Genomic DNA, 46,396 nt, shown 5'->3' with positions numbered 1-46,396 from the left:
ACGTATTTTAGGACGAGACATAAATCAAAATAGTTTCAGTTGTTTGCGTCTAGAATATGCGAAAATTGATGGCTGAATTTTCGGTGTAGCACCGTTGTTGAATTGTCTATTCAAGCTTTAAGAAATCCGATATTATACTGGTCATAAAACTAAAGGTGGTATTATATGACAAATGTATTTAAACAAGCAGCTGAAGAACTGTTGAGTCGTCGTGTTGCTGGCACCAAAGCACCAAGATTGGACGAACAGTACCGTCCGAATAACTTGGAAGATGCGCTAAAGATCCAATCTTCAATGATCGATTTGAAAAGCGATAAAGTCGGCGGTTGGAAGTGCTTACTTCCTCTGGCTGAAGACAAGTTTGTTGTTGCGCCAATCTTCTCGGGCAGCGTTCAACAAGGCGAAGTTTGTGAACTGTTTGCTGACAACGGCGTAGTACGCGTTGAGCCTGAAATCGCATTTACGCTTGCTAAGAGCCTGCCTGCAAGCCAAGAAGGCTACAGCGAAGAGCAAATCAACGAAGCGATTGGTTCTTGCCACATGGCACTTGAGTTAATGCAGTCTCGTTTTGCGGATGACAGCGGCGCTGAGTTCTATGAAAAGCTGGCCGATGGCCTAGTAAACCAAGGTCTATTTATTGGCTCTGAGATTGATCGCGAAAAAGCGTTCACTTCTGCAGAGATCAGTATTGAAGTGACTCAAGGCGAGCAAGTTCAAGCATTCGACGGTAAGCACCCGAATACACTGCCACCAAGCCCAATTTACTGGCTGATTAACTACATGACACGTCGTGGTGTTGATTTCCAAGCGGGTGAAGCCATTATCACGGGCTCTTACTGCGGTATCGTGGAAATGGAATTCGATAAACCAACGACCTTCCACTACGAAGGCATTGGTGAATACCAAGTAACGTTCAAGCAGAAACGCTAACTTCTAGCGGCGCACTATCTGTTATCGAAAGGCTGTTTACTGATGAGTAAATAGCCTTTTTTATTACGTGATGCTCAATAGGGTTCTTATTACTTTGCATTAAATTAGGCGTTTAGACGTCTAGACGTTGACAAGTTCTAAGTGTGACATTAGTCTGCTCACCTTCCTGTTCTATTGTGTTGTCGTTCCATGTCCAATTCAAAAAATTCTAACGCGGTAATTGCCCCTTCTGCAGTGGCGCTTATCCCTCTGATCGTTTTCCTTGCGCTGTTTATTGGCGTGGGTACATACCTGTCGCTACAAGGCGTCGATTTTGCTTTCTATCAACTTCCAGCTCCGATTGCGGCTCTGCCTGCTGTGATGTTAGCGTTGCTATTGAGCAAAGATAAATTGAACCGTGCGATTGAGCAGTTCTTAGGTGGCGTGGGTCACAAAGACATTATCGCAATGTGTATGATCTACCTATTGGCGGGTGCTTTTGCTGCTGTGGCTAAAGCTTCTGGTGGCGTGGACGCGACGGTAAACCTTGGTCTATCGGCTATCCCAACGAGCATGATCCTACCGGGCATCTTCCTTATTTCGGCGTTCATTGCGACAGCAATGGGCACCTCTATGGGTACTATCGCTGCGGTTGCTCCTGTTGCACTAGGCATTGCTGACTCAGCTGGTATGAGTATTCCTCTAACCGCTGGCGTAGTGCTAAGTGGCGCTATGTTTGGTGACAACCTTTCTATCATCTCAGATACCACGATTGCCGCGACTCGCTCGCAAGGCTGTGAGATGAGAGACAAGTTTAAAGAGAACATCCGTATAGCACTTCCTGCTGCACTTATCGCGATTGTTATCTTTGCTTTCAACAGCACAGCAACTCAAGTTCCTGAAACAGGCCCAATTGAATGGCTGAAAGTCCTTCCGTACATCACTATCCTAATCCTTGCGGTATCGGGCATGAATGTGTTCGTTGTGTTGACGATTGGTATCTTGCTAGCGGGTGGAGTGAGCCTAGGTTCTATTGAGAACTACGGTATGACGGGTTACGCTCAAGATATCTACGCAGGCTTTGGCAACATGCAAGAGATCTTCTTACTGTCGATGCTGATTGGTGGTTTGAGTGAGCTGATGCGTCGCCAAGGTGGATTAGCATTTCTGACTAACTTAGTGAGCGGTTTGATTCGTGCATTTGGTTCTTCTCACTCTAAGCAAGCGAATGGCCGCGCAAGTGAGCTAGGCATTGCAGGCTTGGTATCAATGGTGAACCTATGTACGGCAAACAACACCGTAGCAATCATTGTTTCTGGTAGTGTGGCTCGCCAATTAGCTGAAGAGAACGATGTATCTCCACGCCGCTCTGCAAGCTTATTGGATATCTTCTCGTGTGTGATTCAAGGCGTACTGCCTTACGGTGCTCAGGTATTGCTATTAGGCTCTGTGTTTAACCTATCGCCGCTAGAGATCGTGTCTAACTCTTACTACTGTTTCGCGCTTGCAATCGTGGCTGTAGTCGCTGTGTTTATTAAACACCCAGCACGTCAAGTGGCTCAAGCTTAGTAACAATTGACCAAACTGAGTGCTCACTGGCTCTGATAAGAAGGCTCCTTAATAGGAGCTTTTTTGTGCGTGAAACTCATGGCTTGAAAATTCAATGTACGTCTTCAAATACAAGAAAACCGCCTATGTAGACGGTTTCTAATTTCGTTATAGCGGTTTTCAAGTTTATTGTAGTGTGAATGACAATTAGGCTTGAGAGCTTTAATTCAGCTTATTAGTCACGAACTCTTTGTTTCTGACCATTAGCCACATCAGGCCGCCTAGCGTACCGATGGATAATTGGATAAAGCCTAGGTTTTCAATCAGTGACTCTGGGCGGATTGAAACTAATACCATACCAAGCGAACCACAAATCATGCTGAAGAACTGAATCAGTGCGACGGCAGAGCCCGTGTCATGATCTTGTTGATTCAACATTAAGTTGGTGCCCGGTACTCGCATGATGATCGCCATTAATGTTGCTGGAGCAGCGATGAACATAAAGAACCAAGGGGACAGGTCGCCAATGGTTAGGGTGAAGATGCCCGCAAGCGCCAATAAAGCAAAACATCCTGAGATGACCTTTTGAACCGGCATTCGGTAGGACAACTTCATGTAAATTGTTGGACCAAATGAGGCGCATAATGCATTGAATGCGAACGCGTAGCTAAACTGTTGTTCGGTCAATCCAAAGTGATCGATGTAGATATAAGAACCCGCCGCAAGAAAGCCCATCAACGCCATCGGTATGATAGAGAAAATGACCAGCAGCTTGACGAACGAGCGGTTTTTCATGACCACGCCCATTCTTCCCCATGATCGGAATATAGAACCTTGGTATTTGTTTTCGAGTGTTTCTCGGTAGCAGCAAGCTAATACTGACGCAAATGCACCAAAAATGGCGAGCGTGACAAACATCATTCGCCAAGAAGCAATTTTCAGTAGAAAGGCACCAAATACAGGCGCAACCATTGGCGCGATGATCACCAGTGACATGATAGTCGCCATGATCTTTTCACGTTCTCGGCCATCATAAAGATCTTTGACAATGGCGGTAGCGATAACGGTGATAGCACTACCAGCAAAGGCTTGGAATACACGAGCACCAATTAACTGTTCGATGCTATTGGTCATCGCGCACAATATGCTCGCGACCATATAACCCGCTAATCCAATTAATAGGATCGGCTTACGACCGAATTTTTCGCTGAGCGGTCCCCAGAACAAAAGACCGATGGCGTAAGTAACGAAGTAGCTGCTCAGGGTTAGGTTGACCATGGATCGGTCAGTATTAAACACCTCGACCATCTGCGGAAGCGCAGGTAAGTAAAGGTCGATAGTCAATGGAGGGAAAGCACTGATGATGACGAGAAAAAATAGCATACCGGTCTTTCCCAGTACTGGTTGTGGTCTCTTCAAGGTGGCTCCCGTTGTCCAAAATAGGTTTTTAATTGGTGTGATATTGCTATACAGAAGGCTAAGGCACGTCAGACAAGAAGGATAGAGTCGTTCAAGAATATGGTGAAAGTAACGATGAACTTATCTCTAATGAGTTCGAATCTACGAAGTCGGTCTGTGCACTGAATTGTATTACAAAACATTATTACTTTTATAGCTAACGAGTTCAATTAGTTAGTAGCAGTGTAGCTTGTAATCGCCAGCGACACATTGTAATGATTATCGACTTGGCTTGTTATCTTTTCTTTGGGCGTTTTTCGACTAAACCATTACGCTCTAAACCACGTCGAACGCTGCTGCATAGTTTACCAAAGCGGCGCAGTTCTTCGAAGTTAGGGCCTTGGCCAATGGAAATACTGTGCTCCCAATACATTAACTCGCTGTCGACCATCTCAAGTAGTTTCTTAGAGCAACCCGAGCAATTTCCTTTTGGACCACAGATAAACGTCTCTGACTCGTAAAGTGGGAGTTCGTTTTTAACTTCTTCAATTAAGTTAAGCATTGCCGAGTTTAAGTCTGGCTTTTTGGATGTAATTGGCTTCAAGCTTGGTGCTTGAGTTGCAATTAATGGGGAAGTCAGTTTGTTAGGTTGTAAATTCAAAGCAGCTGATGACATATCAAAGGCCTCAAGGAGAGAAGAAGGTGGGCATGCTACTCTTCACAACAAAGTGAATCTTGATGTAGTGCAATAAGCGTGGAGATATACCCAAAAGAGGTAGGAGCCACAAGCGGTTGTGACTCCTTATCAAAGCTCGCTACTAATGAGAGATTTTAGAATTCAGCGTCGAACTGGAATTCCATCCACTCTTTGGTGACTGGGTGGTGCAGCGCAAGTCTTTCTGCGTGTAAGTGCAATCGGTCGGCTTTATTGCCATACAAGCCGTCACCGACGATAGGCATGTTAAGGCCTTCTTGGTGTGAACAGTGAACACGCAACTGGTGTGTACGCCCTGTTTTAGGATGCAGGTAAACCTTAGTGGTTTGCCCGTTTCGCTCAATCACTTCCCATTTGGTTTCTGCTGGCTTGCCGTGTTCGAAGCAGACAATTTGACGAGGGCGGTCATACAAATCACCACGCAATGGCAGTCGAACATAGCCTTCATTTTCTGTTAGAACGCCTTCAATCATTGCCACGTAACGCTTTTCGACTTCACGAGTAATGAACTGCTTCTGTAAGCTCTTGTTCGCACGTCGTGTTAAAGCAAATATCAGAATGCCAGAGGTCGCCATATCCAAACGGTGGATAACAAATGGCCCTTCAACATCTTGGTGCATTTCTTGAACACGAGTGTAAGCTGAATCTTTGATGGTTTTACCCGGTACGGATAGAAAACCTGCTGGTTTGTGTACCACAACGATGTGATCGTCTTGGAACAGGATATCGAGGTCTTTGCCTTCAGCTGGGTTTTCTAGCAATGGGTTGGGATCGACTTCTAAGCCTTTCATCATGTGACCTAAAATCGGTACACACTTACTTTGGCAAGACGCGTAGTATTTCTTGTGTTTACGGATTTCCGATTTCGGTGATCGACCCCACCAAAATTCGGCCAGTGCCAATGGTGTGTAACCGTTTAAATACGCGTATTGCAAAAGCTTGGGTGCGGCACACTCGCCAGAACCTGCTGGTGGTATCTTGTTTGGCGTGTCTTCAAAGATTTGGTTCAGATCCTCAATGTTTCCTTCCGCATTCTGGAAAGCGTATTGTGAAAACAGTTTGTGCTGAAGCTGATGAGAAAGGAGTGCTCTTTGCTCTTTGAGTTCAGCTAATTGATTAGTGAACACATCAACTTTGATTTGTAACTCGTTTAGGATCTGTTCCCAGTTGAGCTTTAGGTACTTCTGCTGGTTCTTGTCAGCAACACTGGCCTTGTTAAGCTCATTATTCAGTTGTTCGAAGGCTTGTTCATCAAGGTTTTTTTTACCTTGTTCGCGTTGTTCTTTACGTGTTTTTCGGCCTTCTATAATCAACAAACGTTGCGCTTCGATCTCCTGTTCTGCCTGTGTTTTCTGTTGTGCTAACTGTTCACACAATTCAAGGTATTCAGCGTTTGCTTGCAGCGCTTTAAATTTCGCATTTACAGCCATCATGTCGGCTGTGTCTTGATGGAAAAAGCTATCGCTGCTCAACATGTCGAATACGGGCGGCACAAAGTGAGGCAGTAGGTTTTGGTCTGCGATTTTTCCAGAGAAAGCAGAGAAGTAACCCAATTCACCTTCTGGGCTTTTCACCAGTAACACACCAAACATTTTGCCGCGACCAGCGTCAGAATCCAGTCCGAAGTCATGCTGCCAGTCGGTTTGTGTTTCTAGATATTGTTGAAGCTGATGAGAGGCTATTTCACACAGTGGGTGCGGTTCGTAGTAGAACGGGAATGTGAAACGCTCAGGCAACGAATATGACTCGATCGGCTGTTGAAAACGAGTGAAGCAATGCTCAGGAGTATGGCTGTTTTCTGAGTCGTGCGTTGGTTTTGATGAGTGCATAGTCGTATTAATACTTATATCGTGGTGATAAATGGTTGTGAGTCTACTGTGTATGTTTAAAGGCTTTAAACACAGTACAAGGCGGCGATTCTACTCTTTATCGAAATACGCCTCAAATAAGAAATGGTTCTATTACAGGATAGCTAAGCGAGATGGTTAACACTGAACCCATGAGTTATGGCTTGAACTTCATTAATTGATGAGTAACTTCTCGTTTTTAATCATAGAAGACAATTTAACAAACCAAGGGTGGTAGCCTTGCCGCCCTCTTATTAAAACTAAGGTAACGTTATGATTCCACTCAATACTTCGATTGTTTCCGGTGTCGCTATTTCAGAGAGCGACGGACAAATGAAAATGCTATTAATGAAGCGTGTTAAAGGTGAGTTTTGGTGTCACGTCGCAGGCTCGATTGAAGCGGGTGAAACAGGCTGGCAGGCTATCGTGCGCGAGTTTGAAGAAGAGACCCAAATTAAAGTGGAAGCTTTGTATAACGCGCAGTTTCTGGAGCAGTTTTATGAGGCGCACGTGAATGTGATTCAGCTAATCCCTGTGTTTGCGGTGCTATGCCCACCCAACCAAGCGATTGAACTGAATGACGAACACACCGAGTACCGCTGGTGTAATTTAGAAGAAGCAAAAGCGTTAGCGCCGTTCCCCAACCAACATGCCGTCTACGATCATATTTGGTCGTATTTTGTCGATAAGCCAGTCAATCCGCTTTATCGAGTGAAATTGAACTAATACTGGCTGTTTAAGATCTAGGACTTACCAAGGTAAGGGGTTAAAAAGGCGCTCACTTGCGCTTGGCATAACCCCACATCCACCTTCACGCCGTGCGATTCAAGGATGGCAACTCCACGACCATTATTACGAGGGTCTGGGTCTAGCATCGCCACGACTACGTGTTTTACACCTGCTTTAACCAATGTATTGGCGCAAGCGGGTGTTCTGCCGACAAACGAACATGGCTCTAAAGTTACGTAAGCGGTAACCCCTTCCATTGTTCCGTCCGTTTTGTCGTTATAGTTATTGAGTGCTTCAACCTCGGCGTGGTTTCCGCCGACTTTTTGCGTGTATCCAACAGACACCACCTTATCGTCTTTCACCAAAACACACCCTACTGGCGGGTTTGGTTGGCAATCAGGTAAGGCTTGGCGCGAAGCTTCGAGTGCTTGCAGCATGTATTGTTGGTTCATGGTCGTTACTCAGTATGACGAGAGAGCGTAGCAGCTAGTCGCCACGCGTGGTTGATGAGTTGGTTAATTACTAACTTAATAAGCTAATAAGTGGGGCATGTTCGATCTGATTGGACTTTTAGTCAATGGTTTTAGCGTTTGAATTCGACTGCTAGTTAACTGTGACTCATCGTTAACTTGGGCCACTGGGTTAGCCAACCTTTGGATTGCACTCTTTGATCAAAGATATCTCGGCTACGCTTTGGATTGGGTGTGATTTGCAAATCAAACAAACTCTCTAAGCCAAAGGCAGAAATACACTCGATGTTTCCATGGAGGCTTTGTTTCACGGCGACGGCGGTTTCTTTCTCTGGCCAATAACTCATCGCATCCAATGAGCCTTGGTAAGGTTCATCCCCATTTCTAGTGTGCATGTAGGCTTGATTGCGAACTTGCCAATTCAGTTCGGGTAACCGTTGTTTAAGCTGAGCCTCGTATCTAAGATCCGATTCGTAAGAGGTATCAATGGGATCAAAGTAGATCACATCAATATCATTGAATGGAGTCGGGGAGGCATAACCATGCTGGTGATCCCAAACGAGGTTTCTCACAAAGCCCGCAGCGACATAACACTGCGGCAAATCCAACTGAGCGACACGGTCTAAAACCTTCATTCGTAAGGGATCTTGTTTGATCAACGTGACGATGCGCTTGGCTAGCGGATGTATCATTATGATGTCGGAACATCGGTGACTTGGTAGTGACGTGTCACGTTCTGAGAGATTGCACCCCATTCAGATGCTTTTACTCGCTGTTGGTGGGCTTCGAATGCTTCTCGGCTAGTGAATTCTTCATACACTTCAAAGCGAATAGGTTGAAGGGTGCTTTGACTGATTCGAAAGACCATACAACCAGGTTCTTCTAGTGTCAGTTCTTTGTGCACAGCTAAGGCTTGTGTGACGGCTTCTAGATCGTTGTCTGGCACTAGAATATGCCCTTGCAGAATTACTTTACTCATAATTACGTCCATTTAATTTGGTCCATTACGGATTTTTCTATCAAAAGCTTTATCCGTTACAAACATAATCCCATTTTGATGTTGTGACGTATAGGCTAATGTGGCGATTATTTGTTCACATCGAATGCATTTGTAGTTACGCCGTAACTTTAGGGGCGATATAATCAATAAATGACAAGACACTGGAACTAAATCAACGTTGGTCCGGTCTATTAAATTAGTATCATTGAACTGTATTGATACTGAAATGAATTTGTCATCTGAGAGAACTAACCTTAATTTTGAACAGCGGCTCATAGGATTGAATTGAGCCATAGTTGATATCTAGGTCATACTTTGATGTAAATGGTACTCAAAACTCTATATATTTTGTGATTTGTATCATTGATCTGGGCATCAAACACCGTTAGATTCGAATGGTTGGCAATAAAAATAGCTCATGAAGAGCAGTTAAAGAAAAGGAAATATCCCTTATGAAAAAAATGAGAAGAGCACAGCTTCATCGCGTTCGTATCCAATACTGGAAAGACACGTCAAAAGAAGCATCAAAGAAATAAGCTTTAAATCGTAAAGCTTTAAAAGCTGAAAAGCTTAATAAAATGTAAAACGCAACAAACTGATTTCATTAGCACTCTCAAGGACCTTCATCTGGTCGGCGACTAGCGAAATCATCCCCAAAGAGCTGGCAGGCATTAACAACAATGCAATTCAATGTCAGCTCATTAATACCTCCTCTAAGTTTATCTTCGTTTGTTAAACCTGTTCTCCAAATTAAAACTTGTTTGTTCCTTGTTCCTTGTTCCTTGTTCCTTGTTCCTTGTTCCTTATTCCTTGGTTTCGCATCCCCGTATTCGCTAACGTCCTGATAATAAAAAAGCTCCCGATTTCTCAGAAGCTTTGATTTAGATTTTGGTACCTGATGTGACTGCCCGATAAAGACTCGTGCTTAGGATAGACTCTAGCGTTGGAATAGCGTCTTTAAGCTCACGTCATCCGTTCTATTTAGCTTTAGGCTCAGCAGATAGCCGCCAATGCCAATCAGTACGTAAATACTTAACGATAAAACCGGTGCTTCAGCAATCGCGCTGAATGGGTTGCTTGCTGTCAGTACCTTCATTGGAAGTGATGCGATGAGAGATAGGAAATCGTTGATGCCATAGAACCCAAATACAGCGACAGAGAGGAACTTAATCGCATAGCTTGAGATAAAAATGACAAGCAATGGAGAGTTCACCAACTGCGAAATCGCTAGGGTCACAGTTGCCAGTGGTAGTAAAACCAGTGCAACTAACAACATTCTCCCAAAGAATACGAGCCAGTTGCTCAGCACATACAGTAGGGATTGCTGCTCAACCAGTAGCGCCAGTTGCTGCTCGCTAGACACGTTCAATATCCAGAATAGGAAATCGGCGAACAACACAAGCAACGCACAGATTGCCGGAATAACCACTAAACCGAAGCCGAGTTTCACACCGTGAGTCATTGCGTTAGATACCGGCATACTTCTCCAAAACATCGAACTGCCTTCTTGGCGCTCTTTACGCAGCGTTTTAGGGATGTAAAGCGTCGATAGGATCAGTGAAATAAGGCCCGCGCCAAAGTAGATCACTGAGTTGAGGTCTTGTGCGAACTCTCTGTGGATGTCGCTCACGTCACCGTTCACTTGCATTTCGAAGAAAAACTCATGCTGCGCTGCGCCATTGAAGAACAGACTAACGAACAGTAAGAAACCACATAACGCGACAAACAGAGGCAATCGAGTGTTAATTTTGTGCTCGATGAGTTCTTTTTCTAGCATGTAAAAACTTGGATGCATTATGCCTTCTCCGTCTGTGTTGCAAGGAATAGATCTGCGAGACCAACGTTATAGATGTTACCCAGTGATTCAACCTGCGCTTTGTATTGACCTTCCAATAACCACTTAGTGGTGCCCAGGCCTGATTGCGAGGTCAGTGGGTTGAGTTTCTGTATCTCGCTTGAATGGTTATTTGCGACTTCGATAATGAAATAGTCATTTTCGATGTCTTCCATGCTCTTTTGCAGCACACAATGGCCTTGTTTTAAAATCAGAACATCCGTTAATAAATGTTCAATCTCTGAAACCTCATGGCTTGCAATGATCATGGCGCGTTCGCCGTCGTGGAACCACTCAAGTAGATGGCGATAAAAAGTATCGCGGTACAGTAAATCTAGGCCAAGTGTAGGCTCATCTAAGATCAACACTTGGGTGTCAGTCGCGATGATGATCGCAAGGTGAAGTTGTACCTTCATTCCCTTAGAAAGCTGCTTGATAGTCGAAGAGAGCTTGATGTTGGTGCTGCTTAGCGTCTGTTCTGCTTTTTGCTTGTTGAAGCTAGGGTGTACACCTTGGGTGTATCTAAGCAGTTGCTTAACGGTCATCCACTCGGGTAACACGTTAACATCTGAAATGTACGACAAGTGCAGCATGAGTTCTGCATGCTGGTGGATAGGGTGGTAGCCATTAACCTCTATCTCACCTTGATAGCTGTGTCCACCAAGCAGTGATTTGATCAGTGTCGATTTCCCTGCGCCATTATGGCCCAGCAGTCCAAGCACTTGCCCCGGTTTTAACTCAAAGCTGATGTTCTCGACACCCACTTGATTTGAATAGGTTTTGGTTACGTTTTTCACGGAAAGTAACGTACTCATGACTTGTCCTTTATATGTTGTGCTAGCTGTTTCACGAGTTCTTCGACACTCATATCAATGATGCTTAGCGTCTCAGCGATGGCTGGGATCTGTGTGTTGATGAATGATTGGTGTGCGGACTCTTTCAATTTTTGAAGTGCCCCTTCGGCCACATACATGCCTTGGCCGCGTTTTTTCTCTACCAAGCCTTCATCCACCAGTAACTGGTAGCTTTTCATGACAGTAAGGTGGTTGATCTTGAGATCGGCGGCAACCGCACGCACAGAGGGCAATGCTTGTAGCTCTAGCCAAACACCCTGAAGAATTTGGTCACTGATCTTGGCGGCAAGCTGCCTAAAGATCGGCTGGTCGTCTTTCCATTCGGTCATAATTAAAACTGCATGGTGATATACATGTGTATAACACTAACCTATTTATTCGAGTTGGCAAGGATTTTATGAAAGTGCATCGGGTATTTTTATGTTTAGATAAAGCACGTTTGGTGGGGAGGGCACTTGAAGCCTACATCCTTGTGGGCTCTCAAGCAGCTGTATAAGCGATGATTATTTGAATAGGGAATGGTTGCTGATCAAGATTTCTATTAGGCTGGGCCTATTGCTCCTTTGAGTCATTAGGCCGGCTATATAGGTAACCTTGATGTAAGTTGTAGCCTAATTGACACAAGATATATTGCTGCCTACGCGTCTCGACACCTTCATAAATCATTGTGATATTTGATAGGCGTCCAATCTCCGAGATATTGAGCAATACACCCTGATGATGCTCTCCTGACTCGATATCCTTAACAAAGCAACGATCCAGTTTTAGATAGGCCGGAGAGATAACATTGATGATTTCGATGTTGTTATTGCCCGTACCAAAGTCATCCAGAGCGATAGTGATACCAAGCTTTTTGATATCCTTAATGTTATCGATAACCTCACACCCATAGCCAATGTTCGAATATTCAGTAATCTCGACGACAAACTCATTTGCTTCCATCGCGGTTAAATGCTCTCTGAGCCTTGCGAAGTTCGACCCTACCAAAGCACTTGGGCACACGTTGACACCATAGATCTCATGGCTGTTGTTTAACTTCGCTTTTCTGACTGTCTCGATGAGTAAAATAGTATGAAAGGTGAGTAAATTGGTGCGTCTCATGGTGTTGATGAAGCTTAAAACGCCAACGTTACGCACACGAGATAACAACTCGTAGTAGAGAACGCAGTTGTCTTCGGTGTTGATGATCGGCTCTTCTTCAAAGGAGATGTGTTTCCAACGAAACAGGTAGATCACGAAACCCAGAATATAGGAGCGATAAAGCAGGGTGGCGAGTATCAGAGAAAGCGCAATCCATAGTGCAACAATGTCGTCACTGTAGAAGGTGATGGTTGCACCCGTTGGTAGGGAGGTTTGATAGATAGATTTACTCTCTTCGCCAAGGTTTAAGATGTAGTAACCATTCTTCTGGATGGAGATAGAATCGACTAATAGAGGCAATAGTGAGTTCTTGTATCGAGCTTCGATAGATCGTTTAGATATTCGAGCAACCATCTCAATGTCGTGCTCGGTATCCATGAAGCGTGAATAGGCAAAGTCAGCACTATCGTAGAAGTCGTCTAATTGATTGAGCTCTATCATCTTAGAACGTGTTTTAGAGATATAGCAGGAGTCATAAGGTGTGGTCATGACGACAGAATCAAGGTTGAGCGAGTGCCTTAGCGAGTGCACAGCCCCGTGGCTATCGCAACCGTAGTCCATGACTTCTGCGGCAATGTGTTTGGTGTTCTCACTGTATTCATTCGCAATCTTCGTCGTATAAAGGATTTGGGAAAAGTAGACAACGAATAGGAAAAAGGAAGAGATGGTGAACACGGCTATCAGAGCCTTAATCAGCTCTCGATGATAGGTGTTGAACATCAGTTTCAACATCTCGAACTGGCTGGGCTTGAACTGGTTGATGTCGTACTTAGGTGCGATACGGTTGGTTGAGCTTTTATCGAGATCGATAAAGTAACCTACCTTATAAAGGTTAGAGATAAGTTCGCTATTATTATCTACCTTCGCTTTCTTACATAAGCTTCGATATTTCTTTCTTATAGAAGCAATAATATTTTTTAACGCGTATAAGCTAAACTCTTCGTCAAAGTGTAATTTAAAAGATTCTTCAACATCTCGTGCAGATTGAGGGTTTGATATTGACGAGTGTTCAATAAGGTATTTGAAAACAAAACTCTCTTTACTATTAAGAGTTTCCTCTGATATCTTATTACTGTCTCTTTTTATGTATATTTTTTCTTCATTGTAGATCAGTTGCAAGCTCTCATTATTGTTATTTATATTGAAAGAACAGTGCATAGCTCAACTCCTAAGCGATAGTTATTATATTTGTGTGATGGATATGTGATGGCTGGGATTGTCATTCAACACAAGAGTTCGATCTAAATAATATAACCAAAATGTCACCATTTCCTCTTAAGATGTTGATACTAATCGCAGAATTTGGGCTTTAATGAAAGGTTATGGAGATGTTCACCCAAAAGTTGAATTTATAAATGAAAGCCAATGATTTACAAGGGGTAAAGGGGATTTATCCATTTGTTTTGGTATTTATCCATTTCACAGCTTCTACGCGGTAGGTTTAGCGACTGGATTTAGAGGTTTCTAATGTAGCTTCTGATGGTATTCATTCGGCTTATCGATGCGTGAGATTTATCAGAATTTTTCATGATAAAATTAAATTATGTCATTTTATGTGATATTAATATAATTTATGTGGCGTATTGTTTTGGTGATTTAATTAAAGTAATCAATGATAGAATTAATTATATTTGTTGAATGATTGACTTTAATTTATTCTGTTACGAAATTTAAATAATTAAACTTTAAGGTGGGATATTTAAAATAGGGAAAGGATGATTTTTATCATGATGTGTTGATTAAAGAATTTTAATGGAATTATTATTGACATATGTATCAAATATGTGTCTATGTAAATATTAATCGGCTAGTGATGAAAATAAGATATGAATGAGGTTGGTATTATACCATGAGCACTGCCTAAAAGTATAAGCAGCAACAAGTTAGATCAATTAGTGTTATTTTTGAGCAAATGTTAGCGTAACCACATGATATTAAAAGATCTGTTGCGGTGGCTTTGTGTTAACTATGGAAGCGTGCAATCGTTGAGTATTTAACATGCACCATCAAGCACCACGATCTGTGGTTCTTTTTCTGGCTGATAAAGCACCTGACAAAAGTCTCCTTCTGGCGAATAGGTGTAGTTTTCGGTGTCGAAAGAGATGGCGGCTACTCTTTCTGCATTGCTGCCAGAGTCTACTTCTTTGTTGATGACATGAAGCTCTGTTGCGTCGATATTGAGCAGTCTTCTTAGTGAGTCAACATAGGCGATTGGGTAACCATGACAAACGTAGTAGGTCTCAATCTCCGTCTTTTCAACATAGTTGCACTCATCCTCAACGCCAGCAATCGCTGACTTCGCGTAGATCATATCGATACCCGTGCGAAGGTTACCAGCCACATCATGTATTTTACTCGCCCGAGCACTTCCTTGAACGTCTAAGAACTTGACCATAGCTGTCGCCGAAACGATCGCTAAAATTAATACAGAGATGATGAGTTCTAAAAGAGTGAAGCCGTTTTGTCTGTTCATGGTTACCGATTATTTGCTCTGCTAAAGGGACGGAATGAGGGTAATCTAAATACCAAAGTCATTACAGTTAGTCGGTATAATGGTTTGGTGTTTTATTGTGTGAATTTCTAAGTAATTTTCTTTATAAACAATAGCTTAATTATTTCCTCTTACTGTTAAACGCTATGTAAGCATACGTAAGCGTACACACCCACAGCAGCCGATTGTTTAGGAAGTATTCAAACGACTTAATTTATTGATAAATAAGTCTTTAATTGTAGGATTGTCGACCATTCAAAAACTGACTTTCGACTTCATTTGAGGGAATTGGTTTACTAAATAAAAATCCCTGAAGATACTGGTATCCACAATCGATTAAGAACGCTTTTTGCGTTTCGGTTTCGACACCTTCAGCAACCACTTTTAGCCCCAATTTTTCACAGATAGCATGGGTGGCTTGGACAATCGCTTTGCTCCCTTTGTGTGAACCGTGGACGAAGCTTTTATCGAGTTTCACGGTGCTAATCGGTAAGTCATGCAACATCGACAGTGACGAGTAGCCTGTGCCAAAGTCATCAAGGTGAAGCTCTACGCCCAATTTAGAAATATCGCTTAACGCTTGCCTGACTTCACCATGCTTGAAGATCATGGAAGATTCGGTGATCTCAAGGGCGATGCTTTGAGGTTGGATATTGTAGAAGTTCAACATTGCTAATAGCTGCTCGGCAAAGGTCGCGTGCATCTGAATACTCGAAATATTGATACTCATCATCAACTCACTATCAAACTCACGTTGCCATATCGATAGCTGTTTGAGTGCAGAGTTCAGAACCCATTTCCCGAGCGGTACAATCTGCCCCGTCTCCTCCGCTAAGCTAATAAACTCATCAGGGCCTATGTTACCTAGCTCTTTGTCTGACCATCGAAGCAAGGCTTCAAACCCTTTCACCTTGTCGCTGTTGGTGTTCATGATCGGTTGATAGTGAAGGTTGAGATCGTCGTTTTCTATGGCGCGTGCCAGTCGATGGCGGATCTCTACTTTGCGATGCAGGGTTTGTGCTAAGTCTGGGGTAAACGTTTGGAAGCGGTTTCGACCATTCGCTTTTGCAAGATGCATCGCCATACCCGCTTGCTTTAGCAATGTTTCTTGGTCAACCGCGTTATCAGGGAAATGCGCGGTACCTATGCTGCAACCGACAGATAAACTGCCGATGCCTCTGATATGGAAACTTCGGTTTAAGGCATCAATGATGCGAGAGCAAAGTAGTGGGATATTTTGATTTCGGCAGGTGTGGGCAATCACAATGAATTCGTCGCCACCAAATCGCCCTATCATGCATTTCTCATCAACCAACTGTTTAAGGCGTTCACCAACCTGTTTGAGTCGTTGGTCTCCGACAGTGTGCCCATAAGTGTCATTAACTAATTTGAAGCCATCAAGGTCGACAAACATCAATTCAAACGGTGAGCGATAGGCAATGCTGGTTTCTAGAAGGTTGCTGATCCCACGGCGATTATAAAGCTCCGTTAAACAGTAGTGTTCTGCGTTGTATCTGGCTTTTATCAGCTTCTCTTTTTGCTTTGTTGTACAGGTTAGGTTTCGCAGCAGTTCGCTTTTATCAAAGAGCCACTTTCCTTGCACATCAAAATGGTGTGCTCTGAAGGAGGAAACCTTGATAAACCAAGGCGCACCGGTTGTTGGTTCTCTATTCTGTAAACGTGTATGTACAAAAGTGATTACTATGTTTTGCGTACGGTAAATGTAGGGCTCTGATTCCAATATTGATGATCTATGACCAGTATATATACTGCCTTCGCTTTTAATAAATACTGGTGATAGGAATGTCGAAAACCAAAGTGCTCATTGTTGAAGATGACCAAGAGATAGCTCGTCTAACGACGCTTTACCTCGAAGCTGAAGGTTACAATGTTAGCGTTGTTCATGAAGGGAACTTGGCACTTGAAGCGATCCGTAGTATTGAACCTGATTTAGTGCTGTTGGACTTGATGCTTCCAGGGATGAGCGGCGCGCAAATTTGCCGTCAAGCCCGTGAGTTTTACAATGGAATGATTTTAGTGCTAACGGCTCCCGCCGATGAAATGAGCGAGGTCAGCTTGTTTAAATTTGGTGCGGACGATTACGTTGCCAAACCGATTCGTGGCCATGCCTTGTTAGCGCGAATTGAAGCGTTATTGCGTCGAGCGACTCCCGTAAAAACTGCGCAAGAAACTACGGCTGAAAAACAGTGCGATATTGTAATCAACAGCTCTGCTCAAAGTGCCACGCTCTACGGCCAAAACCTCAAGCTTACTTCTGCTGAATTTGAAATCTTAAACCTTCTCGTTAATAACATCTGTCAGGTCGTGACTCGAGACCAGTGCTGTCAGTTATTTAGAGGGATAGATTACGCGTTCAACGACCGCTCGATTGATATGCGCGTGTCTGGGTTACGCCGAAAGCTGCGCATTCACGCAAAAGACAAACAGTTGATTCGTACGGTTCGCAACAAGGGGTACATGCTGGTTGCGTAAGTTCATTGCTACGAAGCTTCGCTCGGTTTCGATGTTTGCTCGCTTATACCTTGGGATTGTGACTGGGATGTCGGCAACGATATTTTTGTTCTTGAACCTTGGTGAGGGGCACATGCGACGCACCGAGATCGAAACCTTCCTCAATGATGGCATCTACTTTGCGGAGCAGTATGTTCGTCAACACAATCAAGAAAACTCTCTCTATAAAGAGCTCGATAGAACAGGCTACCAACAATTTTATATCTTCAATTTACGCCTGTTGGAGAATTGGTCGGGCGAGGCGCCTTGCCAACAATGTGAGTTATACACAACCTTAAACGGTGTGCCGATATATCTAAGTGATGACAACCTCTATTCGACCGTGTTTCAGCTACCAAACTCTAAATTCAGTTTTGGGTTCAGTGAGGTAGGGGACTTTTTCTCTCCTGACATTGAATGGTACGAAGACTCAGAACGACACTTTTTGTTAGGGCTGTTGTTGGCTGTGATTGTGGCGATTGGAGCAAGTGTTTACTTACCTGTGAGGCGTTTTCAAGAAAGAATAGAGTTGCTCGTCGAGAAGCAGAAACAGTTTGGTAAGGGCAAGCTTAGTACTCGATCTGACATGGACGACATCCATCCTGTTTCTGATTTGGCCAGCAGTTTTAACTTCATGGCTGAAGAGATCGAAAGCAAAGTAAAACAAAGTCATATTTTCGCTCAAGCTATCCCACACGAAGTACGAACTCCGCTAAGTCGTATTCAACTGGCGACCGATATCCTAAGAAGGGGAGCCCCCGATAATCATCAGGTTCTTTTCGATGACATTGATACCTACATTGAGGATATCAACGAGCTCACGTCAGAAATCATCATGCTGTCGAAGTTGAATGTCATGGATAACTCTTTCTTTGAGCTCGTTAAAGTGACCTCCGATCTTCGTGAGTATTGCCTAGACCGAATTCGTTACTCGAAACTAGACAATGCCACCTTTGAATCTAAGGTACAGCTAGAGTGCAAGATTAAGTGTGATTGCTCAATGGCACGCTTGGTGTTCGATAACGTTCTCAAGAATGCGGGTAATTACACACAAGACAAAGTGTGGATGACGCTGGATGAGAACTCAGAAAACTGGCTGGTGGTGATTGAAGACAATGGTTCTGGAATACCAGAGAATAGGCGTGATGAGGTATTCCTTCCGTTCTCTCGACTAGACTCAAGCAGAACGTCGACCAACGGTGGATTGGGGTTGGGCCTCGCGATTGCTCTATCGGCGGCTAAAAAACTTTCTTGGGATATCAAAATCGACGACAGCAACTATGGTGGCGCCAAGTTCAGTATCGTGATTCCTAAGATCGCATAAGCTGCAGCTTCAAGAGCTCTTCAGGCTCGTCAAATAACAAAGCCACCGACTAATACCGTGGCTTTGTTATATTCCGATTTACAAGCGAGTGACTTCTTAGTTACTACTGCCTAGAGCCTAGAGCCTAGAGCCTAGAGCCTAGAGCCTAGAGCCTAGAGCCTAGAGCTTAGAGCTTAGAGCGATGAAGTCCATAAATAGCGTGGTCTACGATGCGGCCATTCAAGTTCTCGTTACGAGTTATAATACCTTCTAACGTGAAATGTAAGCGCTCACAAACCTTACGGCTGCTTTGGTTACCGGTTGCAGCTGATATCTCTACCTTTTCCATATCTAACTCATTGAAAGCAACATCAATCAGCTTCTGGACAACGCGCGTCACAATCCCCTTTCCTTGGTATGTCTCAGATAACCAATAACCTATGGTCACCTTTTGCTTATCATGATCAATGGTATTGAAACTGCAGTTACCGACGACCTTGTCTTGATACACGATTGCACAAGTCATGCTTTTCCCTTCGGCATAATCGTGTAGCGAGCGTTGGATGAAGATCCTAAAGTCTTGCTCGGTTTTACAATGTGGCGGCCACACGAGCCATTGACTTAGGTACTCATTCTGGCTTTGTGAGATTTCCGCGTAGTGAGAAGCGAAGCTCTCTTCAACCAATGCGATGGAGAGTTCGTTGTCGATAACCGTTTTAAACATGTCTTTCCTTTTCTTATGGCTGCTTATTTAAGCGAATCTTAGTCGGCAGGCTATAATGTCGCATGATTTTTAATATGCAACCATTTGTAGCACGGATTTTTCGTAATACGTTGGTTCTATCACGAAACTCATTAAACCTTACAATAGTTGTGTATATAATCATTAGCTATGCATTAGTATTAGCGGCCTAAATATATAAAAAATATAAAAATGCTAGGCTTAAATAATGAATCAACATTGCCAGGACGTGACCGTGGACCTAAGGAAGGCTCTATTCGGTATTGCTAAGGCGCTTGATAACGTCGGTTTCGAAAGTAAAAATCATGGACAGAGAGTGGGCTATATCGCGTATCGATGTGCTCTGAGTGTGGGGTGGGAAGAAGAGCAAGCGCAGCTCGCGTTTTCGTTAGGCTTGATTCACGACTGTGGTGTCTCGCAAATTGATGAACAGCTCAGTTTAACGTCTGGGTTTGTACCTGACTCAAGCTATCACCATTGTCAAAAGGGCTACCAAATCTTAAAAGAGTGCCCAGTTCTTTCTATATTTGCTAAGCCGGTTCTTTATCACCATACTCCGTGGTCTGAGCTAAGGGCTATTCATATCAGCGAGTTAGAAAGAGAACTAGCTGCCATCGTGATGCTTGCCGATAGAGTCGATTATCTATACGGCATAACCTCTTCTGATCGTTATGGAAACCTAACACCAGATGGCAAAGCGAGCATCATTGAACGTTTGACTGAACAAGCGGATGAGATGTTCGAAACCAACCTTGTGCAACACATGTGCGAGTTGGTTGATTTGGATGACTTCTGGTTTTCTATGGAGATTCCATACCTCGAGAACATGAGGGATAACTTTGAACCTGTGCCATTTTTCTCCCAGCAAATGTCGCTGGATGAGACGGTGGCCTTTGCCGAGTTTATCGCCAATGTTGTTGATACCAAAAGTTCGTTTACCTTTAAGCACTCTTTAAAGGTTGGGCAGCTTTCAGAATACCTCGCCAAACAGCTGGGTTATTCCTACACCACTCAGCGCAAACTCTATCTGGCTGGGTTAGTCCATGATATCGGTAAACTGCAAACCCCTAATGACATTCTGCATAAGCCGGATTTACTCACTGAAGAAGAGTATTGCTGTATTAAACGCCATGCAACGGACACTCGATTCGCATTGCAGGAGTTGTTCAGTTCACCTCAGGTTTGTCAGTGGGCATCTGATCATCATGAAAGGTTAGATGGTTCGGGTTACCCAATGGGAAAAACGGCGGAAGAGTTGGATCAACCCAGTCGAATTGTTGCTGTGGTGGATGTGTTTCAAGCGCTAACTCAGTCTCGACCTTATCGTGGAGGCATGACGTTAGAAGAGACTCTCGCTATTTTGAGGGACCACGTTGATAACTTTAAGTTGGATCGAGAAGTGTTTGAGTGCCTTAATAAACACGCGCAATATTGCTTTGAATTATCGACAGACAAACGAATGTACGCGTTTTAACGCCACTGAATGCTTTCTAGGTGTGATGCCTTAACTCATATTCGATGAGAAATGACCAAGCACCAGAAACAGAAAAGCGATAGCCGAGGCTATCGCTTTTTTCATGGGGGCTTATCAGGATCTTTATATCGAGATTAGTATCGTTTTAAGATCTCGATGATCGCTTGCTCAGTTTCCGCTGCGATGATGGCATCGATGTCATCATCATTTTGGAACAACTCTGATAGCGCCATAATCGTATGGATGTGGCTATCTGAGTCCATCGCTGCCAGAGTAATCGAAAGGTAAACGTCACCGTTGTCTTCTGACTCTAAATCAACACCCTTCTTGAATACCGTTACTTGCAGTGATGCTTCGTTCACACCATCTTCAGGGCGAGCATGAGGCATCGCAATCTTTGGTGCTAGAACATAGTACGCGCCAATATCCTTGTGTTTTTGCTTGATAGCTTCAACATAGCTTGCTTCGATTTTGTTGCTCGCTAGCAGTGTTGAACAGGTCACATCTATCGCAGCATCAACCGTTAGGTTCTCTTCAGAGTTGATGATAACGCCTTGGTTACCAATTAAATCGAATAAGCTCATGAAACAATCCACCCTAGGATAAGACCAACAACGCCGAAGTCGAAGTCAGCAAACGTTGTCGCTTCAAGACCAAGGCCACCCAGTACTGGAAGCAGTAGCATTGGTAGGAAAGAGATACACAGACCTTGCGTGAATGAACCGAGAATTGCACCGCGTAGACCGCCTGTCGCATTACCGTAAACGCCTGCTGCACCACCTACGAAGAAGTGTGGAACGACGCCAGCTACAATGATTGTCCAGCCAAGCGCGCCTTGAACTGCCATTGCTAGTAGGCCAGCAGCGAAAGAACAAAGGAAACCGATAAGTACCGCGTTTGGTGCTACAGGGAATACCATAGGGCAGTCTAGAGCAGGTTTTGCGCCCGGTACTAGCTTGTCAGAGATACCTTTGAATGCAGGAACGATTTCAGCAATCAGCATCTTCACACCTTGCAGTACGATGTAAACACCACCGGCAAACACAAGAGATTGCATGAAGGTGAATACTACCCAGTTTTGACCGCCTGATACTGTTTCAACAAAGTCACCGCCAGCAACAATTGAGGCAAACATAAAGAAGATAGCCATTGTTGTTGCTACAGCAACTGGCGTATCACGCAGGAACATTAGGCTTTTAGGTACGTTGATGTCTTCTGTTGATTTTGAAGTGTCACCAAACTTGCTACCAATGTAACCCGATACTAAGTATGAGAACGTTGAGAAGTGACCCATCGCCAACTGATCAGTACCCATCACTTTCTCTGTGTATTTTTGAGCAAGTGCAGGCATGATAACCATCAGTGAACCCACAATGATCGAGCCGATTGCAACGAGAGCAGTGCCTTCGATGTTAGCTGTAGACAGGATTACCGCTACCAGCATAGACATGAACATTGTGTGGTGACCCGTTAAGAAAATATATTTTAAAGGTGTTAAACGAGCCAATAAAATATTCACAACGAATGCGAAGAACATAATTAGAGCCATTTCATAACCGAATGCTTCTTGTGCTAATGCAACAATTGCTTCGTTATTTGGAATAACACCACTTACGCCGAATGCTTCAGTAAATACAACAGAGAAGTTATTTAGTGCGCCAACAAGAGCGCCAGCACCAAAACCTAAAATTAGGAAACCCATTACGGTTTTAATTGTGCCTTTTAGAATGGTAGAAACATCTGCTTTTTGTGCAACCAGGCCGATAAAAGCAATTAAACCTACCATGATCGCCGGCTCTTTTAATAAGCCGAGCATGAACTCGAAAAAGTTTTGCATAATTTTGACCTTACATGAAAGTTTTTAGTTGTTCTTCAATAGATGCTTTGTCAAAAATATTTTTAAGGCTGATGATATTCTCTTTACCAGCGTCTTTTAGTTGGTTTGCAACGTCTGTTGCTGCAACCCAAATATCCGCATTGCTTGATGCTGCAGATGAAAGATCTTCGTGATCAACTTCTGCTTCGAAACCGTTTTTTTTAGCGACTTCTTTTACTGCCATTTCCATCATTAGAGAAGTACCAAGGCCGTTACCGCAAACTACAAGAATCTTTTTCATAATATTTGTCTCAATTGGATTTTAGGGGTTGAGAAACTTCGTTCTCTTATTGTGTGAGAGCATAGTAATGGAAGTATTCAGATTTCAATAAGATCCCCATCACAAAACTAAAATGAGATTGTGATGGAGATCTCGTTAATTTGTAGTAAAGATCCAGAGTGAGACTTTGATCAAATTTAACTTTTCACTCGAATATGCAACGTATTTTATTGAGAAAGGCAGGCTTAACTAGTTTTTATATTAGAATATAAATCTATAGAGGCTTTATTGTTGAAAACAGAGAGTTAATCGTATCGACCGTAGTCAGTAAGCATTTTCTTAAGCATGCTATTAACGTCTTTGGTCTTTTTATTTCTTTTAGTCAGTTCGCTAAGAGAGGTTGGTTTTGGGGAGGCAATATTTTCACTGTCGACTTCTTCTGTTTTATCTTTCATTTTCTGTACGGCAGGCAATAACATTCTAATTTCTTCGTTATTGGCATTGGTCAGTACCACAATATTTTCAGATTCAACTTGAGTAATGGTTAGTATCCCGTGTTTAACCGATTCAACCTTTTCACCAATCATAATTGATTCAGGCGCGACAGAACGATCGGTGAGTTGACCTGTACGTAATTTCGCCGCACTGATAGCGCGGATATTTCCAGTATTTTCAAACGCGACAATAACAGTATAGGTATTATAATATTCAACTACTGTCACATAGCCGTGTCTATTTGTTTTGAATCTAGCTCCATTGTTCATGTCGTGCGGAGCTTCCATTTTCTTCACGTGTTTCCTCTCTTAGTCTCGATGGCTGTTATATCTAATCAGCTCTATTGGTATTTTATAGATAATTATTTGGTGAGGTCATACAAAGTATATACGCATCTAAACTTAAGATGAATCTTGAAGTCTCGGGAAATGAGGCAGAGCACAGAAAAGTAGTAAGAATCACACAGAATTAACCGAGTGATTACGCTCACACACTTAAAGACTTAACATTACAAATTCAACTCCCTACAGATTGTTTACAGTTTTGAAGCTCGAAAACGACGACAAACAATACATTTTGCTTAATCCTTGATCGCGCGATCGTTTGCGTTAAAAAATGTGATGAAAGTCTCACTTAACTGTTTATACTTCTCTTCCGGTTTTAAGCCGGTGCTTAGCCAATACAAGCCGTCACATGGATATGTGAATGACCCCACGGACCGGACCAGCTACGTTCCACTGCTTGTATAAGGTGATTTTTTACATGAACAACTCGTTGTTACATTCGCTAACCCTGTTAGCTCCTTCATCGCGTAGCGTTTTGCTTGCGGTTCTTTGTCCTGTTCCTTTGATGTCATTTGCTTGGCTCATGTTCACTCTTTAAGGATTACTAGGACACATTATGAATATTCTATTTGGTTTTGTCGGTGTTCTTGCACTGATTGCTTGCGCGTACCTGTTATCTGAAAGTCGTTCTTCAATTAACTGGAAAACGGTCTCTCGTGCACTATTACTTCAAATCGGTTTTGCAGCCTTAGTATTGTATTTCCCTTGGGGACAACTGGCGTTAACAAGCCTAAGCAATGGCGTTTCGAGTTTGCTTGGTTTTGCAGACGTTGGTATCGCTTTCCTATTTGGTGATCTGGCTACTGAAGGTTTCATTTTCGCGATTCGCGTACTTCCAATCATTATCTTCTTCAGTGCTTTGATCTCTGCGCTCTATTATTTAGGCGTTATGCAGAAAGTGATTCAAATCTTGGGCGGAGCGGTGCAAAAACTGCTGGGTACAAGTAAAGCTGAATCTCTGGTTGCTACAGGTAATATCTTCCTTTCTCAGGGTGAGTCTCCTCTTCTTATTCGTCCCTTTTTAAAGTCTATGACTCGTTCGGAACTGTTTGCTGTAATGGCAGGTGGTATGGCGTCGGTAGCGGGTAGTGTACTTGGTGGTTATGCTGGCCTTGGTGTTGAGCTTAAATACCTTATCGCTGCAAGCTTTATGGCGGCTCCGGGCAGTCTGTTAATGGCGAAGATCATTGTTCCTGAGCGCAGCACACCAAGTGATTACGACCATATCGAACTAGATAAAGCTGACCAAAGCAACGTGATTGATGCATTGGCAAGCGGCGCGATGAACGGTATGAAGGTTGCGGTAGCGGTTGGTACTATGTTGGTTGCATTCGTGAGTGTGATTGCGATGGTCAACACTGGCCTAGAAAGCCTAGGTGAAACGTTCGGTTTTGCGGGTATTACGCTACAAGCTATCTTTGGTTACCTGTTCTCGCCTCTTGCATGGCTGATCGGTATCCCAAGTGACGAAGTATTGATGGCGGGTTCTTACATCGGTCAGAAGATCGTTATGAACGAGTTTGTTGCTTTCATCGACTTCGTTGAGAACAAAGCTCTGTTATCTGAACACAGCCAAGTGATCGTGACTTTTGCTCTATGTGGCTTTGCTAACATTGGTTCTATCGCGATTCAGTTAGGTTCAATCGGTGTTATGGCACCAGAGCGCCGTGCTGAAGTTGCAAACTTAGGTTTGAAAGCTGTAGCTGCTGGTACGCTAGCAAACCTAATGAGTGCATGCTTAGCGGGTATTTTCATCCTGCTTTAAGCTAGATTCAGTTAAAGCGCCTAAATTGAGTAAAAGCGGACACCTTGCTTACGGAGTTAACGTGAGAAGGGTGTCCGCTTTTTTGTGCCTGTTAATCAGGCGAAATCAGGTTTTGGCCGTCGACTGTAATTTGTCTATCGTGAGTAAAAGTTCACTCGGAAGAGTAATAGAGCCAGCTCCTTTTATCCGATATACTTGAATATCATCAGGTTGCGATTAATAACATTCGGCTTCGATTAAGCACATTCGATTTCGATTGAGAATATTCGGTTCCGACTAAGCATATCCGCTTTCGACTAGGAACAATGGCAACCAAGCTAAATTAATCAAGGGTCTCTCCATGAACATTCGCGTTCTCATCGGTCTTATTGTTACCTTCATTGGCTTGTTTGCGATGGTTTACCTAATTGCTGGCGGCGCTCAGTTTCCTATCTACCAGTGGCCAAAAGAGGCTTATCTCGGTTTGGTGTTCAGCGTGGTGTGGGGGGCTGGTGTCGCAGCGTCTGTAGCGTATTTCTTCTCGGCATTGGTGTTTGTTACTGTCGCCGTGGTTTGCTATGCGATCGGTTATAAAATCGGTGGGCTCTTTTCTTCAAGTTCTAAAGCTTAATCTTATCAAGGTGTGCTGATGTTCATTGAAGTAGGGCTGATTTGAATGCACTGGCTCGATCGTTGGAAGGTGTATCGCTATCATCGGAAACAAACTAACCGCTCGAATGGCGACAAGGCTAAAGCTTTAGGTTGGACTAGCGAAGAGAGTCAATTGTGTCGCTTTGAAGTAATCGCTCGTGCGGCGGACTTCGAAAAGAAGAGTGTTTTAGATTTGGGTTGCGGCTATGGCGAGCTGTTTGAACTGCTCGACAGCATCTATCGTATTCAATCTTATACCGGCGTTGACCAACACGCAGGCTTTCTTAAGAAGGCGAAGCAAAACTACACAGAAGATCGTTGTCAGTTTTTGGCGGGTGATATGAGCAAAATGAACCTTGAGGCGCACGACATTGTCATCGCTAGTGGTTCACTGAACTACATCTCTCGTGATTCTGATTATCTGACAAACATGATTACTCGCATGTATGAACTGGCGAATCAGACGGTGATTTTTAATCTTCTCAACTCAAGCCAGTATCCTTCGCGTAATACCTTGATGAGTTATCACCCTCAAGGTGTCTATCGTTTCTGTAAAACGCTCTGCGATGATGTCTCTTTAACGGAGGGCTACGCAGAAGGGGATTTTACGATAGTGATGAACAAAGCCGTGTCAGGAGCTTGATGTCGTCTTTGTTTTTATCTTTATGCAGGTTTTGATATTAACAACTTTTGATACGAGTACTGACGTAGTAAACAGCAAAAAGCCGCAGCCTTGAAAGGTATGAGGCTTTTTGGGTTCTATGATGAACCTAGGCTAGGTATGTTGCTAGTTCTTCGGTGGTTGGTTTTTAATGAGTCCGTAAGGGATGTTAGTAAACACCTTAGGGTTGCCTTCATAAGTCGGCGCTTCATTCACTTGCTGCCAATCGAGTAGCATGATTGCTAACACGTTGCGGTGTTCACCGTACTCAAGATCAAAATCACCAGTGATAGAAGGGATCATGCCTTGTTTCTCATCGATTGAAGCTTGAATCGCGAGTCGAGTTTTCTCTAGAACTGGGTCATCTTCTAAACCTGCCAATAAGAAGGTTAATCCAACCTCAGCAATCACATCTTCTTTCGCACGCAGCAGAATCGTATCGATGTTTTCTCTAAAGTAATCGTAGATCCATTGATGGTCTTGTTCGCTTACTTGATGTTGGTAATATTCTGAGTCGCCGAAGATGACGTGTGTCATACCATAGATCTTATTGCCGAATTGCTGGCTTGAGAGTTTTTTGTCTTTATCGTCTGGATACGCTTTTTTGAAGGTATCGACAAACTCATCAACGACATCCTGCTCACCCAGTTGGCGCAACCAGTAAACCTGATTCGCTAATTGAGCGGCCCACGCTTTCACCATGTCTTCATTGGTCACGTATCGTGAGAAGTCATAGCGACGAATGATTTCGCGTAGCTTGGCATCGTTCTTGTGTTCTAAACCGTATTCGTTAGCACGAGCCATAGAGCCTAGAAGGTCAACACCAAGGTAAAGGTATTCAGGCATGTGCTTGGTGATGTTGTAGCGTCGAATACTGCGCTCATCGTTATCACCAATATAAGATGCAACTCGCTTCTCTGAGTAGAGTACGATTTGTTCCATGGTTTGAACGTCATTCGACAGGGTGCTGAGCTTGCTTGCCACTCGAGCCATGTCGCTCCACACCGCCGCTGAATACTTATCGTCTAATGTTTGACGATACATGCGCAGCCCGTAGTGACCTTCTTTGAATGCAGGCAGGGTGTAAAGCTGGCTTTCGTAGGTGGTGCGAATTAGGTCTGCAGATTGCTTGAAAGATTGTTCTTGAGAATTGAGCGAATCTGCTTGGGATTGAACGTTCACTGCGGTTGGCGCTTGAACGTTTTCTTGTGCGTGAACGGCAACCGAGGCTGATAGCAATGTACACAGTGTGATAGTTTTTAACTTCATGTCGTGAGGTACCAAGCTGATTATTAGTCTATGTAAAATAACATTGATGAATCCGTCAATGTAAGCGTTGAGTCAATACAATGTAAGCTTTATAAGGTTCACTAACCCTTTTTGATTAAACCATTCGTTTAGTAAAGAAGTTTGAAGTGATGGATCACTCAATATTTGATAGATAGTCGACGTCAGTATGGATTTTTAATGACTTAGCGGCATACTGGGGCAATAAGCCAGAAATGAGCCGTTATAAGGCAGTATATAGAACAATAGTGTTAGAGGTTCGTAAATGCCAAGTGGTTCTAGCAAGCAGTGGTCTGCCAGAGTAGTATCTTTTCTTTTTTTCCTTGCGATAGTAAGCGCAATTGAGTTCTTTCATGCCAAGCAATTAACTTTTCTTAAAAACGAATCGTATTCAGAGGCAAAAAAGCAACTATCCATTATTCGTTCTCGGATTGAAGCCGCGATCGTGTCAGATATGTATATCCTCAATAATTTCTCGACCTTAGTGACCATCAACCCCGATGGTGAGGTGAAAAATTGGGATAAGATTGCTGAGAATATCATTCAAGATGGCTTCCATATTCGACTTATCGGACTCGCCAAAGACGACATTCTAAACTTTGTTTACCCGATGGAAGGTAATGAGCAGATTCTCGGTATTAATTATCGTGATCACCCAAATCAATGGGAGTCTGTTGAGATAGCCCGTAATCTTGGCAACACCTTTATTGCCGGTCCTTTTGAGCTGTTTCAAGGTGGACAAGCCCTCATTGCACGCACTCCGATCTTCCGAGATCCGCCTTTTAATCAAGATTATTGGGGTGTCTCCAGTGCTGTTATCGGTTTAGATGAGCTGTTTGAAGATGTTGGAATCGGCAAGATCGAGAACAAGTATGAATTAGCAATTCGTGGTGCAAACAGTTCAGGGAAAGATGGCGCTGTCTTTTATGGTACTCAGGATGTGTTCGATAATGCGTTCGCCACTGAACAGGTGAGTTTCCCATACGGGGGTTGGTACCTTGCTCTCTCCGGTAACGAACATGTATTGATGGATGAGCCTTGGTATCGAATCCAAGCGGTAAGGCTGGTAGGCTACTCCATTATATTAGTGTTGGCGTTTGCCTTCTTTACTATTTATCGTCTGTACCGGATTGCAGATAGCCGCTCTATGCATGATGAGCTAACGATGTTACCGAATCGTCGATACTTCATGTATAGCCTCAAACAGGCCTTCAAAACCACTCAAAAACAGAGAGCGAGAACCTTTGCCGTTGTAAATATCGACCTCGATGGGTTTAAAGCAATCAACGACACTTATGGTCACGCGGCAGGCGATCAGGTATTGATTGAGTGTGCTAACCGCATCAGAAGTGAGCTGCGTGTTTCAGATATCGTCGCAAGGATAGGCGGTGATGAGTTCTTGGTCTTGTTGCCACGCATTATCGATGATCAACACGTATCGTCGATCGTGACTAAACTACGAAAGGCGATATGCTCGGCACCAGTTGTGTACGACGCGCACTCTATTTATCTCAGAATCAGTGTGGGTTGGGTTATTCACAATAACAACTACAATGATGTCGATGCGCTCTTAAAAGCCGCTGATGAAAAAATGTACGAACAGAAGCGACAAGTTATCTAGGTTGAATTTTAGCTGCGATTAGAATTTAGTTGCTGAATGGGGGGAAAAGCCTCAGAATACCGCGCTTTGCTCCGTATCAATGTATTTGATGAGCAAAAGCTGAAGCAACGCACTTTTTAACGTGTTGCTCATACTAAATGTTATTCAACTGAGAAAATAATCTATGAGTTTTACCTCCCTTGGCCTTTCTGAACCGATCCTTAAAGCTATTGAAGCACAAGGTTACGATAAGCCATCACCAATACAAGAGAAAGCCGTGCCAGCTGTCCTAACGGGCAAAGATGTTATGGCCGCTGCTCAAACAGGTACAGGTAAAACTGCAGGCTTCACGCTACCTATTCTTGAAATGTTATCGAAAGGTACTCGCGTACGTCAGAACCAAGTTCGTGCGCTCGTGCTAACGCCAACTCGTGAGCTTGCTGCGCAAGTGAATGGCAGCGTAGTGAAGTACGGTATTAACTTACCGCTGACTTCGACGGTAGTGTTTGGTGGTGTGAAGATTAACCCTCAGATGCAAAAACTGCGTAAAGGTAGTGACGTGTTGGTGGCAACACCGGGTCGTCTACTTGACCTATACAACCAAAATGCAGTGCGTTTTGACCAACTAGAAATCCTAGTGCTAGATGAAGCGGACCGCATGCTAGACATGGGTTTCATCCGCGATATTCGTAAGATCTTAGCTTTCTTGCCTAAGAAGCGTCAGAACCTACTGTTCTCAGCGACGTTCTCTGATGATATCCGCAGCTTAGCGAAAGGCTTAGTGAACAATCCTGTTGAGATTTCAGTAAGCCCTGCAAACTCGACGGCAAAAACGGTTGAGCAAAGCATCTACCCAGTAGACAAAAAGAAAAAGAGCGCAATGCTAGCGAAGCTAATCAAAGATAACGATTGGCAACAAGTGTTGGTGTTCAGCAAGACGAAACACGGTGCGAACAAGCTTGCTCGCTTCCTTGAAGAGCAAGACATCACTGCTGCACCTATCCATGGTAACAAGAGCCAAGGTGCACGTACTAAAGCCTTAGAGAACTTCAAAACAGGTAAGGTACGAGTACTTGTTGCAACTGATATCGCCGCTCGTGGTATCGATATCCCGCAACTGCCTCAAGTAGTTAACTTCGATCTTCCTCATGTATCAGAAGACTATGTACACCGTATCGGTCGTACTGGCCGTGCAGGTGAAGTAGGTAAAGCGATTTCATTGGTTTGTGCTGATGAAGTGGGTGAGCTGTTCGGTATTGAACGCCTGATTCAACAAGTGCTAGAGCGTCGTGAACTGGAAGGTTTCTCTCCTGTAAATAAGTTACCTGAGTCTCGGTTGGATTCACGTCCAATCAAGCCTAAGAAACCGAAGAAAGCAAAACAGCCACGTGAACATGCTGATGGTCAACGCTCTGGTGATAACGCTCGCGGGCACAAGCCAGCAGGTAAGAACAAGCGTCATGTAGCTGGTAATGGTTCGGCTCCAAAGCGTAAGCCGACATCTGGTAAGAAACCTGCTGAAAACAACTCAGCTGCGACAACTGAAGATAAATCAGTAAGAAACAACGGCAGCAACTTTAAACGCGGTAGTGCGGGCAATAAACCTGCTGCAAATAACGCAGGTGCTCAGAACACTCTGAGCAAACCAAGCGGTTCGGGTAAATCTAGCGGTACTGGTAAGCCAAACAACGCGGGTAAACCTGCAGGCAAACCTAAGAAGTCTGGTTACGGCGGTAGCTACGGCCCAAGCAAGTCGTCAAATAAGCCGACAAGCAACAAACCTTCTACAAACAAACCGTCTCGAAGCCGTTCTAAGCCAGCTCCTCAGAAGTAATCTTTTCTGAGATATTGAAAGAGCAACGAACATGAGTCGCTTTATAAAAAGGCGTCTCGTGGGTTAAGTTCTTTCTGTCATAGAAATCGAATAAGCGCGAATATTGAATCTCAATGTTCGCGTTTTTTTATGGGCGTTGTTTAGGGTGTTGTTTATGTTGAGTAACCGTATAGCTTGAGTAAGCTAGGGGAGGTTTATTGCTGTTTAAAGTGATTGAATCTAAGGGAAATATGACATTTTTGGGAAGGGTAATGAATCTTTAATTATTCATTAATAATAACATAATCACTAGCGTTTTTGTTGGATTTTGCAATTTGCAATTCCAGTTTGCAAAACAAACAAGGATATCCGGCCAATACGTGTCCAGATGCGTAGTAAATACGTGTTTTAAAAGTTGGCACGCATGCTGCATTAGTAATGGTGACCCTTCTTAAGCCGAGGGTCACCTAGCCAACTGACGTTGTTAGTGAACCTTTTTTGTTCACACAAAATATATGACCAATCACCCTTATTGTGATTGGTTTTTTTTTGCCTGAAATTTAGGTTCTATTTTTTGTTATTACTTTTTTACTCACCACACTTAGAGTAACAGCTTGGTTGGCGTGGGCATTCTCCACCTCTGGAGCAGATAAGCCTCGCCTCTGTCTCAATCCCACGTTCAATCCAATTTATATTTAGAATCTTGGCTATTGTCGTGAGATCTTTTTTGATGTTACGCGGAATTGCCACAGAGCCACCATTGTTAACGCATGACGCTTTAAGCTGCTCTGCTATGTCTCTTGAATTACCGCCTTGAGCATCAATCGCAGGGTTGAGATCTATACCAGCACACAACACACGATTGTTACCCGCAGGATCCGTCATATTGATGGATTCACAGCAGTAGATTCTTGGCTCATCACCCACGTTCAAAATGGAGATTTGAGCCGAGCTTCCCGCTCGAGGTTCTGATAATCGACGGAACACAGCCCAATGTTGACATGGGTCAGCGACCGTTCTCATATTTCCCCAAGGTAGCGGAATCCCGTTCCCGCGATATACCGCCTTGAGTTTCCCCGGCCCATAAGCATCAAAGTAGTGCCAGTGAGGGTAGGGCGATACTACAGTCATTCGACGCATCGCAACAGAGGGGGAAACCCCTGCTCTTTTGTGAACGTCGATTTCGTAACCAGTGCGGTCAAGTAGCTGCCTAAACGGGACTTTCGGGCACAGAAGTGCGCCAGCAAAGAAGCTGGATTCAAAGTCTCGCCATGCTTGAAGAATATCTTGGGAGTTGAGCTGTGAAGAGCTTGATACCTGGTTGTCGTCCCACGTGTTGTTGTTACCGACCGACAACACACTCTTTAGGCCTTCTTTGCTGTGCAGAATGCAATGACCGATATAAACCGAAAGGTCGTATTTCAGACGAGTTGGATACTCTTTAAGAATCTCGTTTAAGAAGATAGTACCGGGAGGCTCAAAGAAGGAGGTCACTAACTGCTTAGCGTTAATTCCGAGCTCATCGACGACGTCTTGCGGCGTGCGTGTCACCCAGCGGATGTTGATTCCTAGGCTTCTAGCGATGTCTATCAGGTCTTCTACGCTGAGGTTAAGACGTTTTAAGCCTACTTCTTCCGCAGCGCGCTCAAGGTCAGGGAAGTGGTTCTGGTTGCTCTCTTGGTGTGCTCGAATCAAGAGGTGCGCAAACTGGCGGCCTGAAATGCCCGTTTGTGACAGCATCTCAGGAATCGCAATTTGCAGGATGTCGTTTGAGAATAGGAAGCTCGGCTCGAGCGCCATGCCACTTATCCCACCACGATTCCCCTTATCAGGAGCAATGGCTTGTTGTTCAGATTCGTCGTCGAGGAACCACGTCGGATTCTTCTGAAAGACCTGTGCAATCACTTCCAGCATATCGATGCTCGGAACCCGCTTTCCACGTTCAATCATTGAAAGGTAAGAAACGGAAGGGGCGTATTCTGGGTTGATTCTAATACAACGCGCAGACAGGTCTTCCATCGTTAAATGGTTACGCTTCCTAAGATTTCGGATTTTCGTACCTAGGAAATGTGACTGACGAACTAAACTTTTTGACAAGGCCATATTTGTAAAATTCACATTGTAAAATTTTTGTTGTGAAATTGTATGTAAAAAAGCGCTAATCTACAAACTAAGCAATTCACAAAATGACAAATAAATTAAACGTTAGTTTGGAATAATTGCTCTAGGACACATTTTTGCTGTAGAAATCGGTGGTTATCACCGGACTGGTCAAGAGGGAAAGACTATGAATATGCTTACATTCGATAAAACAGAAATCCAAAAACAATCAAAGCCATTTATCGCTGAAGCTGTCTTTGCTGTGGAGACAATCAATGCTAATCAGCAAACTGAAAAGCAAGTGAAAGCAAAGCAGCTGCTTGATCGACTATTCCCACTAGAGAATGGTTCACATCAAGACGTAACCAGCTACGTAGTCGATTACCGCCATATTATGGCTTACTTTAAAGACGGTCAGCACAGCGGTCTGAAGCACCCTAAGCAGTTTGTAGCGTACATGGGTGAGAAGAACGACCCAGACTCTATCTTGTTTCGAGATGGCAGTGGCAGCCACCTAGAGGTGATGTTTGGTTGCCACAAAGGGACAGGTTGTATTGAGCTAATAGAAATTGATGATATTCAGTTGGAATCATGCACCACGTTTGGCCAATCACCAATGGAAGCAACAACCACAATGCGTGAAGAGACCATTGCAGCGATGCGCCACTGGATCAGTTTGATTCAAGGTGACGCAAAGGGTAAACCAAAGGCATGCAGTGAAGATAAAGAGTTCAGAGCAAAGAGTGGTGAAGACTACTGCTTGAATTATTGCTTCCAGATCTAACGGTGAATCCTAGTTAGCTAAAGTAATTTATACAACTAAAGAAAAAGCCCCGAAGATAATGTCTTTGGGGCTTTCTAGTCTCAATACGAGCCGACTAATATGTCGATAAGAGCATTGTTGGTGTGTTTTACAAAGGCATGACTCGGTTACGGCCAAGTGATTTCGCTTCATAAAGTAGCTTATCAGCACGTTCAATCAGCGATTGAGCTGATTCGCCGGGTTCAAGTTCAGCGACACCAAACGATGCAGTGATACTGCCGACTTGTTGACCACTGCGGCGATCTTTAATCGACAGCTTTTCTAGAGAGCGACGATTGGTATCAGCGAGTTGACGAGCAATACGCAAAGACTTGTTAGGCACAATCAGCGCGAACTCTTCACCACCAAATCGATAGGCAGAAATACCTTCACGGCAACTTAACTTCAGCTTGCGAGCGATCGCTTTAAGCACCATATCGCCAAACAAGTGGCCATAGGTGTCGTTGAAATTTTTAAAGTGGTCGATATCGAGAAGAATCAGACACAAAGATTGTTGTGCTTCACACAGGGTTTCTATGTCACGGTCGAAAGAGCGACGGTTATAGAGTGTGGTTGTACTATCGAAAAGCGCATCTTTCTGAACTTCTACTAACTGGGTTTTTAGCTTGGTGATCTCTGAGGTTGCAGAGTTTAGCTGAGAGTTTAAAAACTGAGTAGAGTGACGAATATGACGGGATTCAGACACCAGCTGTCGAACTAAGGACATGACTTCATCAATAGATAGGCTTTCATTATCAACACGAGCCAAGTCCTCGAAGCTTTTATCGATCATGTCAGAAAAAGCGGAGGTGTCGGTCAGGGTGTCATTCATTGAATTGGAAACTTCAGAAACTAACAGTTCCAAATTAGCGCGAAGGTCATTGATATTGGTTTCGGATTTGCTGGCAACATAATTGTTGTATAGCTGCTCACCAACGGCAGGAGGACAAATACCGTAGTGTTCTAAAACACCATCCATGTCTTGAGTCAGCTGGGGAATAGCGTTATCGACATAGGTGTACCAAAGTGCGTAATTTGCAGGTGTCGTTGACACCCTGTTCTTCATCATAAGAGGCACCGCTTTTTTTAGATTTGCGGTGGATTTCTGAAATTCGTCTTTGTTCATTATTTTTACTGCAGATACCAAAACAACTAAGCCACTTGCGAACAAGGTTAGCGGATTTCGAAGGTCTTTGCTTTAAAAATTATATGATTAGTGGATGAGGGTTGGATAAATAACTCATTTTTATTATGAATATCGATTGCGTATTCATAGGCGTAATCTAATGGATTGTTCTTTAACCATATTTGGGCTTATCAAACTTTCGGCGTAGCGTGAGTTAGTATCAAAAGATTACTGAGAATTAAGTGTTGTCTAGGGAAGTGCATACAAAAAGTGACGTAAATTGATCGTTGAGCTTTAATTGAGAAAGTCTAGGTTGAGGACGCTTGGCTGGTGATTTGCATTTGTTCAGAGTTTACGGGGGAAAGCCTGTATCGAGAGGGGAAATGTTTATAAGCAGGCATAAAAAAGCGCCGATAAAAATCAGCGCTTTAAAATTCTTTTTAGCTATAAGAGCTAATTATTGAGCAACAACGTTTGCTGCTTGTAGGCCTTTTTGACCATTTTCAACTTCGAAAGAAACCTTTTGGCCTTCTTTCAGAGTTTTGAAGCCTTCAGAAACGATTGCACGGAAGTGTACGAATACGTCAGCGCCGCCGTTGTCTTGAGAAATGAAACCGAAACCTTTCTCTTCGTTAAACCATTTTACAGTGCCAGTATTTGTGTTAGACATAATTTGTCCCTTATTCATAAATTTTCTAAGTTGTTGATTGCATTTAATGCAATGCGCTGATAATTGAATTATTTAATATTGCTAAGAAATAAGGAAAAACTACTTACAAAAACGGGTAACGATTTTACATGTCAATTTTTTACTATTCATCTAACTTAAATAACTCCGGCTAACAGAGCGAGAGCATGTTAACACAGTCTTTTGAGATGTACACGCATTGCTTAAGAAATTTGTGCTTTTTTTGTCATACCGTGCGAATGTACAAGATTTACACTGATTTAGTGATAGTTTTGTCGCTTCGTCCAACACAACAAAAGGAAGCATCTCAGCTTCCTTTTGATCATTAGTATAGACGATATTAACGCTTAAAGTTGATATCTTCAGTTTGATCTAAATTTATTTTTGTTTTCGCTGGTTGAGTCTCTGCAATCACCTTACCGTGGCGTATTGAGTACTGCACTGGTACTTGGCGGCGTACTGCATCAAAGCCATTGTCAGCAGGAAGAATCAGCAAGCTACCTGGCTTACCTTCTTCGATACCGAAGTTGTCTTGAATGTTCAATGTGCGAGCAGAGTTCTTGCTGATCAAATCAAGTGAGTTGTTGATTTGGTCGTAGCCCATAACCTGTGTTACATGCAGTCCCATGTGCAGAACTTGAAGCATGTTCGCTGTGCCCAGTGGGTACCATGGGTCAAACACATCATCGTGGCCAAAACAAACGTTGATGTCTGCTGCTAGCATCTCTTTAACGCGCGTTACACCGCGGCGTTTCGGGTAATCGTCGAAACGGCCCTGTAAGTGAATGTTCACTAGCGGGTTTGCCACGAAGTTGATACCTGACATCTTCAATAGACGGAACAGGCGAGATGTGTAAGCACTGTTGTACGAACCCATTGCAGTGGTGTGGCTAGCAGTTACTTTCTCGCCCATTTCAAACTTATGAGCAAGGGCTGCTAATGTTTCCACAAAGCGAGACTGTTCGTCGTCGATTTCATCACAGTGAACGTCGATCAGACAGTCGTACTTGCGTGCAAGCTCGAACACATAATGCAAAGATTCAACCCCGTATTCACGAGTGAATTCGAAGTGAGGGATAGCACCGATAACGTCAGCGCCGATCTTCACTGCTTCTTCAAGCAACTCTTTGCCGTTAGGGTATGAAAGAATACCTTCTTGAGGGAATGCAACGATCTGGATGTCGACCCACTCTTTCATCTCTTCACGAACTTCAACCATCGCTCTTAACGCAACGAGTGTTGGGTCAGACACATCAACGTGTGTACGAACGTGTTGAACACCGTTAGCTATCTGCCATTTCAGTGTTTGCTTGGCACGAGACTTTACGTCTTCGATTGATAGCAGTTCTTTGCGCTCAGCCCAACGCTCAATACCTTCAAACAAAGTGCCAGAGATGTTCCAGTTAGGCTCACCAGCAGTCTGAGTAGTATCTAGGTGGATGTGCGGTTCACAGAAAGGAGTAACTGCAATGCCACCTTCAGCATCAAGGATGTCGCCTTGATGATTGATTTGCGCGCCATTATCGAGAATGCGAGAAAATTGACCATTTTCAATCAGAATCTGTTTCAAGCCTTCTTGGTCTTGAAGTTTCGCGTTCTTGATTAATAAGGTTGTCATAGTGTGTCCTTAAGCGGCCTGAGATTTCAGAGCTTTTTTGTTCAATAGAGGATTAAGCACAAGGTAACTGATTGCACCACCTAACACTGCGTTCAAAGGAACAACGCCAGGTAGGAAGTGACCAGCGGCTACGCCTGTTGCTACCGCGATAATGCCAGCCCAGTTAACGGTTTGGAACTCTGCATTTGCAAAATCTTTGTAACGTTTACGGTTCGCGAAGAAGTCGGCGATGATTACGCCACCAATTGGTGGAATCGCCAGCGAAAGGAAGGTTAACCAACCAACGAAGTTGTTGTATAACCAAAGTGCGAAAATCGTACCGATAATGCCGTTAATGATAGACATTGTAGTACTTGAGCGACCAGTGATGTTAGATAAACCCAAACCGGATGCATAAAGTGCATTTTCATTGGTTGTCCAGATATTCAAGCCAAGCACGATGATGGCTGGAAGCAGCAGACCTTGCGCGATCATCACATCTGAAATATCAGCCTGACCGGTTGCTGCTGCTCCTGCTGCGCCGAAGATAAACATCAGCGAGTTACCGATGAAGAACGCAACCATAGTAATTAATACTGCGCTTGCTGGCTTTTTACCAAAGCGAACGAAATCGGCCGTTAACGTACCCGCACTTACGAACGAACCTACAACCATTGCAAGAGCCATTGAAAAGTCCATTGGCGTCTCTGGTTTAATAAGTTGCAATTGCTCTAGTCCACCAACACTGTCTACCGCAGTCAGTACTGAGTAACCACCCAGAATCGCAATCGCAGGCACTGCAATCGCTGAAAGCACCATTAGCGCTTGAATGCCGAAGTACACTGTACCCGTCATCAATAAGCCAGATACGATAATCAAGGTGTTGGTATCAATGCCCGTTGCTTTTTGTACTGGAATAGCAAACATCGCAACACCCACACCAAACCAACCGACTTGTGTACCACCAAGTAAAGCAGAAGGAAGCCATGAGCCTTTAGTACCGAAAGAGAAACGAGCAAGGAGGTGGGTAGAGAGGCCAGTAGATGAGCCGATGTAGCCAAGAAAAGAAGTGTAAATACCGAGGATTAGGTTACCGATGAGAACGGCGAGGAAGAAATCGTTGAATGAAAGACCTGTCCCGAGTGAACCACCTGTCCACATACTTGCAGAGAAGAAAGTGAGTCCAAGCATTACCATGGTGAGTGAAGCGACTCCTTTCCTAGCCGATGTAGGAACCGGCCCTAGACTGTAGTTATTATCAGCAGCCATTTTTTACCTCCGCAAATGATCAAAATTAAAATTAACGGTCGCCGTATTGCAGGCAAACTTGCGCATTATGGTGATATAAATCACATAGTCAATGCTAATTTTGTCAATAATTGCCCATAAAAACCAGTTATTGCAGTAATTATCTCGTAAAACATAGGGTTATTTTCTGTCTTTATTTAAAAAAAACAAATAGAAAACGTTTTCTATAATGCGTTGGTTATCTGCTGTTCTTGGTTGGCTATGAATGCTTATTATTATACGTCTGAATGGGTGTCTGTATCGAAAAAGAGGGCGGTTGGCCAAACTGCAGGCAAAAAAATAGCCAATCGCAATAATCGCAATTGGCCTATATATTTTGTGAACAAGAATAGGTTCACTAACAACGTCAGTTGGCTAGGTGACCCTCGGCTTAAGAAGGGTCAATATATACATTGCAGTTAGTGTGCCAACTTTTAAAACCACGTAAAACGGCAGTTTTATAGCAATCTGGTGCGTATTTGAGCGTTTAATTTGCGTTTTTGAAATACCCAGTTGCAAAATGCAATTGCGATTTGCAACTTTAGAGTGTTTATTCGTTTTTCGGGTTTGTGTTCTTTCTGGCGACGAATGGTGAAATAAACAAAAAGCCCGTGCGATCTAAGAGCGCACGGGCTTGGGTATTGTTTCACCAATAGGAAGTATTAGATGGAGTAAAAGAAGTACAGTTGAGACTTCATTCTAATGATGATCCCCCGTATTACGTCTAGGAACGCCATAAAGCTGATAGGCTTCTCACCGCTTACCCACGCTAATCCGACAGAGCCAACAGGAATATCGTAACCCTCTGCCTCATCAATTTTTAAACGAACAAAGTGGTGCTTGTTCTGAAGGTTTTTGCCTGTGGTAACACGAACCTGCTCATCGATACCCAGCAAACTTGCTTGCGCTTCACCAGTGGCTTCTACAATGCCTTCTACGGTTGCAGAGAACACTTTTCCTGGGTATACCGCTGTCGCAAATTCCGCAGGTTGACCGACCTTAATATTACGAATCGCTTGGTGGTTAACTCGCATCAGCACGTACTTCTCTTCGGTATACATCTGGATACGAGGCATCATTGAAACACGCTGACCTTCACGAAGAATAAAGTTCGTTACAAAGCCGTCAGTCGGTGCCGTGACTTTGGTGCTGTTCAAGTCCCATTGTGCTTGTGCCAGTGTTGCCTTTGCTGAATCGACCTCAGTTTGCTTCTTGCTCACATTGGTTTCAGCTTTGTGGATGTTCAACTTCGCATTCTCGGCATCGACTTCTTTCTTGCTAAGCTGAGATTCCAATGTCGTAACGTTATACGTCGCTAAGTCTACCTTTGCTGTTTGTTGGTCGATGTCAGTTTCAGTGATCGTATGTTCTACCACTTTGTTTTGCTTCTGGTAACGATCAAGCGTCTTTGACTGCAGTACTAAGTCTGTTTTAGCCGAATCTATTTGTGCGACTGAAGCTTTGATGTCTTCAAGCGCCGATTGATAGCTGACTTTTGCAATGCTCACTTCTTGACGAGCTGTGTCTAAAGCGACCTCTGCAGACTCAAGTTGAACGCTGGCTTTGTCTCTTGCGATGACATATTTAGTGTCATCAATTTCGTAAATTAGCTGTCCTTCAGTCACATCCTGGTTTGGGTCGATGTGGACTTTGGAAGTTTTTCCCGACACATTAGTTGAATCGGGACGCAGCTGAATATGTGGAGACTGAACCACTGAGCCTCCCGATAGATCCATCGGAGTAAAATTGAGTAGGCCAACCCATACAAACAGCAACCAAGATGTACCCCCTAGGTACGCAAACGCCTTGGTGCCTTTGTTCCAAGGCATACCAACAAGTCTGAGTAAGTAAATGAACAGTGCCCAAATTGCCAAGCCTTCTAACATGTTTGGCTCTCCTCATCTTGCTTGTCGGAAGTTGTTTGCTCCTTGGTTGTGGTCGGTGACTTCCATGTGTCTCTTAGATTGATGATGGCTTTTTCCATATCAACGAAGGCCAAAATTACTGCTAGTACCCATACCCAGTGCCATACAAAACCAATCCATGTTAATGCGGTGATCAAACCGAGTTGTTGATGCTCTTTACTGTGAGCCTTGTTGATTGGTAATTCATGCACACGCCAGAAGCCGTAACATGCAGCAGCGATGGTTGCGACTAACACTACGCCTGCAACTACGTGTAGTGCGGTATCTGCGCCTGTTCCGACAAATGGGACACTAACTAAACTCATTGATATACCCTAGGTTAAATTGAGCACCGAGTGTTATTGATATCAGATTTAGAAGTTGATAATTTACCAATTACTTTAATAATGATGTCATTATGATTTGATCTGTAATAGTGACTTCTAAGTATGGTGGCTAATGAACAATTGTAACTTCTTAAGAGCATTGGGTATTTTGGGTATTTACCAATACGCAACGACTAATAAGGCTGTGAATACTGAGCAATTAGGTATTCCTAAATCGGTGTTTAATAACCCGATGAACCTTATCCCCGTAAGTGAAGTGGACAAATGGTATGGCTTACTTGAACAACAAACCGGTGATTCCGATATTATCTTGAAGCTGGCTGATAGAGTGGATATTGAAAGGCTAGGTCCTCTCTCTAACTGGTTTTTCTCGGGGCACGATCTGGCGTCGTCTATACGCCGAGTTAACATCGGGTTGCACTGTTTGCAGTCCGGGGCTTTTCTATATGGCGCTCAAGTCGGTAATTTCATCAAATGGTGCTACGACAATCCTGCTTATACTGAGGTGGGTAAAGTTCATGACTCAATTCGAGTTGCCATCTTTATGATGAAGATATTAAGGCGTTACTTGGGAGACGACTTTACTCCCGCAGCCGTCTCTATCGCAGGTTATCGCGAGAACACTCAACTCTATCAAGAGTATTTTGGGTGCAATATTCAGTGGGGCCAGCCACGAACTGAAATCTGGATACCAAGCCAGTCGAGGTTATCGAGCAATCAAGCCCCTTCTAGCGGCAAGATGAGCTTGGCAATGAACTTTCATGACTTAGATAATTACCTCAACATGCCTGATGCCGCGGATGAGCATAAGGTGACCTATGAGATGATCAATTACAGTCGCCATTTCGGCCTGCCAACACTGCATAAAGTGTCGAGTTTGCTTGGGTTATCTGAACAGCAATTTCAACGTCGATTGCATAACTTAGGCATCAACTTTTCTACCATTATGGGCTATGCGTTAAGTAATGTGGCGGTGGAGTTGTTGATGTATTCAGTGCCAATAGATAAAGTCGCGACGAGGCTCGGCTATACCAATGTCGCGAGCTTTAATCGGATGTTTAAGAAACATCGAGGTTTGACACCCAAGCAATATGTTGAGCGCCTAAAAACTGGCCTGTAACTATTCAGAGCTAACTTATGGTTCGTTTATGGATCAGGCTGGACAAGTAAACCATCCCCCAAGTACTCAAAATGAAAGGGGCGGTGAGTGGTAACAGTGACAGTTCATGAAAACCAAGTGTGATGAGACAGCTTAACAGCATGCCTAATAGGATTAACGGCCAACGGATTCGCGGATAGGGCACAAGTGCTAAAGTGGCAAGAATGGCGTTGTACCCGTAAAGACCTTGGGCTACCAGTTCGTTAGAAGCGCCAATCAACCCGCTAAATACGGTGCTAATTATTACTGCGAGCATAACCCAAATGGCATGCTTGATATTGTTGAGTGCGATGGCGACTAAGATAACGAGCCCCGACAACGCATTTTCGATGAAGCTGACTTGGCTTATCCCTTTTAACAACGGGATCACCACTGTCGGCAGGTTGAACCACGAGTTAGCCTCAATACTGATGAGTGGCATCAGTGCGGAATCAGGTGCAGAAAACGCTGACAGCTCAAAGGTTGATTGGATAATATAAATCAGCCAAGTGGTGAGGATAAAGGCGCTAGTGTAACCGCGATATTTCTCAAAACTGAATACGACGTGGGCAATCGGCACCGTGAGTAATGCACCTAACGCAGTCACTAAAGCCAATAATGGTGTCACACCAAAAAAGTTACCGATAAATAAACCAATCAAAGCGCCATTTAGCGCGTACATTCCACTATCAATGTCGTCAACTGACTTGTTGGTGTTGGTGTTGGTGTTGGTGTACATATAGCCATAGAAAGCTAATGCATAGCTGCAACTGGCGCCAAGTAAGGTAAGAAAAGCCAGCGCCAGTGACTCAATAGAAATGGCAAGCAACAGCAAAGTCGACGTCATGATAGACGGTGTGAAATAGACTTGCCCAATGCCATTGAGCAAGCCTTGAAACGGCAGAATATCCTTGTTCGTTTTCATCGTCTGATTACATTATTGAGTCATGTTAAATTTTTGTAATTCAGATTGTATACAATTTTATCAAGTTCACCATCTTCGAGTGTTAATTCTGATACCAGCGTTCACCATAAGCTTGTTGGTAATCTGGTGTTTCAATGATGCCTTCTTGTTCTGGAACGGTTTCTAACGGCCCAACAACAGTTCTATAGGGTAATACGCCAGCCCAAACTGGAATGTCCATATCGGCTTTATCATCATTCACTCCATGTTTACCAATCTTCACGGAAGCTTCTGTTAAAGGTATCGCCAACAACTCGGTCGCAGTGAGTTCTTTTTCATTACTGAGCCTCACTTCATCGGTTCTGCCCGGTGCGATTTGCTCAATAAAGATATTCAACAAGCGATCCTTTTCTTGATTGTCATCGATGACTGAAAATGACCCCAATACCACAGCAGAACGATAATGCGCACTATGATGAAATGCCGAACGAGCCAGCACCCAACCATCGAACAAGGTGAACGTTAAACAGGTTGGTTCTCCCTTTTTTAGTCCTTTTAGTAGGCGACTGTTTTTAGCTCCATGAATGTAGACTATATCACCCACTCGCCACGCGAGCATCGGGATGACCATTGGTCCTTGTTCGCCCTGCAATGCAATGTGTGCGATTAAGCTCTCATCAATAATTTGGTGCAGTTTCTCTTGTTCAAATACGGCTTTGTGAGCCCCTTTTTTAATCGTGGTTCTTTTCGTGTTAGATAACATAATCGCTCCTTAATCATTGCCTTTTGATTAATGTAGCGATTAACTGGTCTATTAAATAGAGCCACTTTTAAACACTATTTGGATCCAGTTATGCAGCCTATCGATGTCGGTGATCTACAGTTAGACGAACAACACGGCACGCGTCAAACCGCCTTGTTCCACGCGATAAGAGAGAAGATCGTTCAAGATTTATGGAGCAAGGGCAGTAAGTTACCTTCAACACGTAAGTTGGCTGTCGAGTTATCGGTGAGTCGAAATACGGTGATTTACGCGTACGAACAACTGGTCACGGAAGGCTATATCGAGAGTAAGCAAGGCTCAGGGTTTTATGTCTCGGTTGAACAACCAGAACACTTTCTAAGTTTGTCTAAGCCAAACAGTATTCAGGATCCGAAGGTCAAACAAACAGTCAGTAAACCGAGTGCAAACATAGCGACACCGAACGACATTAACCGTAGCTTTGCCCCCGGAGTTCCTGACTTAGATGCGTTCCCTTTTGCGAAATGGCAGAGGTTGCTGCAACGTCACTCTACACGTCAGAACATTGCGGGCAATCAAGAGGTTCAGGGAAGCTCAGCCTTGAGGGGAGCGTTGAGTGGGTATCTTGCAAGCAGTCGCTCGGTTCACTGTAGTGCTGACAGAATCATCATAACCGCAGGTGCTCAGCAAGCTATCTCAATCGGTTTGATGGCGACGTTAGCGATGGGCGACAAAATCCTTGTGGAAGAGCCCGGCTATCGACAAGTGCATAAAATTATCGATCTGTTGAGGTTAGAGTTAGATGGCGTAAGTGTCCGTGAAAAGGTCGGTATTGATATTGAAAAAGTGCTCTCCAGTAATGCTAAGGCTCTGTATGTCACTCCAAGCAATCAATACCCAATGGGCACAACACTTAATACCGAGCAACGCCTCAAGCTAATCGATTGGGCCAACAAAAATCAGTCTTGGATTATTGAAGATGACTACGACAGTGAGTTTCAGTTTGCACATCGCCCTTACACCAGTATGCAAGGCTTAGCGGGTAAACTCGGGTTTGATGACCGAATCATTTATGTTGGTTCGCTGAGCAAAGTCATGTTCAACGGACTTCGTTTAGGCTACTTAGTGGTGCCAGAAAGTCTGGTGGTGAAGTGTCTTGAGATTAAAGATGCGCTCACTGGAGACACGGCGTCTCATACACAAGAAGCTTTGGCGGATTTTGTTCGAGAAGGCGACTTGCTGCGTCATATTAGAAAGATGCGTCGGTCATACAAACTCAAGTATGAAGCGATGATAGAAGCGATTGAAAGCGAGTTTAACGGTGATCTTGAAGTGATCAGTCAGGCGGCAGGACTACATGTAACGGTGAAGTGGTACAACGGAATATCTGAACATGAGTGGAGCCGTAGAGCAGAGCTTGAAAATATCATCATTCGTCCTTTTGACTTTTATGAATATGGATCAAGTGATGTTCGTGATTGGAGTGGTGCGGTTTTGGGGTTTGGAAATATCCGTTTGGCTGACATAAAGCCGAAGATCAAACAGATCGCTCGGCTTTTTTATCAGTAATATTGGTAGGGCTTGCTTACAGTTTGTCGATTCATCATTAATCGAGTTATAACTTGTCGACAGAAACGGTTTTACCTTTACCTAGCCACTTACGCCAAGGGAGTGACAATGTCACAAAAATAGTGACAGCATAGAGCATCGACCAGCTTAAACAAATAAACACCAAGGTACAGATGACCAGTGAGAGCATGGCGGTGTATCTAGATGCGCCAGTCAGTAATCGGCAAGCGGCTAACATCGCGAGCAGATAAACCAGAACAAAAATACCGTTGGCGAGCTTGAGAAAGAACTCGAGGTCCAAGTTAGACAACTCACCAATCACACACGAGACAAGCGCGATAAAGCCAATTGCTAATGTTGGGTAAAGTGGTACGCCGCGGCTGTTCAATTGAGCCATTCTACTTGTCGGAGTGTGTTGTCGAGCTTGAGCCCAGATCATTCGTGATAGGCTTTGTGTGTAAAGGTTTAGGCTAGCAAAACAAGCAAAGAAACCAAGTACACTGATGATCGTTTTGAAGCCATTGCCAAACAGTTGT

General features: G+C 43.7%; 41 protein-coding genes and 1 pseudogene (1 of these 42 running past the window's edge). 14 read left to right on the top strand and 28 right to left on the bottom strand.

Annotated elements, in window-relative coordinates; all coding sequences use genetic code 11:
• Positions 1–165: 165 nt before the first annotated feature.
• Both AB4138_RS01655 and AB4138_RS01650 read left to right on the top strand, forming a co-directional pair.
• On the top strand, positions 166–930 hold the full coding sequence (locus tag AB4138_RS01655; RefSeq protein WP_017060576.1) for a hydratase: 765 nt from the start codon (positions 166–168) through the stop codon (positions 928–930).
• A 189-nt stretch (positions 931–1,119) separates the two neighbouring features.
• Positions 1,120–2,478, top strand: a complete 1,359-nt coding sequence (locus tag AB4138_RS01650) for a Na+/H+ antiporter NhaC family protein (protein ID WP_372304781.1) — start codon at positions 1,120–1,122, stop codon at positions 2,476–2,478.
• 201 nt (positions 2,479–2,679) lie between these two features.
• Here the strand turns inward: AB4138_RS01650 and AB4138_RS01645 are convergent, their stop codons facing one another.
• The 3 genes from AB4138_RS01645 to AB4138_RS01635 all read right to left on the bottom strand — a co-directional run bounded on the left by AB4138_RS01645 (position 2,680) and on the right by AB4138_RS01635 (position 6,399).
• Positions 2,680–3,840: a multidrug effflux MFS transporter gene (locus AB4138_RS01645; RefSeq protein ID WP_065677369.1), complete on the bottom strand. Its 1,161-nt coding sequence runs from the start codon at positions 3,838–3,840 to the stop codon at positions 2,680–2,682.
• Between the two features lie 310 nt (positions 3,841–4,150).
• Positions 4,151–4,531, bottom strand: coding sequence for a hypothetical protein (locus AB4138_RS01640; RefSeq protein WP_017060579.1), 381 nt, complete (start codon positions 4,529–4,531; stop codon positions 4,151–4,153).
• A gap of 155 nt (positions 4,532–4,686) precedes the next feature.
• The gene (locus tag AB4138_RS01635; protein WP_372073526.1) at positions 4,687–6,399 is read right to left on the bottom strand and encodes a pseudouridine synthase; all 1,713 of its coding nucleotides are present in this window, start codon (positions 6,397–6,399) and stop codon (positions 4,687–4,689) included.
• A 291-nt stretch (positions 6,400–6,690) separates the two neighbouring features.
• Here AB4138_RS01635 and AB4138_RS01630 point away from each other — a divergent pair, with 291 nt between their 5' ends.
• Positions 6,691–7,143: an NUDIX pyrophosphatase gene (locus AB4138_RS01630; RefSeq protein WP_017060581.1), complete on the top strand. Its 453-nt coding sequence runs from the start codon at positions 6,691–6,693 to the stop codon at positions 7,141–7,143.
• A 17-nt stretch (positions 7,144–7,160) separates the two neighbouring features.
• Here the strand turns inward: AB4138_RS01630 and AB4138_RS01625 are convergent, their stop codons facing one another.
• The 9 genes and pseudogenes from AB4138_RS01625 to AB4138_RS01585 form a co-directional block, all read right to left on the bottom strand.
• Positions 7,161–7,598, bottom strand: coding sequence for a bifunctional diaminohydroxyphosphoribosylaminopyrimidine deaminase/5-amino-6-(5-phosphoribosylamino)uracil reductase RibD (locus AB4138_RS01625; RefSeq protein ID WP_102428769.1), 438 nt, complete (start codon positions 7,596–7,598; stop codon positions 7,161–7,163).
• Between the two features lie 155 nt (positions 7,599–7,753).
• Positions 7,754–8,308: a nucleotidyltransferase family protein gene (locus AB4138_RS01620; protein WP_136978735.1), complete on the bottom strand. Its 555-nt coding sequence runs from the start codon at positions 8,306–8,308 to the stop codon at positions 7,754–7,756.
• Complete coding sequence (locus tag AB4138_RS01615) at positions 8,308–8,595, bottom strand: putative quinol monooxygenase (protein ID WP_372304777.1); 288 nt, start codon at positions 8,593–8,595, stop codon at positions 8,308–8,310. The genes AB4138_RS01620 and AB4138_RS01615 overlap by 1 nt, the downstream gene beginning before the upstream one ends.
• A 958-nt stretch (positions 8,596–9,553) precedes the next feature.
• Positions 9,554–10,411, bottom strand: coding sequence for a hypothetical protein (locus tag AB4138_RS01610; protein ID WP_372304774.1), 858 nt, complete (start codon positions 10,409–10,411; stop codon positions 9,554–9,556).
• Positions 10,411–11,265 (bottom strand): ABC transporter ATP-binding protein, encoded by an 855-nt coding sequence (locus AB4138_RS01605; RefSeq protein ID WP_017060586.1) that lies wholly within the window; start codon positions 11,263–11,265, stop codon positions 10,411–10,413. The genes AB4138_RS01610 and AB4138_RS01605 overlap by 1 nt, the downstream gene beginning before the upstream one ends.
• Positions 11,262–11,633 (bottom strand): GntR family transcriptional regulator, encoded by a 372-nt coding sequence (locus tag AB4138_RS01600; RefSeq protein ID WP_017060587.1) that lies wholly within the window; start codon positions 11,631–11,633, stop codon positions 11,262–11,264. Before AB4138_RS01600 ends, AB4138_RS01605 begins: the two co-directional genes overlap by 4 nt.
• A gap of 223 nt (positions 11,634–11,856) precedes the next feature.
• Positions 11,857–13,602, bottom strand: a complete 1,746-nt coding sequence (locus AB4138_RS01595; RefSeq protein WP_372304771.1) for an EAL domain-containing protein — start codon at positions 13,600–13,602, stop codon at positions 11,857–11,859.
• A gap of 835 nt (positions 13,603–14,437) precedes the next feature.
• Complete coding sequence (locus AB4138_RS01590) at positions 14,438–14,917, bottom strand: type II secretion system protein (RefSeq protein ID WP_017060589.1); 480 nt, start codon at positions 14,915–14,917, stop codon at positions 14,438–14,440.
• Positions 14,918–15,167: 250 nt separating this feature from the next.
• Positions 15,168–16,556 (bottom strand): annotated as a pseudogene (locus AB4138_RS01585) (putative bifunctional diguanylate cyclase/phosphodiesterase); the annotation flags it as partial.
• Between the two features lie 182 nt (positions 16,557–16,738).
• Between AB4138_RS01585 and AB4138_RS01580 the strand changes: the two are divergent.
• Positions 16,739–17,428, top strand: a complete 690-nt coding sequence (locus tag AB4138_RS01580) for a response regulator transcription factor (RefSeq protein WP_372304769.1) — start codon at positions 16,739–16,741, stop codon at positions 17,426–17,428.
• Entirely contained in the window at positions 17,421–18,770 is a 1,350-nt protein-coding gene (locus tag AB4138_RS01575) for a sensor histidine kinase (protein WP_372304766.1), read from the top strand. The genes AB4138_RS01580 and AB4138_RS01575 overlap by 8 nt, the downstream gene beginning before the upstream one ends.
• A gap of 166 nt (positions 18,771–18,936) precedes the next feature.
• Here AB4138_RS01575 and AB4138_RS01570 read toward each other — a convergent pair whose 3' ends face one another.
• Complete coding sequence (locus tag AB4138_RS01570) at positions 18,937–19,473, bottom strand: GNAT family N-acetyltransferase (RefSeq protein WP_017069226.1); 537 nt, start codon at positions 19,471–19,473, stop codon at positions 18,937–18,939.
• 226 nt (positions 19,474–19,699) lie between these two features.
• Here AB4138_RS01570 and AB4138_RS01565 point away from each other — a divergent pair, with 226 nt between their 5' ends.
• Positions 19,700–20,965, top strand: coding sequence for an HD-GYP domain-containing protein (locus AB4138_RS01565; protein ID WP_102320601.1), 1,266 nt, complete (start codon positions 19,700–19,702; stop codon positions 20,963–20,965).
• 134 nt (positions 20,966–21,099) lie between these two features.
• Here the strand turns inward: AB4138_RS01565 and AB4138_RS01560 are convergent, their stop codons facing one another.
• From AB4138_RS01560 to AB4138_RS01545, 4 genes are all read right to left on the bottom strand, one after another.
• Complete coding sequence (locus AB4138_RS01560; protein ID WP_017070990.1) at positions 21,100–21,549, bottom strand: PTS sugar transporter subunit IIA; 450 nt, start codon at positions 21,547–21,549, stop codon at positions 21,100–21,102.
• Positions 21,546–22,802 (bottom strand): PTS ascorbate transporter subunit IIC, encoded by a 1,257-nt coding sequence (locus AB4138_RS01555; RefSeq protein WP_017064873.1) that lies wholly within the window; start codon positions 22,800–22,802, stop codon positions 21,546–21,548. The genes AB4138_RS01560 and AB4138_RS01555 overlap by 4 nt, the downstream gene beginning before the upstream one ends.
• Positions 22,803–22,812: 10 nt before the next feature.
• Positions 22,813–23,082: a PTS sugar transporter subunit IIB gene (locus AB4138_RS01550; protein WP_372304761.1), complete on the bottom strand. Its 270-nt coding sequence runs from the start codon at positions 23,080–23,082 to the stop codon at positions 22,813–22,815.
• Between the two features lie 284 nt (positions 23,083–23,366).
• A complete protein-coding gene (locus AB4138_RS01545) occupies positions 23,367–23,843 on the bottom strand; it encodes a hypothetical protein (RefSeq protein ID WP_029235263.1) in 477 nt (158 codons plus the stop codon).
• 613 nt (positions 23,844–24,456) lie between these two features.
• Between AB4138_RS01545 and AB4138_RS01540 the strand changes: the two genes are divergently transcribed.
• The 3 genes from AB4138_RS01540 (at position 24,457) to AB4138_RS01530 (ending at position 26,938) form a co-directional block, all read left to right on the top strand.
• Entirely contained in the window at positions 24,457–25,665 is a 1,209-nt protein-coding gene (locus AB4138_RS01540; protein WP_102320600.1) for a NupC/NupG family nucleoside CNT transporter, read from the top strand.
• A gap of 340 nt (positions 25,666–26,005) precedes the next feature.
• Positions 26,006–26,275 (top strand): hypothetical protein, encoded by a 270-nt coding sequence (locus tag AB4138_RS01535; protein WP_017064869.1) that lies wholly within the window; start codon positions 26,006–26,008, stop codon positions 26,273–26,275.
• Positions 26,276–26,320: 45 nt separating this feature from the next.
• Entirely contained in the window at positions 26,321–26,938 is a 618-nt protein-coding gene (locus AB4138_RS01530; RefSeq protein WP_017064868.1) for a class I SAM-dependent methyltransferase, read from the top strand.
• A gap of 144 nt (positions 26,939–27,082) precedes the next feature.
• Here the strand turns inward: AB4138_RS01530 and AB4138_RS01525 are convergent, their stop codons facing one another.
• Complete coding sequence (locus tag AB4138_RS01525; RefSeq protein ID WP_017060606.1) at positions 27,083–28,225, bottom strand: DUF3541 domain-containing protein; 1,143 nt, start codon at positions 28,223–28,225, stop codon at positions 27,083–27,085.
• 283 nt (positions 28,226–28,508) lie between these two features.
• Here AB4138_RS01525 and AB4138_RS01520 point away from each other — a divergent pair, with 283 nt between their 5' ends.
• Both AB4138_RS01520 and AB4138_RS01515 read left to right on the top strand, forming a co-directional pair.
• Entirely contained in the window at positions 28,509–29,864 is a 1,356-nt protein-coding gene (locus tag AB4138_RS01520; RefSeq protein WP_102394160.1) for a diguanylate cyclase, read from the top strand.
• Between the two features lie 163 nt (positions 29,865–30,027).
• A complete protein-coding gene (locus AB4138_RS01515) occupies positions 30,028–31,677 on the top strand; it encodes a DEAD/DEAH box helicase (protein WP_372125960.1) in 1,650 nt (549 codons plus the stop codon).
• A 567-nt stretch (positions 31,678–32,244) separates the two neighbouring features.
• Here the strand turns inward: AB4138_RS01515 and AB4138_RS01510 are convergent.
• Positions 32,245–33,774 carry a DUF3612 domain-containing protein gene (locus tag AB4138_RS01510; protein WP_372304758.1) on the bottom strand — a complete coding sequence of 510 codons (1,530 nt, stop codon included), beginning with the start codon at positions 33,772–33,774 and terminating at the stop codon, positions 32,245–32,247.
• Positions 33,775–33,943: 169 nt separating this feature from the next.
• Here AB4138_RS01510 and AB4138_RS01505 point away from each other — a divergent pair, with 169 nt between their 5' ends.
• Positions 33,944–34,540 carry a hypothetical protein gene (locus AB4138_RS01505; protein ID WP_372138103.1) on the top strand — a complete coding sequence of 199 codons (597 nt, stop codon included), beginning with the start codon at positions 33,944–33,946 and terminating at the stop codon, positions 34,538–34,540.
• Between the two features lie 127 nt (positions 34,541–34,667).
• Here AB4138_RS01505 and AB4138_RS01500 read toward each other — a convergent pair whose 3' ends face one another.
• From AB4138_RS01500 to AB4138_RS01475, 6 genes are all read right to left on the bottom strand, one after another.
• Positions 34,668–35,684, bottom strand: a complete 1,017-nt coding sequence (locus tag AB4138_RS01500; RefSeq protein ID WP_017060611.1) for a GGDEF domain-containing protein — start codon at positions 35,682–35,684, stop codon at positions 34,668–34,670.
• Positions 35,685–36,141: 457 nt separating this feature from the next.
• Positions 36,142–36,354, bottom strand: a complete 213-nt coding sequence (locus AB4138_RS01495) for a cold-shock protein (RefSeq protein ID WP_004740083.1) — start codon at positions 36,352–36,354, stop codon at positions 36,142–36,144.
• A 358-nt stretch (positions 36,355–36,712) separates the two neighbouring features.
• Positions 36,713–37,990 carry a cytosine deaminase gene (locus AB4138_RS01490; protein WP_102332003.1) on the bottom strand — a complete coding sequence of 426 codons (1,278 nt, stop codon included), beginning with the start codon at positions 37,988–37,990 and terminating at the stop codon, positions 36,713–36,715.
• A 9-nt stretch (positions 37,991–37,999) separates the two neighbouring features.
• Positions 38,000–39,238: a cytosine permease gene (codB, locus tag AB4138_RS01485; protein WP_032545811.1), complete on the bottom strand. Its 1,239-nt coding sequence runs from the start codon at positions 39,236–39,238 to the stop codon at positions 38,000–38,002.
• Positions 39,239–39,918: 680 nt separating this feature from the next.
• The gene (locus tag AB4138_RS01480) at positions 39,919–41,142 is read right to left on the bottom strand and encodes an HlyD family secretion protein (RefSeq protein WP_017066494.1); all 1,224 of its coding nucleotides are present in this window, start codon (positions 41,140–41,142) and stop codon (positions 39,919–39,921) included.
• Complete coding sequence (locus AB4138_RS01475; RefSeq protein WP_017066493.1) at positions 41,136–41,486, bottom strand: MFS transporter; 351 nt, start codon at positions 41,484–41,486, stop codon at positions 41,136–41,138. Before AB4138_RS01475 ends, AB4138_RS01480 begins: the two co-directional genes overlap by 7 nt.
• A 133-nt stretch (positions 41,487–41,619) precedes the next feature.
• On the opposite strand from AB4138_RS01475, the gene AB4138_RS01470 reads away from it, so the two are divergent.
• Positions 41,620–42,627 carry an AraC family transcriptional regulator gene (locus tag AB4138_RS01470; RefSeq protein WP_017061786.1) on the top strand — a complete coding sequence of 336 codons (1,008 nt, stop codon included), beginning with the start codon at positions 41,620–41,622 and terminating at the stop codon, positions 42,625–42,627.
• Between the two features lie 10 nt (positions 42,628–42,637).
• On the opposite strand, the gene AB4138_RS01465 is transcribed toward AB4138_RS01470, so the two are convergent.
• Both AB4138_RS01465 and AB4138_RS01460 read right to left on the bottom strand, forming a co-directional pair.
• Entirely contained in the window at positions 42,638–43,570 is a 933-nt protein-coding gene (locus AB4138_RS01465) for an urea transporter (RefSeq protein ID WP_372304756.1), read from the bottom strand.
• Positions 43,571–43,652: 82 nt separating this feature from the next.
• Positions 43,653–44,312: a pyridoxamine 5'-phosphate oxidase family protein gene (locus AB4138_RS01460; RefSeq protein ID WP_017061784.1), complete on the bottom strand. Its 660-nt coding sequence runs from the start codon at positions 44,310–44,312 to the stop codon at positions 43,653–43,655.
• Between the two features lie 90 nt (positions 44,313–44,402).
• Between AB4138_RS01460 and AB4138_RS01455 the strand changes: the two genes are divergently transcribed.
• On the top strand, positions 44,403–45,860 hold the full coding sequence (locus AB4138_RS01455; protein WP_372304752.1) for a PLP-dependent aminotransferase family protein: 1,458 nt from the start codon (positions 44,403–44,405) through the stop codon (positions 45,858–45,860).
• Between the two features lie 46 nt (positions 45,861–45,906).
• Here the strand turns inward: AB4138_RS01455 and yjeH are convergent, their stop codons facing one another.
• Positions 45,907–46,396: the 3' end of an L-methionine/branched-chain amino acid transporter gene (gene yjeH, locus AB4138_RS01450; RefSeq protein WP_372138906.1), read on the bottom strand. The gene runs 779 nt beyond the window's last position; the window shows 490 of its 1,269 coding nt (coding positions 780–1,269); its start codon lies off the right edge, out of view; its stop codon occupies positions 45,907–45,909.

Origin of the sequence: Vibrio sp. 10N.286.52.C3, assembly GCF_041468865.1 — a bacterium.
Taxonomy (GTDB): domain Bacteria; phylum Pseudomonadota; class Gammaproteobacteria; order Enterobacterales; family Vibrionaceae; genus Vibrio; species Vibrio crassostreae_C.
This window is presented reverse-complemented; position numbering and strand designations above follow the sequence as displayed.

What these genes read in the sequence shown, in the direction of transcription:
- AB4138_RS01655 (WP_017060576.1), top strand. Translation starts at nt 166, where the DNA reads ATGACAAATGTATTTAAACAAGCAGCTGAAGAACTGTTGAGTCGTCGT.
- AB4138_RS01650 (WP_372304781.1), top strand. Translation starts at nt 1,120, where the DNA reads ATGTCCAATTCAAAAAATTCTAACGCGGTAATTGCCCCTTCTGCAGTG.
- AB4138_RS01645 (WP_065677369.1), bottom strand. Translation starts at nt 3,840, where the DNA reads ATGCTATTTTTTCTCGTCATCATCAGTGCTTTCCCTCCATTGACTATC.
- AB4138_RS01640 (WP_017060579.1), bottom strand. Translation starts at nt 4,531, where the DNA reads ATGTCATCAGCTGCTTTGAATTTACAACCTAACAAACTGACTTCCCCA.
- AB4138_RS01635 (WP_372073526.1), bottom strand. Translation starts at nt 6,399, where the DNA reads ATGCACTCATCAAAACCAACGCACGACTCAGAAAACAGCCATACTCCT.
- AB4138_RS01630 (WP_017060581.1), top strand. Translation starts at nt 6,691, where the DNA reads ATGATTCCACTCAATACTTCGATTGTTTCCGGTGTCGCTATTTCAGAG.
- AB4138_RS01625 (WP_102428769.1), bottom strand. Translation starts at nt 7,598, where the DNA reads ATGAACCAACAATACATGCTGCAAGCACTCGAAGCTTCGCGCCAAGCC.
- AB4138_RS01620 (WP_136978735.1), bottom strand. Translation starts at nt 8,308, where the DNA reads ATGATACATCCGCTAGCCAAGCGCATCGTCACGTTGATCAAACAAGAT.
- AB4138_RS01615 (WP_372304777.1), bottom strand. Translation starts at nt 8,595, where the DNA reads ATGAGTAAAGTAATTCTGCAAGGGCATATTCTAGTGCCAGACAACGAT.
- AB4138_RS01610 (WP_372304774.1), bottom strand. Translation starts at nt 10,411, where the DNA reads ATGCATCCAAGTTTTTACATGCTAGAAAAAGAACTCATCGAGCACAAA.
- AB4138_RS01605 (WP_017060586.1), bottom strand. Translation starts at nt 11,265, where the DNA reads ATGAGTACGTTACTTTCCGTGAAAAACGTAACCAAAACCTATTCAAAT.
- AB4138_RS01600 (WP_017060587.1), bottom strand. Translation starts at nt 11,633, where the DNA reads ATGACCGAATGGAAAGACGACCAGCCGATCTTTAGGCAGCTTGCCGCC.
- AB4138_RS01595 (WP_372304771.1), bottom strand. Translation starts at nt 13,602, where the DNA reads ATGCACTGTTCTTTCAATATAAATAACAATAATGAGAGCTTGCAACTG.
- AB4138_RS01590 (WP_017060589.1), bottom strand. Translation starts at nt 14,917, where the DNA reads ATGAACAGACAAAACGGCTTCACTCTTTTAGAACTCATCATCTCTGTA.
- AB4138_RS01580 (WP_372304769.1), top strand. Translation starts at nt 16,739, where the DNA reads ATGTCGAAAACCAAAGTGCTCATTGTTGAAGATGACCAAGAGATAGCT.
- AB4138_RS01570 (WP_017069226.1), bottom strand. Translation starts at nt 19,473, where the DNA reads ATGTTTAAAACGGTTATCGACAACGAACTCTCCATCGCATTGGTTGAA.
- AB4138_RS01565 (WP_102320601.1), top strand. Translation starts at nt 19,700, where the DNA reads ATGAATCAACATTGCCAGGACGTGACCGTGGACCTAAGGAAGGCTCTA.
- AB4138_RS01560 (WP_017070990.1), bottom strand. Translation starts at nt 21,549, where the DNA reads ATGAGCTTATTCGATTTAATTGGTAACCAAGGCGTTATCATCAACTCT.
- AB4138_RS01555 (WP_017064873.1), bottom strand. Translation starts at nt 22,802, where the DNA reads ATGCAAAACTTTTTCGAGTTCATGCTCGGCTTATTAAAAGAGCCGGCG.
- AB4138_RS01550 (WP_372304761.1), bottom strand. Translation starts at nt 23,082, where the DNA reads ATGAAAAAGATTCTTGTAGTTTGCGGTAACGGCCTTGGTACTTCTCTA.
- AB4138_RS01545 (WP_029235263.1), bottom strand. Translation starts at nt 23,843, where the DNA reads ATGGAAGCTCCGCACGACATGAACAATGGAGCTAGATTCAAAACAAAT.
- AB4138_RS01540 (WP_102320600.1), top strand. Translation starts at nt 24,457, where the DNA reads ATGAATATTCTATTTGGTTTTGTCGGTGTTCTTGCACTGATTGCTTGC.
- AB4138_RS01535 (WP_017064869.1), top strand. Translation starts at nt 26,006, where the DNA reads ATGAACATTCGCGTTCTCATCGGTCTTATTGTTACCTTCATTGGCTTG.
- AB4138_RS01530 (WP_017064868.1), top strand. Translation starts at nt 26,321, where the DNA reads ATGCACTGGCTCGATCGTTGGAAGGTGTATCGCTATCATCGGAAACAA.
- AB4138_RS01525 (WP_017060606.1), bottom strand. Translation starts at nt 28,225, where the DNA reads ATGAAGTTAAAAACTATCACACTGTGTACATTGCTATCAGCCTCGGTT.
- AB4138_RS01520 (WP_102394160.1), top strand. Translation starts at nt 28,509, where the DNA reads ATGCCAAGTGGTTCTAGCAAGCAGTGGTCTGCCAGAGTAGTATCTTTT.
- AB4138_RS01515 (WP_372125960.1), top strand. Translation starts at nt 30,028, where the DNA reads ATGAGTTTTACCTCCCTTGGCCTTTCTGAACCGATCCTTAAAGCTATT.
- AB4138_RS01505 (WP_372138103.1), top strand. Translation starts at nt 33,944, where the DNA reads ATGAATATGCTTACATTCGATAAAACAGAAATCCAAAAACAATCAAAG.
- AB4138_RS01500 (WP_017060611.1), bottom strand. Translation starts at nt 35,684, where the DNA reads ATGAACAAAGACGAATTTCAGAAATCCACCGCAAATCTAAAAAAAGCG.
- AB4138_RS01495 (WP_004740083.1), bottom strand. Translation starts at nt 36,354, where the DNA reads ATGTCTAACACAAATACTGGCACTGTAAAATGGTTTAACGAAGAGAAA.
- AB4138_RS01490 (WP_102332003.1), bottom strand. Translation starts at nt 37,990, where the DNA reads ATGACAACCTTATTAATCAAGAACGCGAAACTTCAAGACCAAGAAGGC.
- codB (WP_032545811.1), bottom strand. Translation starts at nt 39,238, where the DNA reads ATGGCTGCTGATAATAACTACAGTCTAGGGCCGGTTCCTACATCGGCT.
- AB4138_RS01480 (WP_017066494.1), bottom strand. Translation starts at nt 41,142, where the DNA reads ATGTTAGAAGGCTTGGCAATTTGGGCACTGTTCATTTACTTACTCAGA.
- AB4138_RS01475 (WP_017066493.1), bottom strand. Translation starts at nt 41,486, where the DNA reads ATGAGTTTAGTTAGTGTCCCATTTGTCGGAACAGGCGCAGATACCGCA.
- AB4138_RS01470 (WP_017061786.1), top strand. Translation starts at nt 41,620, where the DNA reads ATGAACAATTGTAACTTCTTAAGAGCATTGGGTATTTTGGGTATTTAC.
- AB4138_RS01465 (WP_372304756.1), bottom strand. Translation starts at nt 43,570, where the DNA reads ATGAAAACGAACAAGGATATTCTGCCGTTTCAAGGCTTGCTCAATGGC.
- AB4138_RS01460 (WP_017061784.1), bottom strand. Translation starts at nt 44,312, where the DNA reads ATGTTATCTAACACGAAAAGAACCACGATTAAAAAAGGGGCTCACAAA.
- AB4138_RS01455 (WP_372304752.1), top strand. Translation starts at nt 44,403, where the DNA reads ATGCAGCCTATCGATGTCGGTGATCTACAGTTAGACGAACAACACGGC.